Raw genomic sequence first — 57671 nt, forward strand, 5'->3', positions numbered from 1 at the left:
AAATAGACAGCAATACCGCCGCCGAGCCCATATCTTTCGCCCGACCGGAAAGTTCGTGATACTCAGAGCCAATACGGTCAACCACCGCCTCAATCGCACTGTTGAGGATTTCAACGATCATCACCAGCATCACGGAACCAATCAACAGCACGCGGGTAATGGCGTCAACGTCCAGCCAGCAGGCGATGGCTACGCCCAACAGTACGGCAACGCTTTCCTGGCGGAATGCCGCCTCATTGATCCATGCGGCGCGAAAACCTTTCCAGGAATAGCCTGCAGCTTTGATAATTCGGGTGAATCCAGTGGTATTATTGGCCATCAAAAAGAACCTTTTTACATTATTAGCGTCAATGTCATTGTAACGTTACCCCGTTTGTTTCAGGGTGTGGCAAAGCAGCGCGAAGTATGACCGGATACACCAGAAATTCACTAAACTTTCTGATATCCTTGCAGCGCATTTGCATTATTAACCAGAGGCTTTACATCGTTTATGTCCGGCTGGCCACGAATTTACTACAAATTACTGAATTTACCATTAAGCGTCCTGGTAAAAAGCAAGTCTATTCCGGCAGAACCTGCCCCGGAATTGGGGCTCGATACTTCGCGTCCCATTATGTACGTCCTACCGTACAATTCAAAAGCAGACTTGCTGACGCTGCGTGCCCAATGTCTGGTGCACGATCTCCCGGATCCCCTGGAACCGCTGGAGATAGACGGAACTCTGCTGCCGCGCTACGTGTTTATTCACGGTGGCCCGCGCGTGTTCACCTATTACACGCCGAAAGAAGAGTCCATTAAGCTGTTCCATAACTATCTCGACTTGCACCGCAGCAATCCAGACCTGGATGTGCAAATGGTGCCAGTTTCGGTGATGTTTGGCCGCGCGCCTGGGCGTGAAAAAGGCGAGGTCAATCCGCCGCTGCGCATGCTGAACGGCGTACAGAAATTCTTTGCTGTGTCCTGGCTGGGTCGCGACAGTTTTGTCCGCTTCTCCCCGTCGGTCTCCCTGCGTCGCATGGCGGACGAACACGGTACGGATAAAATCATCGCTCAGAAGCTGGCTCGCGTGGCGCGCATGCACTTTGCTCGTCAGCGTCTGGCCGCAGTCGGCCCGCGCCTCCCTGCCCGCCAGGACCTGTTTAATAAGCTGCTGGCCTCAAAAGCTATCGCTCGCGCGGTAGAAGATGAAGCGCGCAGTAAAAAAATTTCCCATGAAAAAGCGCAGCAAAATGCCATTGCGCTGATGGAAGAGATTGCCGCCAACTTCTCCTACGAGATGATTCGTCTGACAGACCGTATTCTGGGCTTTACCTGGAACCGTCTGTATCAGGGGATTAACGTTCACAATGCGGAGCGTGTACGTCAGTTGGCGCACGATGGGCACGAAATCGTCTATGTTCCGTGCCACCGCAGCCATATGGACTATATGCTGCTGTCGTACGTTCTGTACCACCAGGGGCTGGTTCCGCCGCACATCGCTGCCGGTATCAACCTGAACTTCTGGCCAGCAGGTCCGATTTTCCGTCGTCTGGGCGCGTTCTTTATTCGTCGTACCTTCAAGGGCAACAAGCTCTATTCCACCGTTTTCCGCGAATACCTGGGCGAGCTGTTCAGCCGCGGCTACTCGGTTGAATACTTTGTCGAAGGAGGCCGTTCACGTACCGGGCGTCTGCTCGACCCGAAAACCGGCACGCTGTCGATGACCATTCAGGCGATGCTGCGCGGCGGTACGCGTCCGATTACCCTCGTACCCATCTACATCGGCTACGAGCACGTAATGGAAGTAGGCACGTACGCGAAAGAGCTGCGTGGCGCGACGAAAGAGAAAGAGAGTCTGCCGCAAATGCTGCGTGGCTTGAGCAAGCTGCGTAATCTGGGTCAGGGTTATGTCAACTTTGGCGAACCGATGCCATTGATGACTTACCTCAACCAGCATGTACCGGAGTGGCGTGAATCGATCGATCCTATCGAGTCCATCCGCCCAGCCTGGCTGACGCCGACGGTGAATAACATTGCCGCCGATCTGATGGTACGCATTAACAATGCAGGCGCGGCCAATGCCATGAACCTGTGCTGTACCGCGCTGTTGGCCTCCCGCCAGCGCTCTCTGACCCGTGAGCAACTGACTGAACAGCTCGACTGCTATCTGAGTCTGCTGCGCAACGTGCCGTACGCGGCGGATGCTACGGTTCCTGCGCAGAGCGCCAGTGAATTGATCGACCATGCCTTACAGATGAATAAGTTTGAGGTCGAGAAAGACACCATCGGTGACATCATCATTCTGCCGCGCGAGCAGGCGGTATTGATGACGTATTACCGCAACAACATTGCGCATATGCTGGTTCTGCCTTCGTTAATGGCAGCCATTGTGACTCAGCATCGTCGTATTTCTCGCGCCGCGCTACAGCAGCATATTGATGCGCTGTACCCGATGCTGAAAGCAGAGCTGTTCTTACGTTGGGAGCGTGATGAACTCGCCGGAGTGATTGACGAACTGGCCAGCGAAATGCAGCGCCAGGGACTGATCGCCCTGAACGATGACGAACTGCATATCAATCCGGCCCGCTCCCGTACGCTACAGCTGTTGGCGGCGGGTGCTCGCGAGACGTTGCAACGCTACGCCATTACCTTCTGGCTGCTGAGCGCGAACCCGTCTATCAACCGTGGCACGCTGGAGAAAGAGAGCCGCACCGTGGCGCAACGCCTCTCCGTACTGCACGGCATTAACGCGCCGGAATTCTTCGATAAAGCCGTGTTCAGCTCTCTGGTGCTGACGCTGCGTGACGAGGGATTCATCAGCGATACCGGAGATGCCGAACCGGAAGAGACGATGAAGATCTATCAGATGTTGGCCGAACTGGTCACGTCAGATGTGCGTCTGACCATTGAAAGCGCAGCTCAGGACGAATAAATATGCGGCAGATATGGTTTGAAGTATAACGAGCATCTAAACAAAAAGCGGGCCACATAATGTGGCCCGCTTTTTTAGCTCTGGCTACTCATAGTTGAGCTTGAGGATCAAATCCTTGCTGAAAGGACCGAATTCAACCTCTCTCTGCGGATTTTTCGTTAGCTTCGCTTTATAGTTATGGGTCACCGTACTTGCATCACCTGGATTGTAAGTCGCAAAGGGATAATAGCGATTCAACTCAAGGTCTTCTCCTTCAGTTTCATCCCTTATTTGCATTAATAAACCATTCTTCATATCCGCGTGGCTCGTGCCATAGAGATCGTCAGTATTGAAACTTAGGGTAACATCAAACTTTTCTGAGCATTCTGCAGTCGCATCCCTGATCGTTGAAACCGAAAATGGCCTTTCGACCACAGTAGAATCATCCATTGTAAATGCCCCGAAATCGACGATTTGGCTTTCCGGGAAAACTTTGATATCGACATTACAGTCAAGGAACTCAATGTTATCCAACCCAGTGATATTGAAATTAAAGTTTTTCGCATTGGACTGTAAATTCGCACCGCCATCACCATCAAACTGCAACACATTAATAGCGCCGAAGTTATAGACAGCATCAGGGTCAGCAGGAAAGGCTTTTAACTTCACATACAAACGAAAGCGAGCGTTAAAAGTAGTATTTTGCACTGGGGCCCCCCCAGCACCAGGACACGCAGACGGCCAATGATATTCAACATAACCGTTCTCGAGGCTGATTTTATCCAGACAAGCATTGGTGGGAACTGGTACATCAACCCCATCGTAATCCTGACCGTTATAGTTTACGCCAACGATAAAATAGTCACTCTCTAAGGCGGACATGTCATTTTTCGCTGATAATTTAACCCAAGCGAACAGTTCTTCCGTCGGATCATTCTCCGTCCACCCCACCGAATTATCGCAATACACGGTGACGTTGATGTCCGAACTTTCCCATATTTTACTACCCGGTATTGCATTTGAAGGCACTTTAAATGGATTCAAACGAACCGTGGCGCTTGTATTTCCGCCACGTTGCCCCTGATAGCAATCAACCGCCCATGATGATGATGAGGCAAGGAAAAGCAATGCACAAAACAGCTTAATCATCGTTTTCATTATTTCCCCCTCTGCACGGGTTCGCTATGACAAACAGGTTGCACCGCTGTACAGTTCACGCTAAACATGTTTAAACCGCCATAGTCACCGATATAACCAATCTGGAATTTAGCGGGCAGATTTTTGATCTCTGAAGTGGCCTGATCAAAAGGACTAACCATAAAACTCTTTGTTCCCGGCAAAAGCGTTTTACCATCAACACCGATATAACCGATGGTCATGTGGTAAGGCGTACCATTTTTAACGGTAATTCCCGATACCGTGCGCGAGACGTCCACCTTTTCCATGGGTACCGCCTGACCCTCTTTCAGAACGATAGCTTTGGGACGCCAGAATAATTTCAGCCGACTCTGCATGGCCATTTGCATGACGTTTTGTTGTTCTGTACGCGGCGGAATTTCTCGTATGTTGTAGTAAAAGAGGGATTCTCTGTCTGCCGGGAGTTGCTTCAACGCGGGTTGCCCCATCAGACGCACCTGGCTTTGTTCATTGGCTTCAATACGCAGCAGAGGCGGCAAAGGTGAGATAAACTGCCGCGTTTTTTTACTGTCTTTATCTTCAACCCACGACTGAGCCAAATAAGGCAAGGCTTTGCTCTGGTTGGTTAATCTGATAGAGACGCTTTTATCCGTCTCATTAAAGATAATGCGCGTTCTGTCCGGAGAGACCGCGGCATTTGCAACAGAGCAAACGCTTAATAAACCGATTAGTCCTTTAACAATGTATGTGGGTTTCATTTTATTCATCCTGAATTAATTTACTTTTTTACACGGTAAAATTAGTACCTGACCGCTAGTATTACTTTCGTCTGGAGGCGTGATTTCACAGGTATTATCTCCCCACTGAAGACGTAATTTACTGTCTTCCTGAAGCCCACTGAGATAGGCATAACCCTCATCAGCAACCAGACCGACATCTTTACCGCTGGTAATATCCACGATGGTCACACCCAGCGGTGGATAGCGGCCATCTTCCTGTCTGATAACACCGAATATCTGATTACCTTTTGTTGCATTCAGCTTCGCATAGCCAATTGCCCCTTCGGTGAGCGTCGTGCTAATGACTGAATTATTGATATCTACGCCATCCGGTAATTTATCGCTGTCCACACGAACAGAGGAAGTCATGTAATTACTGACCGAGTTGGTAACAGCAATACCCATCATGTTGGTCACAGTGCGTTTATCACTTAACGGAACACCGCTAATACCATCGCTGTCGACCATCATGCGGGCATTATTGCCGTTGCTGTTATCATGAAGCGCCATTCCATGACGCGTAGAAGTGAACGATCCGTTCCAGCCCGCCATAATGGAGTTATAAGCGTTGGGCTGAACGCTGCCGTTTACGTTTAAACGTCCATAAGGCGAGTAGTGCTGGTAGCCCGCACGGAGGGTAGGCTCTGCCTTGCGGAAATCACTTTCGTCGCCCGCTGCCGAAATGTTCCATGAATTGTTGAGGTCGGAAGAATCATAGTAAGAAGCCGTATGGGACATACCGCCGCTACCATTTTTCTGCATACTCCAGGAAAGTCTTTTGTTTTGCTCCAGTGGAACTGAGAACGTCAGATAATATTGCGTTTGTTCTGTGCCATCCCATTCCGAACGACCGATCGACATTGAGGAGGAGATCCCCCTGAAGCTGCCAATATCAAAATTTCGGCTAACAGACAGCGTATAGTTAGTGCTGGCAGACTCATCCCAATACGTATTTCGTGACAGGTTGAGATAGGTATTAACCGCTAACGCATCAATATACTGGTTAAAAGAAAGGACATAGCTCTCTTTCTCGTTGTAATTCGAGTTGTCACCGCTTCGTGCCGTGAGGTATTCACTCATGGTAACGTATTCTTTGTCGGAGAAACGATAGCCTGCAAACGTCACTTGACTGCCAGTCGATTCAAACCGTTTGGCATAGTTCATACGGTAGCTATAGCCACGCTGTTTCTCGTCATCCTGCTTATTCCCGGTGCGCAAATTTGCCTGCGCCCGCGTCACATCAAATGAGAGAGAGCCAAAGCTGTTCAGGTTAAAACCCATACCTGCGGTGGCGGCCTGGTAGTCGTCAGCTGTCAGTAACGCCCCGCCATAAAGTGAGGTATTCCCCGCCCATCCCCAGGAAAATTCGCCGGTCCAGAACATGGGGTTATTTACATCGGTATGACCCACAGAGGTAGGTTTACCGGTTGAAGCTTTGTAACGTACCTGACCTTTACGGGTCAGGAAAGGGATTGAAGATGCGCCGACCTGGAAGGTATTTTTGCGTCCATCCTCTTCTTCCACGGTCACATCAAGCTGCCCCTGGAAAGTATCACCGATATCCGTGATATTAAACGGCCCTGGGGAAACCGTCGTTTGGTAAACCATTCGTCCGTTCTGGGTGACGGTAATTTTAGCGTTAGTCTGCGCAATACCGGTAATTTGCGGCGCGTATCCCTGCAAGTCAGGCGGCAGCATATTGTCGTCACTTTCCAGCGACGCACCGGTAAAATGGAACGTATCGTATAAATCTGAATTCAGATCGTACTGACCCAGAGTCAGTTTCGAGGCAATAGAGGGAATGGGACGAAACAGATAGGTACGATCCATTCCGCTATTGCTGCTGGTTGAATGACCATCTACGTACGATTTGTCGTACTGATAATCCGAGCGCAAACGCCATGCGCCAAGGTTAAAACCCAGCGTGCCATAGGAGCTGAGACTCTGGCTCTTATCACCCTCATCAGGATCATACTGACTGGCATACACGTTGTAATCCAGTATGAGTCCGGCAATACCATCATCCCAAAACTCCGGTGGCGTCCAGTTTTTGGCCTGATATTTCATCCACGCCTGGGGCGCAATAAGGGTGACGACCATATCGGCTTTGTCCAGTCTGACGACAAGTTCAGGTTTGTTGACGACATCTAAACACCCCTGTGGGTTGATGGGGTGCAACTGCTGGATGAATTCATCCGCGAAACCAAACGCTGTTAAGTCTTCATTGGTCAGACAAAGAAGCGAACCACTTTCGTTATCGGCTTTGATCCACTCAAATGACCATGTATTCGGGAAGCGTCGTTTATTGATATCAACATTGGCAATATATTGCCCCGCCGGAATAAATCCTTTTTTTTCAAATTGGCTGAGGTCAATATTTTCTTTATCTTCAAGATCGAGCATACCAGTATTGAACTGAACCGCCCATGCAGGTGTAAGTGTTGCCGCAGTGATGATCACTGGGTACAGAGACTGTTTTATTAAAACAAATAATTTGCTTAAAGCGACCTTTTTTTTATTTTCCATAAAATTCGTTTCTTTTAATAAAACATTGAAAAGTCGGTGATTCCCTCACCGACTTTGACTACAGAATAATCAATCGCGAAGCGATTAGTTGTAAGCCAGAACGTAATTGACGTCGGATTTAACGTTACCCGGGGTTACAGCACCCGGCGTTGCCACAGCTTCCATACGGGCTTTGAAAGTCAGAACCTGATTAGAGTTGTCCGCAACCAAATTCACGAGCTGTTCAGTGCCCATTACTACGTTTGCACCACTCTGGGTCAGGAGACGAACGCCCACGCCCGTCGCTGAGCCGTAGAGACCGTCTTCAGTGTTTTTCAGCAGGTTAGTGCTGCTATCCGCATTAGCAGATGAGAAAGTCACTTTTACTTTATCGATAGTTGTGCCACCCGTCGTCAGAACACAATCTTGCAGACGGATATTGACGTCAACCGGTCTTGATTTGCTATCGCCATTCAGGACTTTATCAGCGACCTGGCCCAGATTAATTGTCTGATCTTCATCGCCTGGAACGATAGAGCAAGGCGCGGTAATAACGATGCCCTGGAACGTAATTTTCCCGTGGCCCTGGTCAGCAGCAGAGGCATTGAAAACAGCGCCAGAAAAAGCAGAAGCAGCGATTACAGCTAATAGTGTTTTTTTGAACATTTTATATAATCCTTTACAATAATAATACCTAGCCACCCTCCAACTGATAATTTAATATCATTAGAGGTGATTCTTAGATAAGAATGAATAAAACTATTTGAGTGTAATATTTCTCTCTAGTCCTTATTACAGATAAAAACTTACCATTAAGGATTTACTTTATTAAATTAGATAAATTTAATAAAGAATTCAGTCAACCTACATACATACACACACAAAATGAAACAAATAGAAACATAAACAAATTCTTAAAGTATAGTGATAAACACCGTTTTTCATCACATGCAAACTCATTGAAAAAACGGATTATTGATTTATTTATCAAAATTAAATAAATTAATAATATGTATAATCATAAAACATTTAAATAATATATAAATTTAATGAATAATAAATTTCAGCTCTGTAAAGCTGATTGACAAAAAAAATGACGTTTTATAGTGAGTAAAAGATAGCTATCACGAGAAAGGTATCATTAGAAGCAAAGAAGAGCCAAGATCTCTTTACAACGTTGGCTCTTCTTCGCTGCTTTTGCAGCATAAATGATGGTGAGTACAAGCAATTAAGGCTGCCAGTAGCTCATCGCCAGCCCTAAGAACAGCACCAGACCGACGTAGTTATTGTTCATAAACGCTTTAAAACAGGCATCACGCTCGCGATTGACGATCAGTTTCTGCTGATATACAAATAGCGCGCCAGCCACCAGCAGAGACCAGTAATAACCCAGTTCCAGCCCATTTAGCCAACCCACCAGCGCCATCAGCACCAGTACGCCCACCTGCAGGATACCAATGATCAGCTTGTCGTTTTGACCGAACAGAATCGCGGTCGATTTAATGCCGATCTTCAGGTCATCATCGCGGTCAACCATCGCATACTGCGTGTCGTAGGCCACCGCCCAGAGAATATTGGCGAGGAACATCAGCCAGCAGCTCAGCGGTACGGACTCGCTTACGGCGGCGAACGCCATCGGGATCGACCAGCCAAACGCCGCCCCCAGCACCACCTGCGGCAGGTGCGTATAGCGTTTCATGAACGGGTAAACCCACGCCAGCGCTAACGCCGCAACGGACAACAAAATGGTCATCGTGTTGAGCGTCAAAACCAGCAGGAAGGCCAGCAGTACCAATACGACGAACAGCGTTCGGGCCTCTTTTTCAGTGACGGCCCCGCTCGGCAACGGTCGATTTGCGGTGCGTTTAACGTGTCCGTCAAATTTCCTGTCGGCATAATCATTCACCACGCAGCCGGCAGCGCGCATTAACCAAACGCCAGCAACAAAAACCGCCAGGATCCACAATTGCGGCATGCCTGGGGTTGCCACCCACAATGCCCACAGCGTAGGCCAGAGCAGCAGTAAGGCACCGATTGGCTTATCCGTACGCATCAAGCGGTGAAATGCCAGCAGCTTATTCTGCGTCAGACTCCACTCCATCTTTATCTTCCTCTCAGTACAACGGCGATGCAGGTAGAAAAAGCTCGGTAAGCATCAGCGGCTTACCGCTCAGCCGCAGGCGGGAACGGCGCCCCCACAGCGCTGCATCGCGGCCAATCTCAATAAAATCTCGGGTCAATGTCGATGATGTAAACAGGTAGCGTCCGAGCGGGGTTTTCCCCAGATTTTGTAAGGCCAGCTCAGGGCCGCACAAGGTTGATTCAGGCACCACGGTCCGCCCGGCAAGCCAGGGTTCACCATCCGCGCATAACAGGATCTCACGTAACCAATAACGGGACTCTTTAGGCAGCAGCGGCAGCTCTTCAGGCACCTCATTTTGCCCAACGAATGCTTCGCGAATCAACGTTACGGTGACCTGTTTTCCCTGCTGCTCAAAACGTTTAGTCATGGAATCTTCCAGTAACAACCAGTCGAGCAGTTGGGCGTCCAGCGCCGGGATCGCATCAAAATAACGCAGCGCACGCAGTTGCGTTAACGCAGGGTGTGGCATGCCTTACTCTCCGATTTATAACTTGAAGGCATTGTATCGCAGAAAATGCATTACGGGGTGAGCAAACACAATTAAGTGATCGCCAGAGCAACATAAGTGTAACAATTAGCACCGAAGGATAAAAAAAGGTGCGCCAGGAGACGCACCAGTTGTTGCAAAATCAACAATGCGGGGCGATGTTTACCCCTTGCCTTTTACACTGCTGATAAAGGTGGATCGGGCAGATTTGGATCCCAGACGCTCAGCTTCATCAAGCAGCTTCAACGCTTTATCGACATCGCCTTTCGCAACAGCATCCTTAATGCCCTGGTTAAAATAACTTTCCGTGTCGTTCAGCATCGGCTCACTTTTCTTCACCGGTTGTGGCGCTGGAGCAGCAACGGCTGCTGCCGGTGCCGCATAGGTCACCGCAGGCGCGGCGGTATTGCCCACCGTGACAGGACCAGGGCCGGATGAGCCAAACAGCGGCCCGACCAGAACACTGGAGGAGGAGCTGGTTTTGACTTTCAGTTTCAGTAAACCGTCGGTGGTATGACGGGCGATCGGGTCTGGAATATCCGGAATAGCGTTACCTACGCCCTTGGCATAGGCTTTTGCCGGGTCAAGCAGGGTTGTGGTCTGCTGGAGATCTTTATCAGTGGTAAAGACCAAAACATAGAGTTTTTGCTGACCCAGCGCTGGCGTCAGACGCATTACCCCTTCCAGACGATCGGCACTCATCACGCCGGGCTCCTGGTAGGTAAAATAGCTGCTGGGGAAGAACGCAGATGGCGTCATGTTTTGGTCAAGAATTAATACGTTTGGCGCAAATACGCTGGTTTGTTTATTCACTTCACTGGACAGCGTCAGGGTGAGCTCGCCAATATTCGCCGGGACGCTATACGCAGCGACCGGGCCAGTAATACCGGCGACATCCAGACGCTGACCCGCTGTCGCAAGCGGCGAAGACTGGGTTTTGGATTGATCAACAGGCGTCCAGGTTAACTGCTGCAGCGCCGCAGTGGGAATAGATGGGGCCGCGGTGGTGTTCTGCGGAACAATATTCACATCGGCCAGGCTGATGCCAGGTGCGCTGGCAAATAACCCTGCAGATAAACAAAGGGCAACGAGACTTTTCTTCATTTTCATTGTTATCACCTCAGATAGCATGGGTTCAGCGGTGGCCAGGCAATAGCGCGCTAAACCGTAATCAAGAGGGGCTTGCGCCCCTCTTTCGGTCTTTACGTCAGGTTAGTGCTGAATTACCACCAGATTTCCATCTGGGCACCGAAGGACCACTCATCGCTGTCGCCACGGCTGGTTGTGCTGAGGCCAGAGTTCGTTGCCGCTGCGAATTTGGTTACGTCGTTACCATTTTTGATGTAACCCCACTCTTCATCCCATTTTGCATAGGTTGCGAAGACGCGGATTGCCGGACGAGACCAGATGCTGTCACCCGCCTGCCATTGTTGGGCCAGGGTGATTTTGTACTGGCTGTTGCGATCGCTGGTCTGCTGAGATTTGACGTTGTCGTAACCGACTTCCAGCAGAGTGCTCATGATTGGCGTCCATTTATACATCGGGCGAATACCGACGGTGTACCATTCGGTCCCCAGGTCGTTATCCATGTCGAGGTTCTGGTACATACCGACGTACATCAGGTCCCACTTGTCGCCCAGGGAGATTGCACCGTGGTCCAGCACGCGGAACAGGCTACCGTTGTTATTAATAACGTTATTGGCAACGTTGTTACCGTTGTTATCAACACCGGTAGAAGAACCATAAGAACCCTGATTCAGGCCTTTGCCCTGGGTGGTCATGGAATCTGTAGCGTACTGAACGACAAACTTGTTGTAGCCCTTCAGCATGCTCTGGGTATGTTCAGCGGTGAACATCCAACCATCTTTAGATGCGCCGTCCGCCAGCCTGTAATCATCGGTGGTATTCGCGCGACCATAGTCAACGCCCAGTTCCAACATCCCATCCGGGTTAGTTGCCAACTGCGCTAAACGAACGTCAAATACATCGTTCGCGGTGTCTTTGGTACGATCATAGATATTCTGGCTGCTGAAAGCGTATGAACCACCCGCTTCCTGTGAACGGCTCGCTGCCAAAGACAGTTTACCGAAGCCCAGATCGATGTTTTCAATACCGGCGCCAGGACCTGAAATATCCCAGTAGTAGAAGTCGATCATGTGTACGTCATGACGCTGGTAGAAGCGCTTACCGGCCCAGATAGTGGAGCCTGGCAGCCATTCGATCAGGTTTTTACCCTGCACGTTTGCTTCACGGAATGCCGGGTCTGTGCCTTCCCAGTCATTCTGCTGTGCGACGGAGTAAGCAACGTTGGTGTCGAAGTAGAAGCTCTTATCGCCTTCTTTCCACACTTCCTGACCTAATTTGATTTCCGCATAGGTTTCACATTCGTTACCGAGACGGTATTTACTTTGTGCACCGGTTGCCTGGAAACACTGTTGTTCACCGCCACTCCCTGTCCAGCCAATACCGGAACGAGCGTAACCGTGGAAATCTACAGCCATTGCCTGAACAGACATAATGCCTGCTGCTACAGCAACCGCCAGAGGGAGTTTGCGCAGAGTAATCATCGTTCTATCTCCTGAGATCATTGCTTTTCTTTAAACGCGTCCCCCTTCGGGCTGCCTCTTTGTTGGCTGCGTTCTTTCACCCCAGTCGCGTACTCTTTGTACACTCCCGGGGATTCATTTACTTGCCGCCTCGATGTAGCTTCGAATGGCTTTGCGTTTCGTTTTTTATGGGGACCTTAAACGCCCGGCTCTTGATGCAACCGACGACATGCAGTGCCATCCTCACGGAACAGATGGCAACGCTCTGGCGGCAGGCCGATGGCGAATGTGGCACCCTCTTCTACCAACACCACGTCGTTCTGGCGGTAAACCAGGTTTTGACGGATGGCGGGGATCTGGATATGAATTTGAGTTTCGTGACCAAGCTGCTCGACCACCTGCACTTCACCTTCGAGGGTGACATCGGCGATATCGCTGGGCAGCAGATGTTCCGGGCGGATACCTAAAGACATGTTGGCACCAACCTGTACCGCATGGCTGTCCACTGGTAGCCATATTTGCTGGCGGTTGGGCAGTTCAACCTGCACCTGATCGATGGCCGTCCCGGTGACTTTCACCGGCAGGAAGTTCATCTTCGGCGAACCAATAAAGCCCGCCACAAAGCGGTCAGCCGGATAGTGGTATAGCTCCAGCGGTTTGCCGACCTGCGCCACGCGACCAGCATCCAGCACCACAATTTTGTCGGCCAGCGTCATCGCTTCGACCTGATCGTGGGTGACGTAAATCATCGTGCGGCCCAGACGTTTATGCAGGCGGGAGATTTCAATACGCATTTGCACACGCAGAGCGGCGTCGAGGTTCGACAACGGTTCATCCAGCAGGAATACGCGCGGCTCGGCAACCAGCGTTCGGCCAATCGCCACACGCTGACGTTGTCCGCCGGAAAGCGCTTTCGGTTTACGCTCCAGCAGGTGCGCCAGTTGCAGAACTTCCGCGACCTGATTCACGCGCTGATTCATCACCTCTTTTTTTGCGCCAGCCAGTTTGAGGCCAAACGACATGTTTTCTGCGACGGATAAATGGGGATACAACGCGTAGGACTGAAAGACCATGCCCACGCCGCGTTCGGCGGGGGGAATGTCGTTCATCCGGGTCTCCCCGATAAACAGGTCGCCACTGGTGATGGTTTCAAGTCCGGCGATCATACGCAGCAAGGTCGACTTACCGCAGCCTGACGGTCCGACAAACACCACGAATTCCCCTTCGTGAATGTCGAGATTGATATCTTTCGATACCACCACGTCACCCCAGGCTTTCGTTACATTTCGCAGCTGTACGCTCGCCATGCCCTTCTCCCTTCGTTACAACCTGTCATCGACAGCAACATTCATGATGGGCTGACTATGCGTGATCCCTTGACTGCGTGAATCCTCCACCCCCGGCTTTTTTATGGGGGAGGAGGCGGGAGGATGAGAGAACAGCGTCTGAGACCCGGGCCGTACGCCGCGGAGGAATTTCGTGATGCAGCCTGCAAAAATCAGTGGGTTTTTATGTGCGCCAGTACGCAATACTCACATTTATGTAACACAGATCACATAAAGAGCGGGTGGGGCGTAGGGGTAAGGAGGATGGAAAGAGGTTGTCGTATAAAGAAACTAGTAACCGTTAAGCCACCTCTGCAAAATCACCAAACAGGATGGGAACTATGAAAATCAAAACTGGCGCACGCATCCTCGCATTGTCTGCATTAACGACGATGATGTTTTCCGCCTCGGCTCTCGCCAAGATTGAAGAAGGTAAGCTGGTTATCTGGATTAACGGCGACAAAGGCTATAACGGCCTCGCTGAAGTGGGCAAAAAATTCGAGAAAGACACCGGTATCAAAGTCACCATTGAGCACCCGGACAAACTGGAAGAGAAGTTCCCACAGGTTGCCGCGACTGGCGATGGCCCTGACATCATCTTCTGGGCACATGACCGTTTTGGCGGCTACGCTCAGTCTGGCCTGCTGGCTGAAATCACCCCAGATAAAGCGTTCCAGGACAAACTCTATCCGTTCACCTGGGATGCCGTACGCTATAACGGCAAACTGATTGCCTACCCAATTGCGGTTGAAGCGCTGTCGCTGATTTACAACAAAGACCTCGTTCCGAACCCGCCAAAAACCTGGGAAGAAATTCCTGCGCTGGATAAAGAGCTGAAGGCGAAAGGAAAATCCGCGCTGATGTTCAACCTGCAAGAACCGTACTTCACCTGGCCGCTGATTGCCGCCGACGGCGGTTACGCGTTCAAGTTTGAAAACGGCAAGTACGACGTGAAAGACGTGGGCGTGGACAACGCGGGCGCAAAAGCGGGTCTGACCTTCCTGGTTGATCTGATCAAGAACAAACACATGAACGCGGATACCGATTACTCCATCGCCGAAGCGGCCTTTAACAAAGGTGACACCGCGATGACCATCAACGGTCCGTGGGCGTGGTCCAACATCGATAAGAGCAAGGTGAATTACGGCGTTGCCCTGCTGCCAACCTTCAAGGGTAAACCGTCCAAACCGTTCGTGGGCGTTCTGAGCGCAGGTATCAACGCTGCCAGCCCGAACAAAGAACTGGCAAAAGAGTTCCTCGAAAACTACCTGCTGACCGATCAGGGTCTGGATGAAGTGAATAAGGACAAACCGCTGGGCGCGGTTGCGCTGAAATCCTTCCAGGATCAGTTAGCGAAAGACCCGCGTATCGCGGCCACCATGGATAACGCCCAGAAAGGCGAGATCATGCCGAACATCCCGCAGATGTCCGCATTCTGGTATGCCGTTCGTACCGCAGTGATCAACGCTGCCAGCGGCCGTCAGACCGTCGATGCCGCGCTGAAAGATGCACAAGGTCGTATCACCAAGTAATACGGTTTCCCTTATTTCTTAGGGAATCAGGTTTATTGAATACGTTGTTACGCGAAATCATTCGCGCTACATCGAGGCGGCAAGGAGGCAAATCCCCAGGAGCTTACATAAGTAAGTGACTGGGGTGAGCTTCCGCAGCCAACAAAGAGGTAGTGCGAAGGATAAAGCGTAAAGAGGATTGATCCCCATGGATGTCATTAAAAAGAAACACTGGTGGCAAAGCGACCGACTGAAATGGTCAGTGATGGGTCTGCTTGGGCTGCTGGTCGGTTACCTTGTTGTTTTGATGTATGCTCAGGGGGAGTACCTGTTTGCCATCATGACGCTGATTTTAAGCTCTGCTGGCCTGTATATTTTTGCTAACCGTAAAGCCTACGCCTGGCGCTATGTTTACCCAGGCGTTGCAGGGATGGGGCTGTTTGTCCTGTTTCCGCTAATTTGTACTATCGCAATTGCCTTTACCAACTACAGCAGCACCAACCAACTGACCTTTGAACGTGCTCAGGAAGTCCTGATGGACCGTTCTTATCAGGCGGGGAAAACCTACAACTTCGGCCTGTATCCGGCGGGTACGGAGTGGCAACTGGCCCTCACCGACGGTGAAACTGGCAAGAATTATCTCTCCGACGCCTTTAAATTTGGCGGCGAACAGAAACTGCAGTTGAAAGAAGCCGAGGCGCTGCCAGAGGGCGAACGTGCGACGCTGCGTATCATCACGCAAAATCGCCAGGCGTTAACCCAACTCACCGCCATCCTGCCAGATGAAAGCAAAGTGATTATGAGTTCACTGCGCCAGTTTTCCGGCACGCAGCCACTCTATACGCTCGCTGATGACGGCACGCTCACCAACAGCCAAAGCGGCGTAAAATACCGCGCCAACAACGATATTGGTTATTATCAGGCAATTAACGCTGACGGTAGCTGGGGTAACGAAAAACTCAGCCCAGGCTATACCGTTGCCATCGGATGGGACAACTTCGCCCGCGTATTTACCGACGAAGGCATTCAGAAACCGTTCTTCGCCATCTTTGTCTGGACGGTGGTCTTCTCCGTTCTGACCGTGATCCTCACCGTGGCCGTGGGGATGGTACTGGCCTGTCTCGTACAGTGGGAGTCTCTCAAAGGCAAAGCGATTTACCGTGTCCTGCTGATTCTGCCGTATGCCGTACCGTCGTTTATTTCGATTCTGATTTTCAAAGGACTGTTCAACCAGAGCTTCGGTGAAATCAACATGATGCTGAGCGCACTGTTTGGCATCAAACCGGCCTGGTTCAGCGACCCAACCACCGCGCGTTCGATGATTATTATCGTCAACACCTGGCTTGGTTACCCGTACATGATGATCCTGTGCATGGGTCTGCTTAAAGCGATCCCTGACGACCTGTATGAAGCGTCGGCGATGGATGGTGCAGGTCCGTTCCAGAACTTCTTTAAGATTACGTTGCCACTGCTGATTAAGCCGCTGACGCCGCTGATGATCGCCAGCTTCGCCTTTAACTTTAACAACTTCGTGCTGATTCAACTGTTGACCAACGGTGGTCCAGACCGTCTTGGTACCACCACGCCAGCAGGCTATACCGACCTGCTCGTGAGCTACACCTACCGTATCGCCTTCGAAGGCGGCGGTGGTCAGGACTTCGGTCTGGCGGCGGCGATTGCCACGCTGATCTTCCTGCTGGTCGGTGCGCTGGCCATCGTGAACCTGAAAGCCACGCGTATGAAGTTTGATTAAGGGAGACAACGAACATGGCTATGGTACAACCCAAATCTCAGAAACTGCGTCTCTTAACAACGCACTTGCTGCTGCTGATTTTCATTGCAGCGATCATGTTCCCGCTGCTGATGGTTATCGCTATCTCGCTGCGTGAAGGTAACTTTGCCACCGGCAGCCTGATCCCGGAAAACATCTCCTGGGAACACTGGAAACTGGCGTTGGGCTTTAGCGTTGAGCATGCGGATGGCCGCGTGACGCCGCCGCCGTTCCCGGTGCTGTTATGGCTGTGGAACTCGGTGAAAGTAGCCACCATTACCGCGATCGGTATCGTGACGCTTTCCACCACCTGCGCTTACGCCTTTGCCCGTATGCGTTTCCCGGGCAAAGCAACCCTGCTGAAAGGGATGCTGATATTCCAGATGTTCCCGGCGGTGCTGTCTCTGGTCGCGTTGTATGCTTTGTTTGACCGCCTGGGCCAGTACATTCCGTTTATTGGTCTGAACACTCACGGTGGCGTGATCTTCGCCTATCTCGGCGGTATTGCGCTGCATGTGTGGACGATTAAGGGCTATTTCGAAACCATCGACGGTTCGCTGGAAGAAGCGGCCGCTCTGGATGGCGCAACGCCATGGCAGGCATTCCGCCTGGTGTTGCTGCCGCTTTCCGTTCCGATTCTGGCGGTCGTGTTTATTCTGTCTTTCATTGCCGCGATTACCGAAGTACCGGTCGCATCACTGCTGCTGCGTGATGTGAACAGCTATACCCTTGCGGTAGGTATGCAGCAGTACCTCAATCCACAGAACTATTTGTGGGGCGACTTTGCCGCCGCAGCTGTACTTTCAGCCATTCCGATCACTCTGGTGTTCCTGCTGGCACAGCGCTGGCTGGTCAACGGACTGACGGCGGGTGGTGTGAAAGGTTAAGTTTTACCGAAGTAACTGCCCGGCAACGGGCAATGCCACTGCAACCCTCAACTTATGTTATCCCAACCTGTGACTGTTATTCGGCGCTCTACGGAGCGCCCTTTTTTATGTTATTTTGCATTACGCTTACGATTATTTTCTTTCGTGCCCCCCATCACTGCAAATCAATTTTTCGCCTGAAACTCGACAAATTAAACAGAATTAGTTTGGCGCAGGCGTTATCGCCATCGGCGTGATCAACCTAAGCTTTACCGTATTGGCGATCATGACGGTGGATAAATTTGAAGAACTGTGGGAACCCGCGGCGGAGAAAACCCAGCCGGCCTCTGCGCAGTAATTTTTACCCAAAACACGCCGCAGCCCAATTGCGGCGTGTTGTCTTTTACTCTCGCTTCAGCCGTTTGGAATTACACAGCCACAGGGTGATCACCAGCAGCAGGATCGCCGCAGAATAGATCAGCACATCCATCGGCGCTTTATGATCGACAATGATCAGCCGCACAATCGCAGTGATCCCGATATAGACAAAGTAGCGCAGCGGAAAGTGAAAACCTGACTGAAAGTACTTCACAATCAGCGCGATAAATTCAAAGTAGAGAAAGTAAACCACCAGCCCTTCCACCAGTTCATACTTGCTGGTTTGTTCCGGCGCGAACAGCACATCCGCCAGATGCAGCGTTTCTTTCCCGAGGAATACGACCAGGATCAGGCCCAGACTCAGCAACCCTAGATTCAACACGGTCTGTAAAATAGTGGAGATAAACTCCACGCGCGGACGAGATAGCGACGTCATAACAGCACCTCTTACTCAGTGGCAAGGTTCCTGTATAACGCAAAAATGTGACAGAGATCTACATTTTTTGTTTATATTTTGTGCAAGAAAGGTCAGCAGGGAATGATGAGTGCCACGACACATTTCACAGGATGAATTATGCAGCTAAGACAATCCGCTGTTCGCAACGTTACCTGCGGTGAGAACGTGGTGATCTATGAACCCGCAAATCTCTACGACTGCACATTGGGTGACAACGTTTTTGTCGGACCATTTGTTGAAATCCAGGGTAATACGCAGATTGGCGCAGACAGCAAAATTCAGTCGCACACCTTCATCTGCGAATATGTCACCCTCGGCGCCCGCTGTTTTATCGGTCACGGCGTGATGTTCGCCAACGATATGTTTCGCGAAGGAAAACCCAATGCCGACCGCAACAGTTGGGGACGTATTACGATTGGCGACGATGTCTCGATCGGTAGCGGAGCGACCATTCTGGCAGTCACTATCTGTGATGGCGTGGTCGTCGGCGCGGGAAGCGTGGTGACCAAATCGATCACCGAGAAAGGCGTGTATGCGGGAAATCCGGCAAAATTATTACGTCGTTTATAGAGCCGGATAAGCGCAGGTCCCATCCGGCCATCTATCAGCGGAAGTTTTCACTCCTGTCGCTGGTCATGTCGTACAGACCAAACTTACGTCCAAGCTGCTGGCCGCCATCGCGTGTTAACGGCGTCCAGCCAATCGCCGCACGGCTGCGGGTTGGGCCTGACGAGAACAGATCCAGCGGCACAGAAACGTACACCCCTTTGGTAAAATCACCCTCTCCGTACTCATCCGGCGAGGCGTCGGTGATGGTCGCATAGCCGCCCACCACTACGCCGCTGTCAAAGCGTTTCGCCACTTCCAGCGTTCCGCCCTTATCCCCCGCCAGATACTGCCCCACGCTGGCTTTCACCAGTACATCCTGGGCGAACGAAGGATTCCAGTAAGCCGTCAAATGCCCGGTCTTCACGCTGTAGTCGGTAAACTTCATCATGTCCTGCGCGCTACGCCAGTCACGCTGTTTCACGTAGTTGGCATCAACACCAAACGCCCAGTTGCTGTCCAGCGGGCGATACAGCACTTCTGCCCCCGCTCCGCCGTACATAGTTTCCAGGTAGCCACCGTAAACCTGTCCGTAGAACCCATTTCCGAGTGACTGGAAGTAGTTGGCCTGCAGGTTATTCACGTAGACATCGTTTTGCACATACTCACGCACATGGGTACGCACGCGTGGTAAATGCGAATCCTGCGGCGGGTTGGTGTAGTTAAACTTGTCATAGTTATTGGCGAGGTTGGCGAACAAACTCCCGGTGGTCAGCAGATGATCGGTAACCCACAAATCCGCCGTTCCCATCACGCCCAACTGATACATATAGAAGTTTTCCGGGCCGCCCACCGACTGATTTAGCACCGGATCGATGTGGAAATTGAAGCGTGACTTATCAATATACCAGCCCTGCTCGGTCGTTTTCGGTACCACGGGCTCGACGCGTTTTTGTGCCAGTTGAGTTTTATGGCCCAACGGCTCGCCTTCCAGATGGCGCTTGAGGCTGGAAACCTCCGTTTCGGTCGTCACCTGCGGCAAGTTAAGGCGGTTTTCCGTAATGCGGATCGTGCGGATCCCATCGGGAAGATCGTTCATCACGATCCGGTTAGCACGCTCGATCCCTTCGCGCGAATCACGGTATTTCACCTGTTCACCCGTCACATACAGCGTATCGCCCTGCACCTGAATTTTAGGATCCGCCAGCCCGGCATTATATTTCAGCAGCGTTAACTGATTCGCCACCACCGAATGTTGCAGGATGGCATCCTGCGGCTGTGGTTGATATTTCGGGCGGGTATTGTCGTTATAGTTTGGTCGCAGATCGTTAAAGTTAGTCCGCAGCGTGACCCCAAACATCAAGGTGTTCCCGCGCTCATAGCTGAGGTTAACGTCGGCCCAATCGGTGACGCGATAAATAGCGCCGACGTTAAACTTGCTCTTCTGATCCAACTTGCCGGCAAAATCCTGCTGGTAATTATTACCTTCATACTCCAGTTTCAGGCGCAGCGGCTGCCAGGGAGTCTGATACTCTACGCCGCCAAACAGCGACGCCGGGCCGTGGAACATCTGGCTACCGTCAATAGAACCGGCCTGCTTGTAGCTGTTATCGCGATGGCAGAATTTATCACTGTATGAGCAAAACGGATTGCTAACGTTGCCGCTGGTCCCGAGATATCCCCAACCAAGGCCGAGAGAGAAATCAAACGGGCCCCAGGCTTTGTTCGCCACCACATACTCCGCATCAAACAGGCCGGTACCACCGATATCCCGCGCGCCAACTGCCACCTGCGGCATCCAGTAGCTCTCTTCCCACAGGCGAAGTTTGAGATCAAAAGCCTTATCTTTATAAGTCTGATCGCCAGAAAACGACTCCACGCCGCTGTATTTTTTGGTACGCACATCGGTATAGCGCAGGGTGGTTTCCAGCCAGGGGAAGAGTTGTACCGACGCAGAGTAGTAACGGTATTGATCGTTATCGCGGTAGTTAAGGCTCATTTCGCCTTCACGCGCCATGCGTGCGGTTGGGGTTTGCAGCAGTCCCACGCCGCCAAAATCGGACTGGGAAGGTCCAATGGGCGCGGGCCAGGTTTCACCGTGGCAGGCAACGCTTACGCCCAGCGCCAGTAAGCTGAGCAGATAAGTTTTTCTCATTATTCGGGTATCCGCTGGGTCAGGGTGCGAAGAATGTCGGCATTGATTTCATCCGGGGTGCTGCGCCAAACAGCATCAGAGAGTCCGACAAAAATGATGCTGCCGGGCATCGGCTCAACGTGACGTTTGTTCCAGTAGGCGACCGGGACTTTTTGCGTGCGTCCGTCGGGATAGATGACCCAGGCGTAGCTACGATCTGCGCCGCTGAGCCGACGTTGCCCATCGAGATAGCTGGCGATATCGCGCCCGGGCATAAACGGTTGTTTACCCGGATGACTTAGCAGGCCAAACAGCGTTATATCCGTTGGCTGCGGTCCGACCCACAGCGTGTAATTGCCCTGCAACGGCGGGTTGCCTCGCTCACTGACGCGCACAACATCCGGGTCGAGATTAATCTTCTGTCTGCCGGTCACCTTCAGCGCCTGAATTTGCTGGCGTAATGCGTTGATAGCCGCGGCATCGTCACCGCTTTCTTCAGCGCTGAGCATCGCCAGACGAGCCAGTAATGCCTGCTGCTGACGCTCTGCTTCCGTCGTTGCCCGCTCTTCGCTGATAACCGCTCCTGGCCACCAGCTATTACTCAACCGCGGCTGCCCAACCAGGTCGAGCAGATGTTCGGCCCCGGTCAGCGTCTTTGGCTCTTCGCTGGCGGAGGTAAAGACCTTAACGCTACCCGCAGCAAAAACTGACGCTGCGCTCAGGCTCAATAGCAGCGCCACAACGGCTCGTTTCATCATGATTTTGCCGCCTTAATCAGCGTGGTTTTCACCGGGAAGTAACGTGCGCCAAGATACTGTTCCGATTGGCGAATCTGCCCTTCGCTGTCGATCCAGTAGCGGTTATGCCAGCGCGTTTGAGCGGTGGTGACTTCTTCGTCAAGGATTCGTACTGGCGTATCTTCGCTACCAACCTTAATGGTGTCAGTGCCATCCCATTCGAAAACCGAGCGGGCGGTGGCATAGCGCACCTGCTGATGTTCGGTCCAGCCCATCGTGCGGGTCCACGTTGCCCCATCGACTATCTGGTTTGGTTTGATGAGCGGATCTGCCGCGAGATTATTCACCTCGATCAGGTTATCCCCGCCGAGATGCGTTTTCACCATGCGCCCAGACTGCGTGACGAGAATGGCCCGATCCTGAGTCACCCATTTCTGCTGTCCGTTTTCCGCGAACGCGAGTACCACAAACAGTTGTGGGCCGCCGTTGAGCTGCATGTACTGGCTGGCGTAGGGCATGTTTTTGATTTCATCGTCTGTCATCTGTACGCCGGGAGTACCAAACACGCTATCCCATAGCGAATGACCCAGCCCTTCGGTGGTGGCTGAGCACGCCTGTAATAACAGGCAAACCATTATCAGCGCTGGTCGCTTCACGACATTTCTCCGCAGCGGCAAAATAACCACACCGAAGTGTGGTTAGAATTAAACGTACCGGTATTACTGGGTACTGGTGGTTGTGGTGGTTGTGGTTCCGGTGTTAGAACCATCGCCGCCACCGGTTGCCGCAAGGGCAACCCCCACCGCAGAACTTACGGTGCTCACGCTGGTTGCGGAGGAACTTCCTGCCGAAACCGACGCGGCAGCCGCCCCTGCAGCCTCACCCACCTGAATGGGGGCAGCATAGACAGAAGTCACCGCAAGCGCAGATATAGCCCAAAGGCCATACAGAACTTTTTTCATCACAAATTCCCTTCATTGTATGAATGGAGATTTACCCAAAAGAATTTCGGGCGAGATCGAGTATACACAAGCCAAAGTGTGCAAATTACGCCAGGCGGGAATTTAGGATAATTAGATAGCAAGAAATAAAATGATTAACGGTAGATAATTAAATCAATACAATCATAAAGTTAAAATATAAAAACAAAAACACAACATCCGGTAATTCTGAAAAAACCAGAAACACGATAACGTTGAATGAATTATTTTAGGATTAAGCTCAATAAAGGTGTAAAACAAAAACGTAGATATTCGGGAGCCAGATTATAAAAAAAGCCGATATTAATATCGGCTTTTTTATAAGTAATCTGCAAATTCATTCGAATTGCAGCAAGGCGGCTCGAAGGAAGAAGCAGATTAACGCCAGGACTTATAACGGTTAATCAAACCGTTAGTTGAGCAATCATGGCTGGTGATTTCTTTATCATCATTCAACTCTGGCAGAATGCGATTCGCCAGCTGTTTGCCCAGCTCAACGCCCCACTGGTCAAAGGTGAAGATATTCAGGATCGCGCCCTGAGTGAAGATTTTGTGCTCGTACAGCGCAATCAGCGCACCCAGGCTGAACGGTGTGATTTCGCGCAGCAGGATGGAGTTAGTTGGACGGTTACCTTCGAACACTTTGAACGGCACAACGTGGTCAAGCGTTGCCGGATCTTTACCCTGGTCGCGGTATTCCTGCTCAACCACTTCACGAGATTTACCAAAAGCCAGCGCTTCGGTCTGGGCGAAGAAGTTAGACAGCAGTTTCGGATGGTGATCCGACAGCGGGTTGTGGGTGATTGCCGGAGCGATGAAATCGCACGGAACCATTTTGGTACCCTGATGAATCAGCTGGTAGAACGCATGCTGACCGTTAGTACCCGGCTCACCCCAGATGATTGGGCCTGTCTGGTAATCCACCGCATTGCCGTTACGGTCAACGTATTTACCGTTGGATTCCATATTGCCCTGCTGGAAGTAGGCCGCGAAACGGTGCATATACTGGTCGTACGGCAGAATCGCTTCGGTTTCAGCACCGAAGAAATTGTTGTACCAGATACCGATCAGCGCCAGCAGCACCGGCAGGTTTTTCTCCGCCGGAGTGGTGGAGAAGTGTTTGTCCATGGCGTGCGCGCCAGAAAGCAGCTCAACAAAGTTGTCGAAGCCCACAGAAAGGATGATGGACAGACCGATTGCAGACCACAGGGAGTAACGACCGCCAACCCAGTCCCAGAACTCGAACATATTGGCGGTATCAATACCGAACTCGCCAACCGCTTTACCGTTAGTGGAGAGCGCTGCGAAGTGCTTGGCAACGTGCTTGTTGTCGCCAGCGGTCGCCAGGAACCAGTCGCGCGCGCTGTGGGCGTTAGTCATGGTTTCCTGAGTGGTGAAGGTTTTGGAAGCGACCAGGAACAGCGTAGTCTCCGGATTCACTTTCTTCAGCACTTCGGCAATGTGCGTACCATCGACGTTAGACACAAAGTGCATGTTCAGGTGATTTTTGTACGGGCGCAGCGCTTCGGTCACCATGAACGGGCCGAGGTCTGAACCGCCGATACCGATGTTCACGACATCAGTAATGGCTTTACCGGTATAGCCTTTCCAGCTTCCGGAGATAATCGCTTCAGAGAAGGATTTCATCTTCTCAAGCACCGCGTTCACTTCCGGCATCACATCTTTGCCGTCAACGATGATTGGAGTGTTGCTACGGTTGCGCAACGCCACGTGCAGCACGGCACGGTCTTCAGTGCGGTTAATTTTCTCACCGGAGAACATGGACTTGATGGCGCCTGCCAAATCGGTCTCTTTCGCCAGATCCTGCAGTTTAGCCAGCGTCTCTTCAGTGATGCGGTTTTTGGAGAAATCCACCAGCATCAGATCGTCAAACGTCGCGGAAAATTTAGCGAAACGATCGCTATCTTTCGCGAACAGATCCGCGATAGTAACGTCTTTCATCTCTTCAAAGTGTTTTTGTAGTGCCTGCCAGGCTGAGGTCTGCGTTGGATTGATGTTTTTCATTAGCAATACTCTTCTGATTTTGAGAATTGTGACTGAGATCGATTGTAACGCCAGTCACAGAAAAGTGTGATTGTTTTAATGCCATCGCCCTTGTATCCATCGAACCAGGGTAAAAAGTATAGATGTTATAAGCGCTGTTACTGAACGGAAACGCAGCATGAAAAATCCGCATAATCCCAGCGTTGACAGTGCAAGCTACACATTTTATTTATAAATACGGTATTTGCATTTGCGCCTGCACCGGTTTTCGTTCTGCCTTATGTGCCATGGTCGCTCTATTCATTCCCTGACACGAGGTAGTTATGACTGATGTAGTTGTCTCCAAGTTTGGCGGTACCAGCGTGGCGGATTTTGATGCCATGAATCGCAGCGCTGATGTGGTACTTTCTGATGCTAACGTCCGTGTAGTGGTACTTTCTGCTTCCGCTGGAATTACCAACCTGCTGGTCGCACTGGCTGAAGGGCTGGAGCCAACCGAGCGCTTCGAAAAACTCGACGCCATTCGTCAAATTCAGTTCAATATTCTGGAACGCCTGCGTTATCCAAACGTAATTCGTGAAGAGATTGAACGTCTGCTGGAAAACATCACCACGCTGGCAGAAGCGGCGTCACTGGCGACCTCAACCGCCCTGACCGACGAACTGGTCAGCCACGGTGAACTGATGTCTACCCTGTTGTTCGTCGAAATCCTGCGTGAACGCAACGTGCAAGCGCAGTGGTTTGACGTGCGTAAAGTGATGCGCACCAACGATCGTTTTGGTCGCGCAGAACCCGACGTCGCGACGCTGGCTGAACTGGCAACGCTTCAGTTGGCCCCGCGTCTGAGCGAAGGTCTGGTAATCACTCAGGGTTTTATCGGCAGCGAAGGCAAAGGCCGCACCACCACGTTGGGGCGCGGCGGTAGCGATTATACAGCCGCCCTGCTGGCCGAAGCGCTGCACGCAACGCGCGTCGATATCTGGACCGATGTTCCTGGCATTTACACTACCGATCCGCGCGTTGTTCCTGCAGCGCAGCGTATTGATGAAATCGCCTTTGAAGAGGCCGCGGAAATGGCGACCTTTGGCGCGAAAGTGCTGCACCCGGCAACCCTGTTGCCGGCCGTACGTAGCGATATCCCGGTATTTGTTGGCTCCAGCAAGGATCCAAAAGCAGGCGGTACGCTGGTCTGCAATAAAACCGCGAATCCACCGCTGTTCCGTGCGCTGGCGCTACGCCGTAAGCAGACGCTGCTGACGCTGCATAGCCTGAATATGCTGCACTCTCGCGGCTTTTTAGCAGAAGTGTTCGGCATCCTTGCACGCCACAATATCTCGGTAGATTTAATTACCACATCTGAAGTCAGCGTAGCGCTGACGCTGGATACCACCGGCTCAACCTCCACCGGCGATACGCTGTTAACGCAGTCTCTGCTGATGGAACTGTCTGCCCTGTGCCGGGTTGAAGTCGAAGAAGGCCTGGCGCTGGTGGCGTTGATTGGCAACGACCTGTCCAAAGCCTGCGGCGTGGGTAAAGAGGTATTTGGTGTACTGGAGCCGTTCAACATCCGCATGATTTGCTACGGCGCGTCCAGCCATAACCTGTGCTTCCTGGTGCCCGGTAGCGAAGCCGAACAGGTGGTACAGAAGCTGCATCATAATTTGTTTGAATAATATTTCATCACGCGATAAACAATAACTATAGCCGGGCTCGAACCCGGCTTTTTTATAACAACACATTTCAATCGCAAGGAAGATAACATGCTCGCTACTCTCACGCGGCTGTTCCCGTTATGGGCGCTGCTGCTCTCTGTTATTGCGTATTACACGCCCTCCACCTTTACGCCTGTCGGGCCATTCGTACCGTCGTTGCTGATGCTGATCATGTTCGGCATGGGCGTTCACCTGAAGGTGGACGACTTTAAACGCGTACTTTCACGCCCCGCACCGGTCGCGGCGGGTATTTTCCTGCACTATCTGGTGATGCCGCTCGCCGCATGGATTTTGGCGCTGGCATTTAATATGCCGCCGGAACTGTCGGCAGGGATGGTGCTGGTCGGTAGCGTCGCCAGCGGAACCGCATCGAACGTCATGATCTATCTGGCAAAAGGTGATGTGGCGCTCTCCGTGACTATTTCATCGGTTTCAACGCTGGTCGGCGTTGTCGCCACGCCGCTGCTGACACGGCTGTATGTCGACGCGCATATCCAGGTGGATGTGATGGGTATGCTGCTGAGTATTCTGCAGATCGTGGTCATTCCGATTGCTTTGGGGCTGGTCATTCACCATCTGTTCCCACGCGTCGTAAAAGCCGTGGAACCGTATCTACCGGCGTTTTCTATGCTGTGCATCCTGGCGATCATCAGCGCCGTCGTGGCGGGGTCCGCATCGCACATTGCGTCCGTCGGCTTTATGGTGATTATCGCCGTGATCCTGCATAACACCATTGGCTTGCTCGGCGGCTACTGGGGCGGAAAACTGTTTGGTTTCGACGAGTCAACCTGTCGTACGTTGGCTATTGAAGTGGGCATGCAGAATTCAGGGCTTGCCGCTGCGCTGGGCAAAATCTACTTTGGCCCGCTTGCGGCGCTGCCCGGCGCGTTGTTCTCGGTCTGGCATAACCTTTCCGGTTCGCTGCTGGCAGGTTACTGGTCCGGTAAACCGATTAAAGAAAAAGAACGCCGCTAATTGGCGGCGGCAGGCCGGATAGCGGCTAACACCTTATCCGGCCTACCCAGCCTCTGCACTTTGCCGTACACTGCGGATATCGGCTAACAGAGGGCACCCTTATGGCACTCCCCCGCATTACCCAAAAAGAGATGACCGAGCGCGAACAGCGTGAACTGAAAACGCTGCTCGACCGCGCGCGCATTGCGCATGGTCGACTGCTGACCAACGCTGAGACCAACAGCATCAAGAAAGAGTACATCGATAAACTGATGGCCTTGCGCGAAGCAGAAGCTAAAAAAGCCCGCCAGTTGAAGAAAAAGCAGGCTTATAAACCGGATGCGGAAGCATCATTTTCCTGGTCAGCGAATACGCCAACGCGCGGCAGACGTTAACGCCCTTTCTTCTTACGCCCCGGCGAGGTAAAACGCTTCCCGTTTGCCGCCGGGCGCGATTTCTCTTTCTCAGCCGATTTTTCGATTTTCACCACCGGGCGCTTAATGCCTGCGGTTTTTGGCTTCGCTTTCGCCTTCGGTTTGGCTTCTGAGGACGAGTTCTCAATCAGCTTGAACAGGTCGATCAGTTCGTCATCCGTCAGGTCGCGCCATTCACCCAGCGGCAGGCCGGACAGACCAACGTTCATGATACGTGTACGCTCAAGCTTAGTAACTTCATAGCCAAAGTGCTCGCACATACGACGGATCTGGCGGTTCAGCCCCTGAATCAGCGTGATGCGAAACACAAACGGCGCTTCTTTCTTGACCTTACATTTCTTGGTAACGGTGCCAAGGATTGGCACACCGGCACTCATCCCACGGATAAAGTCATCAGTGACCGGCTTATCTACCGTCACCAGATACTCTTTTTCGTGATCGTTACCGGCACGCAGGATTTTATTCACCAGGTCGCCGTGGTTGGTCAGAAAGATAAGCCCCTGGGAATCTTTGTCCAGACGACCGATTGGGAACACGCGCTTGCTGTGGTTAACGAAATCAACAATGTTGTCGCGTTCGCTGTCTTCAGTGGTGCTGACAATCCCTACCGGCTTGTTCAACGCGATAAAAACCAGATCTTCCGCTTCACGCGGCTCAATCAACCGACCATTCACTTTTACGACGTCGCCAGGCATCACCTGATCGCCAATGGTGGCGCGTTTACCATTCAGGAAGACATTCCCTTGTTCGATAAAGCGATCCGCCTCGCGGCGCGAGCAGATTCCGCTTTCACTGATGTATTTATTTAATCGGATGGATGAGTCGGGCAGCATAATTTCTCCTTTGACAGCGAAATATACCCTACCTTGCGGGGGATAAAAAAGCAGAGTGTGAAAATGTGCTATCGCATCTGATTACGTAATGCCTGCGGGCTGATACCAAATCGTTTTTGAAAGTGGTAACGCAAAGAGTTTGCGCTGCCGAACCCGGTTTGCTGCGCGATCTGCTCAATACTGATATGGGATGTATTGAGCGCCTGCTGCGCACGGTTTAGCCGTTCATTCATCAGCCAACGTGCGGGAGTAAGCCCCGTTGACTCCTGAAATCGCCGCATCAACGTTCGGGGACTCATACCGACCTGGCTGGCCAGAGCGTCAAGGGTATGCTTCTGCGCGATATTGTTATGTAACCAGTCAAGCAAAAGACCAAAACGCTGGCTTTCCCGACTGCGGGCAACAGGACGCAGGTGTTGCTGAGTCTGGCTGCCATCCCTGTGGGGCTGCAGCACCAGGCGACGGGCCACGTTATTTGCAACCTCAAGTCCAAAATCAGTGCGCACCACATGCAAACATAAATCAATCCCTGCCGCACTACCTGCCGAAGTGAGCACGTCGTGGTCACCGACATACAGGACATCTTCCACAACGTTGATGGCGGGAAAGCGTCGCTGGAGTTCACTGACGTAACGCCAGTGCGTCGTCGCCTTACGGTCATCCAGCAAACCTGCCGCAGCCAGAACAAATACACCAGAACAGATAGAGATGATTCGACAACCGCGTTGATGTGCTTCACGAAGCGCATCGCATAATGCTTCCGGGACCGGTGAGCTCACGTCACGCCAGCCAGGAATGACAATAGTGTCTGCTTCTTGCAGCAATTCATACCCACCGTCCACCACGATACGAACCCCGCCAGTTGCCCTTAATTCACCTTGATCAACCGAAGCCACGGCAAAACGATACCAGCCCTCTCCCAGTTCAGGTCGCGGAAGCCCAAAAACTTCCACTGCGACGCCAAACTCGAAAGTACATAGCCCGTCATAAGCGAGTGCAACGACCAACGGGCGAGAAGATGTTGTCATGATCCTGGCGGAATCTGTCATGGTCAGAGGGTGTTTCAAGGTTAATTTTTTGATGAGATAAGAGGTAACACAACAGCTGATTTCACCACAAGAGAAAACAACAATATGAGTACCGTAACTGATATTCCAGCCGCTTCATCTGCACAAGCTATCGCCCATTTCCAGCAACGTCTGAATATGGAGACGGATTGTTCTGACGTTCATTCCGCGATTGCTGCTGACGACAAAGATTTTGTGCTTTTACATGTAGTGGGGAGTGCAGAGAGTTTTTCCCGTTGTCATATCCCTGGCGCGATTCATCTTCCCCATCGACTGATAAATACGGAATCCTTGAAAAAATGGCCACAGGACACACTGTTTGTCGTCTATTGCGCTGGCCCACACTGTAACGGGGCCGATCGCGCGGCGCTGAAGTTGGCGCAGCTAGGTCGACCGGTGAAAATAATGATTGGTGGTATTAAGGGCTGGGAGGACGAAGGCCTGGCGTTTGCCACTACGCAAAAGGACGCTGTTTCAATAGATTGATCGTTGTTAAGTCCGAACGGGCTTTTCCAACAGGAGGTTGTGGTTAACCCGTTCGGCTTTCCCCCCTTCCAACATCGTGAGCCATATCAGTAAGGCGTTACGCTGATAGTGGTAGCATTAGCGCGGTTTGTAATTTTCTGATTACATGGAGAAATGATGGAACTGCTTTTATTGAGTAACTCGACGCTGCCGGGCAAAGGCTGGATGGAACATGCGCTACCGCTGATTGCTGAGCAGCTGAATGGTCGCCGTACGGCGGTGTTTATTCCGTTCGCTGGCGTGACGCAAACCTGGGATGAATACACGGCGAAAACGGCAGCCATCTTTGCGCCAATGGGCGTCAACGTTACTGGCATTCATACCGTTGCCGATCCGATCGCTGCCATTGAAAACGCAGAGCTGGTGATTGTCGGCGGGGGTAACACCTTCCAGTTACTGAAAGAGAGCCGCGAGCGCGGACTGCTGGCGCCGATTGTGGATGTCGTCAAACGCGGTGCGCTGTACATCGGCTGGAGCGCAGGTTCTAACCTCGCCTGCCAGACCATCCGCACCACCAACGACATGCCGATTGTCGATCCAAAAGGTTTTGATGCCCTGGGTCTGTTCCCGCTGCAGATTAACCCACATTTCACCAATGCGCTTCCGGAAGGCCACAAAGGCGAAACGCGTGAACAGCGTATTCGCGAGCTGCTGGTTGTGGCACCAGAGCTGACGGTGATTGGTTTGCCGGAAGGAAACTGGATTAAGGTGAGTAACGGCCAGGCGGTTCTTGGCGGTCCGAACACCACTTACGTCTTTAAAGCGGGTGAAGACGCGGTTGCCCTCGAAGCAGGTCACTGCTTCTAACCGACGTTGCCGGATAACGGCATAAATGCCTTATCCGGCCAACCGGTCCACCTCACTCAATAATCGTCGCGCTCATCGTCCTCATCCGGCTGTTCCAGCACGCTATAGGCCACGGAACAAAACAGCGAGTTCAGACGCTGCATATCGCCCAGCAGCGCCAGGTGCAAGGAGCTGGTCTCGATGCTCTGCACGTTCTGCTGATGCAGACGGTCAACGTGCGCATGCGAATAACGACGGTTGAGAATACGGAAACGATGCTTGCTACGGCGCAGACGACGGGCGCTGGTCACGTCACCAGAGAAGAACACCGACATCGCCAGCTGCAGATTGCTGAGCAGCTGATCGAAGAGCGCATCCAGCTCTTTCAATCCTTCCACGGAGAATGCGCGACGAGCAGCCAGCGACTTATCCGCTATCTCACTGCCCATACGTTCGACAATATCGGAAGCCTGCTCGAGGTTAAGCGACATTTCGATAATCTCCGCCCAACGGCGTGATTCCTCTTCCGCCAGTTCATCCTTTGGCATCCGGGCCAGATAGAGCTTAATTGCCGTGTATAGCACGTTAATGTCGTCCGCCATCCTGCGCAGCTCTTTCTCTTCACGCGGCTCGCCGTGCATCACCTTCTTCAGCCCGTCCATCATCTGCTCCATCGCGTCGCCGATGCGCAGAGCTTCACGAGCGGCATTGGCCAGGGCCAGCGTCGGCGTATCCAGCGCACTGACGTCCAGATGCTTGGGCTTCAAATGCGCATCCAGCTCCGGCTCATCGCGGATGATGCGCTTACAAAAACGCGCCATCGGTTCTGCAAACGGCACCATCGCCACGCAGCGCACCAGGTTGTAGAAGACATGGAAGTAAATAACCAGTTCAGATTTCGGTAGCGGCAGTTCATCCATCAGATTTGCCAACGGATGAACAAACGGCAGGATAATCAGGCTACCCACCAGCTTAAACAGCAGGCTACCGAGCGCCACACGGCGGGCGGCGGCGTTAGCGGCGCTGTTATTAAGCATCGCCAGCAGGCCAGAGCCGAGGTTGGCGCCAATCACCAGACACAACGCCACCGGGAACGAGATAATGCCTGCCGCGGTCAGCGTTGCCGTCAGCAGCACCGCCGCAAGGCTGGAGTAACTGATAATCGCGAACATAGCGCCAATCAGCGCATCCAGCATGATATCGCCGGTGAGCGAGGCGAAAATAACCTGTACGCCGTTAGCCTGGGTGATCGGTGTTACCGCCTGCACAATCAGTTCCAGCGCCAGTAAAATCAACCCCAGTCCAATACCAACCCGCCCCAGTTGCCCCACACGGGACTGCTTACGTCCGAGAAAGAAGATCACGCCGATAAAAATCAGCAGTGGCGACAGCCAGGAGAGATCGAAAGTCAGGATACGCGCCATCAGCGCGGTCCCGACGTCGGCGCCGAGTACAATCACCAGCGCAGGGGTGAGCGCGACGAGGTCCTGCGCGACAAACGAGGTCACCAGCATGGTGGTGGCGTTGCTGCTTTGTACCAGCGCCGTCACGCCGATACCCGCACAAAAGGCGAGCGGCTTCTTTTCAACACTACGGCTGAGTACGGTACGCAAACGGGCGCCGAAGACGCGCATCACGCCGGTGCGCACAATATGAGTACCCCAAACCAGCATAGAGACAGCAGAAAGCAGGTGTAACAGAGTTAGCACGGAATCAGGTTCTCCTTATCGTTATATGTTCCTGAGGTTCATAGTGATGACATAGCACCTGATGACGCCACGCTTATCAGGCCTACAAAAATATGCCAGTAGCCGGCTAAGGTGTTTACGCCGCCATCCGGCAAGCACTACCGATGAACGTTCTTTCAGTATAAGGGTTTAAACGTAATAAAGAGACAAGGCACTCATTGAGTGCCCTGTTTGTTGTAAATAAAGATGACAGTTTTGTGAATCAGTCAGCGTCATAGCCCAGATTAGGCGCTAACCAACGTTCGACTTCCGCCACGCTCATGCCTTTACGGAAGGCGTAATCTTCAACCTGATCGCGCTGGATTTGCGCCACGGCGTAGTACTTGCTGTCTGGATGACTGAAATACCAGCCGGAAACCGACGCACCTGGCCACATCGCGAAGGATTCGGTGAGCTTCATCCCGGTGTGCGCTTCTACATCCAGCAGTTCCCAGATGGTGGCCTTTTCGGTGTGTTCCGGGCAAGCCGGATAGCCCGGTGCCGGGCGAATTCCCTGGTAGTTTTCGCGGATCAGTTCCTCGTTACTGAGGTTCTCATTCGCCGCATAGCCCCAGTAGACTTTACGCACGCGCTCGTGCAGATATTCCGCGAACGCTTCCGCCAGGCGGTCGGCGATCGCTTTCACCATGATCTTGTTGTAGTCGTCATGCTGGGCTTCGAAGGCGTCCGCCAGTGCATCTTCCTCCAGACCGCCGGTAACTGCGAAAGCACCGATGTAATCCGCTTTGCCACTCAGTTTCGGCGCAACAAAGTCAGACAGGCAGTAGTTGGCGAAACCGACTTTTTCCGTCTGCTGGCGCAGGTGATGACTGACGTTGATGACGTGCGTACGCGTCTCGTCACGGTAAATCTCGATGTCGTCCCCCACGCGGTTAGCCGGGAACAAGCCCACCACGCCGCGCGGATTCAGGGTCTTCTCAGCGCTGAGTTTATCCAGCATGTCATTGGCGTCTTTGAACAGACGTTTCGCCTCTTCTCCCACCACCTCATCTTCGAGGATGCGCGGGTATTTCCCGGCCAGCGACCAGGTCATAAAGAACGGCGTCCAGTCGATGTAGTTGCGCAGCGTTTCGATACTGGCTTCAACGCTCTGTACGCCGAGGCGGTGCGCCACCGGCGGCGTGTAGTTTTCCCAGTCGAAGGCCAGATCGTTGTCGCGGGCAGCCTGTAACGTTACTGGTGGGGTCCGCGGTTTCTTACGCGCATGCTGGATACGCACGGTTTCGTACTCTTTACGCGTACGGGCGACAAAGTCATCGCGCTGAGTGTCAGAGAGCAGTGCGGCAACTACGCCAACGGTACGCGAGGCGTTCTGCACATAAACCGTCGGGCCACTGTAGTTCTGCTCGATTTTCACCGCCGTGTGCGCTTTTGAGGTGGTCGCGCCGCCAATCAGCAACGGAATAGTGAACCCCTGACGCTCCATCTCTTTCGCCACGTTGACCATTTCGTCCAGCGACGGGGTAATCAGCCCGGAAAGACCAATCAGATCGGCATTCACTTCACGTGCCGTTCTGAGGATTTTCTCCGCTGGCACCATCACGCCAAGATCGACGATTTCGTAGTTGTTACATTGCAGCACCACACCAACGATGTTTTTGCCGATATCGTGCACATCGCCTTTCACGGTAGCAATGACCATCTTGCCGTTGCTGGAGCCTTTCTCTTTGCTGGCCTCAATATACGGTTCGAGGTAGGCCACCGCCTGCTTCATCACGCGGGCGGATTTCACCACCTGCGGCAGGAACATTTTGCCCTCGCCAAACAGATCGCCAACCACGTTCATCCCGTCCATCAGCGGCCCTTCAATCACCTCGATCGGACGCGCGGCCTGCTGGCGAGCTTCTTCAGTATCCTGCTCAATAAATTCGGTAATGCCTTTCACCAGCGAATATTCGAGGCGCTTTTTCACGTCCCAACTGCGCCATTCCGCCATCTGGGCATTGGCAGTGTCATCAGTTTTGCTACCGCGATATTTCTCAGCCAGCTCCAGCAGACGCTCGGTGCCATCGTCACGACGGTTGAGGATCACATCTTCAACCGCATCGCGCAGCTCGGCGGGCAGGTCGTCGTAAATCGCCAGTTGTCCGGCGTTGACGATCCCCATGTCCATGCCGTTGCGAATGGCGTAGTAAAGGAATACCGCGTGAATGGCTTCACGAACCGGGTCGTTACCACGGAAGGAGAACGACACGTTGGAGACGCCGCCGGAGATCAACGCGTGCGGTAGTTCGCGTTTGATGTCCTCACAGGCGCCGATAAAGTCCTGGGCGTAGTTGTTGTGCTCATCAATCCCGGTCGCGACCGCAAAGATGTTCGGGTCGAAGATAATGTCTTCCGGCGGGAAGCCTACCTCTTCGGTAAGAATGTTGTACGCCCGACGGCAAATCTCAATTTTACGCGCTCGGGTGTCGGCCTGTCCCTGCTCGTCAAAGGCCATCACCACCACTGCGGCACCATAGCGTCGCAACAACTTCGCGTGGTGGATAAAGGTCTCAACCCCCTCTTTCATCGAGATGGAGTTAACGATGCCTTTACCCTGAATGCACTTCAGCCCTTTTTCGATGACGTCCCATTTCGAGGAGTCGATCATAATCGGCACGCGGGCGATATCCGGCTCACCGGCGATAAGGTTGAGAAAACGCACCATCGCCGCTTCGGCGTCGAGCATCCCCTCATCCATGTTGATATCGATAATCTGTGCGCCGCTTTCCACCTGCTGACGGGCGACATCCAGCGCTTCGTTGTATTTCTCTTCTTTGATCAGTCGCTTAAATTTCGCCGAACCGGTGACGTTGGTACGCTCGCCGACGTTCACAAACAGGCTATCGTCGCCAATATTCAACGGTTCAAGGCCAGACAGACGGCAGGCTACCGGGATTTCCGGCAAGCGGCGAGGCGGCAAGCCTTCCACTGCGCGGCTCATCGCGGCGATGTGTTCCGGCGTGGTGCCACAGCAGCCGCCGACCACGTTGAGGAAGCCCGCTTGCGCCCACTCGCGTATTTGCGCCGCCATGGTGTCTGCATCAAGATCGTATTCGCCAAAGGCGTTCGGCAACCCGGCGTTCGGGTGCGCGGTAACGTAGCATTCGGCAATGCGCGACAGTTCCTGCACGTACTGGCGCAATTCGTCCGGACCTAAGGCGCAGTTCAGACCGAAGGTCAGCGCATCGGCGTGGCGCAGTGAGTTATAGAACGCTTCAGTTGTCTGACCGGAGAGCGTACGCCCGGAAGCATCGGTGATGGTGCCGGAGAGCATAATCGGCAACTCAACGCCCAGCGCTTCAAATTCGGTTTTAACCGCGAAAATAGCGGCTTTGGCGTTCAGGGTATCGAAGACGGTTTCAATCAGGATCAGGTCGCTGCCACCTTCCACCAGCGCTTTGGTGGATTCACGGTAGGCGGCCACCAGCTGATCAAAGGTAATATTGCGGTAAGCCGGGTCGTTGACGTCAGGCGAGATAGACGCCGTACGGTTGGTTGGGCCAAGCACGCCCGCGACATAGCGCGGTTTTTCCGGTGTGCGTGCCGTCCATTCGTCTGCCGCCGCGCGCGCCAGTTTGGCTGCTGCAAAGTTGATTTCCGCCGACAGGGATTCCATCTGGTAATCCGCCATGGCGATCGTCGTGGAGTTAAAGGTGTTGGTTTCGATGATATCCGCGCCCGCCTCAAAATAGGCGTTATGGATGGCGGCGATCACCTCAGGTTTGCTGAGCACCAACAGGTCGTTATTGCCTTTCAGATCGCACGGCCAGTCGGCAAAGCGTTCGCCGCGGAAATCCTCTTCGCTCAGACGATATCCCTGGATCATGGTGCCCATACCGCCGTCCAGCACCAGAATACGTTCATTTAACTGCTGACGTAATTGTTCAACTTTGCTGCTCACACTCGCTCCCGACAACGCTCAACCAGACCGAAAAAAACTCAACAGACCATACTGGCACAAACCTGAGAGGTGGAAAAGAGAACAACGGCCAACATGAGACATGTTCAGCTTCACTCATCCGATCAGTACAGGAATTCTTGCATTATAATTGAATAAAACGAAAATGATTTCCACGATACAGAAAAGGAGTCCGCCATGGTTGCCACAATCCCCGCGAAACGCGGTAGAAAACCCGCCGCAGCTACTACGCCTGCAACCGGGCAGGTTCAGTCTCTGACCCGCGGCCTGAAGCTACTGGAGTGGATTGCAGAATCCAACGGCAGCGTGGCACTAACCGAGCTGGCACAGCAGGCCGGTTTGCCAAACTCCACGACTCACCGTTTGTTGACCACCATGCAGCAGCAAGGATTTGTCCGTCAGGTGGGTGAATTAGGCCACTGGGCCGTGGGTGCGCATGCGTTTATCGTCGGCAGCAGCTTTTTGCAAAGCCGTAATTTGCTGGCGATTGTCCACCCGATCCTGCGCAAGCTGATGGAAGACTCCGGTGAGACGGTAAACCTGGCCGTATTAGATCAAAGCGACCATCAGGCCATTATTATCGACCAGGTGCAGTGTACCCAGCTGATGCGCATGTCCGCGCCTATCGGCGGCAAACTGCCGATGCACGCCTCCGGTGCGGGTAAGGCGTTTTTATCCCAACTGAGTGAAGAACAGGTGACTGGCCTGCTGCACCGTAAAGGGCTGCACGCTTACACCCACGCCACGCTGGTGTCGCCGGTGCATCTGAAAGAGGATTTAGCCCAAACGCGCAAGCGCGGCTACTCCTTTGATGATGAGGAGCATGCGCTGGGTCTGCGCTGCGTGGCGTCGTGCATTTATGATGAACACCGTGAGCCGTTTGCCGCTATTTCCATCTCCGGACCCATTTCGCGCATTACCGACGATCGAGTGACCGAGTTTGGTGCCATGGCGATCAAAGCGGCGAAAGAAGTCACGCTGGCATACGGCGGATTTCGTTAAGAAAGGGTTGCCGGGCGTCAAGCCGAAAATCTGATGCAAAACCGCTGTTTGCGCCGGTAGGCGTAAACATCTTCCACGTGTCCTTCACGGATCCGCGTTTGCAGACCTCGCCAGTAGTCGGCGCTGAACAGGTCAGCATGCATCTCTTCAAATAGCGGCCCGATACGCGGGTCAGCGCATAGCCAGTGACGAAACTCTTCCGGAAAGACATCCCCCGGCGATACGCTATACCACGGTTCAGCGCTCATCTCATCTTCCGGGTAACGCGGCGGCGGGATATGACGGAAATTCACCTCCGTCATGTAGCAAATTTCATCGTAGTCGTAGAACACCACGCGCCCGTGGCGAGTCACGCCGAAGTTCTTAAACAGCATATCGCCGGGGAAAATGTTGGCGGCGGCCAGCTGACGAATGGCATTGCCGTACTCTTCAATTGCATCGCGCAGTTGCTGGCCTTCGACCTGCTCCAGCCAGATATTCAGCGGCACCATCCGTCGTTCGATATACAAATGGCGAATGACAATCTGCTCGCCGAGATCGGTAATTTTTTCCGGGGCTTCCTGTAGCAACAGCGCCATCAGCGACGGATCGATTTGCCGTTTATCCAGCACAAAGTTCTCGAACTCCTGAGTATCAGCCATCCGCCCGACACGATCGTGCTCCTTGACCAGTTGATAACAGGCGCGGACGTGGGCGGCCGACATCTCTTTTTGCGGCGCAAATTTGTCTTTGATGACTTTAAAGACGCGGTCGAAGCCCGGCAGGGTAAACACCAGCATCACCATGCCGCGGATCCCCGGCGCTTCGATAAATTGCTCATCGCAATGGGCAAGATAGAGCAGATATTCGCGGTAACTTTCTGTCTTCGCGTGTTTCTGACAGCCAATCGCCATATACAATTCAGCGGTGGTTTTACCGGGCAGGATCTCGCGCAGCCACTCCACTAACGCGGCGGGCAGCGGGGCGTAAACCATAAAATACGAGCGGGCGAAGCCAAACACGATACTGGCCTCCGCCGTCGTGGTCAGGCAGGTATCGACAAACAGTTCACCCTCGTCAGTACGGTGAATTGGCAGTAAAAACGGCAGCGTCCCGGAAGGGGTAATCAACTTCCCGACCAGCCAGGCGGCTTTGTTGCGATAAAACAGTTCGTTCGCCACCTGCAAATGACTGCGCTGCAACACATCCGCCCCCAGCGTTTCGGTCAGGTGTTCGATGATGTAGTGGATATCCCGATGTCTGTTCTGCCACGGCAGACGCAAGGGCAGATCGCTGAGGACGCGCGTAAGCAGCCACTCCCAGCCGGTATCGGGAAAAAAGTCTTTCGCCAACGGGCGTGGGATCGTGCGAAAACGGCGCTCTGGCTGAGAGCTGAAAATAAACAGTCGCTCGGGAGTCAGCGAGCGGTGGTCAAATAACCGGCAATAGACGGAGTTAAAGAAACTCTCCGCAATCTCGAAGCGTGGATAATCTGGCAATAGCCGGGTGTAATGCTCTTTCACGCGAAGTAAAAAATCCGCGTCGGTACTTTTGCCGTCAGTAATGCAGCGCAGTTGCTCCACCACCAGACCCACATGATGATCGTAAAGGTGGATACGGCTTTTCATCGCCTGCTGAACCGCGTGCCAGTCGGCATGTTCAAAACGCTGCTGCGCGCCGGATGTCACTTCCAGAAAACGCCCGTACTGGGCGTCGAAACCTTGCAAAATCGTCTGAGCAATCAGTAATTCCAGGCCACGCGTCATCAATTTCTCCCATCCGGCACAATGTCATGCCGGATGGCGCATTCGCTTATCCGGCCTACATCCCTTCGTAGGCCCGGTAAGCGCAGCGCCACCGGGCATTGATCAAAACTGCGATTCTTCAGTCGAGCCGGTCAGCGCGGTCACTGAAGAAGTGCCGCCCTGAATGATGGTGGTTACTTTGTCGAAATAGCCTGTCCCCACTTCCTGCTGATGGGACACGAAGGTGTAGCCATCTTTAGCCGCCGCAAATTCCGGCTGCTGAACCTTCTCAACGTAGTGGCGCATGCCCTCACCCTGCGCATAGGAATGCGCGAGGTCGAACATGTTGAACCACATGCTGTGGATACCCGCCAGCGTAATGAACTGGTATTTGTAACCCATATCGGACAGCTGTTGCTGGAAGCTGGCAATGGTTTTGTCATCCAGGTTTTTCTGCCAGTTAAACGATGGCGAACAGTTGTAGGCCAGCAGTTTGCCTGGGAATTTCGCATGAATAGCATCGGCAAAGCGCTTCGCCAGTTCGAGGTCCGGCGTGGAGGTTTCACACCACACCAGATCCGCATACGGTGCGTAAGCCAGACCACGGCTGATCGCCTGCTCAATGCCCGCATGCGTACGGTAGAACCCTTCGCTGGTACGCTCGCCAGTGATGAACTCGCTATCGTATGGGTCGCAATCAGACGTAATCAGATCGGCTGCGTCAGCATCGGTACGCGCAATCACCAGCGTCGGAACGCCCATAACGTCTGCAGCCAGACGCGCTGCCACCAGTTTCTGGATAGCTTCCTGAGTCGGCACCAGGACTTTGCCGCCCATGTGACCACATTTTTTCACCGATGCGAGCTGATCTTCGAAGTGAACGGCCGCTGCACCAGCCTCAATCATCGATTTCATCAGTTCAAACGCGTTCAGTACCCCGCCAAAACCCGCTTCCGCATCGGCAACGATCGGCAGGAAGTAATCCACATAGCGCGGATCGTTCGGCTCAATACCGGTTGACCATTGGATCTGATCGGCACGACGGAATGTGTTGTTGATCCTGTCCACCACCGCCGGAACGGAGTTCGCTGGATACAACGATTGATCCGGATACATGCTGGACGCCAGGTTGGCATCTGCCGCCACCTGCCAGCCTGAAAGGTAGACCGCTTCAATACCAGCTTTCGCTTGCTGCAGCGCCTGACCACCAGTCAGCGCACCGAGGCTGTTGATATAACCTTTCTTCGATTCGCCGTGTAGCAGACGCCACATTTTCGCCGCGCCAAGCTGCGCCAGCGTGCATTCCGGGTTGACCGAGCCACGTAATTTCACCACTTCCTCCGCGCTATAGGGGCGGGTGATGCCTTCCCAGCGCGGTTGAGTCCATTCTTTCTGTAATTCTTCGATTTGTTGAGTACGGGTTTTCATGTGCAGATGCTCCATTAGGATAAATTGTGGGTAAATTAGGCCAACAGGCGGTAGCCCGGTAACGTCAGGAAGTCAATTAACTCGTCGGAAGTGGTGATTTGCTCCATCAGGCGCGCGGCATCGTCAAAACGCCCGCTGCTGTAGCGGTGTTCCCCCAGTTCGTCCTGAATTACTAACATCTCTTCGGCCAGCATCTGGCGGAACAACGGTTTGGTAACCGGTTTGCCGTTGCTGAGCGTTTTCTGGTGGTGGATCCACTGCCAGATGGAAGTACGAGAGATTTCGGCGGTGGCCGCATCTTCCATCAGACCATAAATCGGTACGCAGCCATTACCGGAGATCCACGCTTCGATGTACTGCACCGCGACACGAATGTTGGCACGCATGCCTTCTTCAGTACGCTCACCTTCACAGGGTGCCAGCAATTGTTCTGCGGTAATCGGCGCATCTTCTTCACGGGTCACGAACAGCTGATTTTTGTTTTCACCGAGTACGTCGTTGAACACCGCCATTGCGGTATCTGCCAGTCCTGGATGGGCAATCCATGTGCCGTCATGACCGTTATTGGCTTCCAGCGCTTTGTCCGCTTTTACCTTGGTCAGAACCTGGTTGTTACGTTCCGCATCTTTGCTGGGAATGAACGCGGCCATGCCGCCCATCGCGAACGCGCCGCGTTTATGACAGGTTTTAATCAGCAGACGCGAATACGCACTGAGGAATGGCTTATCCATCGTCACCACCTGACGGTCCGGCAACACGCGATCCGGGTGGTTCTTCAGGGTTTTGATATAGCTGAAAATGTAGTCCCAGCGACCGCAGTTCAGGCCCACAATGTGGTCACGCAGCGCGTGCAGAATTTCGTCCATCTGGAAAACGGCTGGCAGCGTTTCAATCAGCAGGGTCGCTTTAATTGTGCCGCGCGGCAGATTAAAGCGATCCTCTGCATAGCTGAACACTTCGCTCCACCATGCCGCTTCTTGCCAGGCCTGCGTTTTGGGTAGATAGAAATAAGGGCCACTGCCTTTTGCCAGCAACGTTTTGTGGTTGTGGAAGAAATAGAGGGCGAAGTCGAACAGGCTGCCCGGGATCGATTCGCCACGCCAGGTGACGTGTTTTTCCGGCAGATGCAGACCGCGAACGCGGCACACTAACAGGGCCGGATTGGGTTTGAGTTGATAAATTTTACCGGCTTCGTTGGTGTAGCTAATGGTGCCATTGACTGCATCGCGCAAGTTGATCTGCCCGTCGATAACTTTGCTCCACTCAGGAGCCAGCGAATCTTCAAAATCAGCCATAAAGACTTTGACGTTCGCGTTCAGCGCGTTGATAACCATCTTGCGCTCAACCGGTCCGGTAATCTCTACACGGCGATCCAGTAAATCATCAGGAATACCGCGAATTTTCCAGTTAGCTTCGCGAATGGAAGCTGTTTCCGAAATAAAGTCAGGCAACTTACCGTCATCAATATCCTGCTGCTGCTGGATACGTGCAGCCAGAAGTTTATTCCGCTTTGGCGTAAATCTTGTCACCAGCTCGGTCAGAAACTCCACCGCTTCAGCGGTCAGAATCTGCTGTTCCTGTTCGCCACGCGGCCTGGTGAAGATCAGTTCATCGGTTGTCGTTGCCTGTTGATTCATTGCGTAGTTCCTCGTCATTGATCCAAACACATCCCCAATGCGAACGAAGGATCGTTGTGCGGTTTTCGTTCAGCACAACTAAGACTACTCATTTAAATTTCAAAATCAAAAACAATTTCCATTTTTAATTTAATTATCAATTAACCTATTGATAACAATATAAATAAAATTTAATTACACAGTGAGGTGCGTTTCGGAAATAAAAAAGGCACCCGAAGGTGCCTGATTCAACATGCTGAAACGCTTAAGGATCGTCTGTTACAGAAGATTAATCCAGCGTTGGATTCATGTGACGCAGATCATATGGCGTGATCTGGTAAACGTAATAGTTGAGCCAGTTGGTAAACAACAGATTGCCGTGGCTACGCCAGGTTGCCCGCGGTTTATTTTGCGGGTCATCTTTTGGGAAGTAGTTATAGGGCACTTCCGGCGTTAAGCCCGCTTCGACGTCACGAAAATATTCACTGCCGAGTGTATGGGCGTCATATTCAGGATGGCCCGTTACGAAGGCGATACGTTTATCTTTGCTGGCAAACAGGTAGGCATCTCCCTCTTCTGTTTCGGCAAAAATCTCGAGATCGGTGTAGTCCCTGATAAGGGCAGCAGGAAAATCGGCATAGCGCGAATGCGGGGCCAGGAACGCATCATCAAATCCACGCGTCAGCAGCGCATGAGGATGAAGAATATGGTGCTCATAGACGCCTGAGAGTTTATCCGTACGGGTTTGCTTGGGAATTCCGTACAGGATATTCAATGCGGCTTGCACCGCCCAACAGACAAAGAGCGTCGATGTAACATGATCTTTCGCCCATTCAAGCACTTGTTTAATCTGCGGCCAGTAAGCCACGTCATTAAATTCAACCAGACCCAACGGCGCGCCGGTCACGATCAGTCCATCAAAGTTCTGATCGCAGATATCCTCGAAATTACAGTAAAAGTTATTCAGATGCTCCGTAGGGGTGTTGCGTGACTCGCGGGCATCAATGCGCAATAGCTGAACATCTACCTGCAGCGGTGAATTAGACAGTAAACGCAGGAACTGGTTTTCCGTTTCAATCTTCTTGGGCATCAGGTTGAGGATAAGCACCTTCAGTGGACGAATTTCCTGACCAGAAGCGCGAGATGACGTCATCACAAAGACGTTTTCCTCACGCAAGAAATTGACGGCGGGTAGCTCGTCCTGCACGCGAATTGGCATAACCTGATAACCTCACTACATACGTTTAAACGTTTAGACATCCAGATAGCTGAAGATACCCAGGAATCATGCGAATGTCGAGCCTGCATCCTCAAGTTGAGAAAGTTTCACGGCTCCTTGCTGTAGATTAGTGCAGTAAAGAAAAAAGGAGAATGCTATTCGTCTGTGCTGCCGGGAGAGCCAGGTGCGCTGCGCTTCTCAGGCCTGAACACCGGTTACAACATGATGGGCTGGATAAAATGGTACGCTGCATCCGGCAGTTTTCACTCCCTGCAGACGCAAAAAAGCCCATCCGGCAGGATGGGCTTCTTCACTTGTTTGATGCCTGGCAGTTCCCTACTCTCGCATGGGGAGACCCCACACTACCATCGGCGCTACGGCGTTTCACTTCTGAGTTCGGCATGGGGTCAGGTGGGACCACCGCGCTACAGCCGCCAGGCAAATTCTGTTTATCAACACACCTCTCAGGTCTGTCGATGTAATCTGTAATCAAGCTGAATTTCGATGTCTCATCCGCCAAAACATCTTCGGCGTTGTAAGGTTAAGCCTCACGGTTCATTAGTATCGGTTAGCTCAACGTATCGCTACGCTTACACACCCGACCTATCAACGTCGTCGTCTTCAACGTTCCTTCAGGACCCTTAAAGGGTCAGGGAGAACTCATCTCGGGGCAAGTTTCGTGCTTAGATGCTTTCAGCACTTATCTCTTCCGCATTTAGCTACCGGGCAATGCCATTGGCATGACAACCCGAACACCAGTGATGCGTCCACTCCGGTCCTCTCGTACTAGGAGCAGCCCCCCTCAATTCTCCAGCGCCCACGGCAGATAGGGACCGAACTGTCTCACGACGTTCTAAACCCAGCTCGCGTACCACTTTAAATGGCGAACAGCCATACCCTTGGGACCTACTTCAGCCCCAGGATGTGATGAGCCGACATCGAGGTGCCAAACACCGCCGTCGATATGAACTCTTGGGCGGTATCAGCCTGTTATCCCCGGAGTACCTTTTATCCGTTGAGCGATGGCCCTTCCATTCAGAACCACCGGATCACTAAGACCTGCTTTCGCACCTGCTCGAGCCGTCACTCTCGCAGTCAAGCTAGCTTATGCCTTTGCACTAACCTCCTGATGTCCGACCAGGATTAGCTAACCTTCGTGCTCCTCCGTTACTCTTTAGGAGGAGACCGCCCCAGTCAAACTACCCACCAGACACTGTCCGCAACCCGGATTACGGGTCTACGTTAGAACACCAGCCATTAAAGGGTGGTATTTCAAGGTTGGCTCCATGCAGACTGGCGTCCACACTTCAAAGCCTCCCACCTATCCTACACATCAAGGACCAGTGTTCAGTGTCAAGCTATAGTAAAGGTTCACGGGGTCTTTCCGTCTTGCCGCGGGTACACTGCATCTTCACAGCGAGTTCAATTTCACTGAGTCTCGGGTGGAGACAGCCTGGCCATCATTACGCCATTCGTGCAGGTCGGAACTTACCCGACAAGGAATTTCGCTACCTTAGGACCGTTATAGTTACGGCCGCCGTTTACCGGGGCTTCGATCAAGAGCTTCTCCTTACGGATAACCCCATCAATTAACCTTCCGGCACCGGGCAGGCGTCACACCGTATACGTCCACTTTCGTGTTTGCACAGTGCTGTGTTTTTAATAAACAGTTGCAGCCAGCTGGTATCTTCGACTGATTTCAGCTCCATGAGTAAATCACTTCACCTACATATCAGCGTGCCTTCTCCCGAAGTTACGGCACCATTTTGCCTAGTTCCTTCACCCGAGTTCTCTCAAGCGCCTTGGTATTCTCTACCTGACCACCTGTGTCGGTTTGGGGTACGATTTTGTGTTACCTGATGCTTAGAGGCTTTTCCTGGAAGCAGGGCATTTGTTACTTCAGCACCGTAGTGCCTCGTCATCACACCTCAGCGTTAACAAGACTCCGGATTTACCTGGAATCTCCGCCTACATGCTTAAACCGGGACAACCGTCGCCCGGCTAACATAGCCTTCTCCGTCCCCCCTTCGCAGTAACACCAAGTACAGGAATATTAACCTGTTTCCCATCGACTACGCCTTTCGGCCTCGCCTTAGGGGTCGACTCACCCTGCCCCGATTAACGTTGGACAGGAACCCTTGGTCTTCCGGCGTGCGGGTTTTTCACCCGCATTATCGTTACTTATGTCAGCATTCGCACTTCTGATACCTCCAGCAACCCTCACAGGCCACCTTCAACGGCTTACAGAACGCTCCCCTACCCAACAACACATAGTGTCGCTGCCGCAGCTTCGGTGCATGGTTTAGCCCCGTTACATCTTCCGCGCAGGCCGACTCGACCAGTGAGCTATTACGCTTTCTTTAAATGATGGCTGCTTCTAAGCCAACATCCTGGCTGTCTGTGCCTTCCCACATCGTTTCCCACTTAACCATGACTTTGGGACCTTAGCTGGCGGTCTGGGTTGTTTCCCTCTTCACGACGGACGTTAGCACCCGCCGTGTGTCTCCCGTGATAACATTCTTCGGTATTCGCAGTTTGCATCGGGTTGGTAAGTCGGGATGACCCCCTAGCCGAAACAGTGCTCTACCCCCGAAGATGAATTCACGAGGCGCTACCTAAATAGCTTTCGGGGAGAACCAGCTATCTCCCGGTTTGATTGGCCTTTCACCCCCAGCCACAAGTCATCCGCTAATTTTTCAACATTAGTCGGTTCGGTCCTCCAGTTAGTGTTACCCAACCTTCAACCTGCCCATGGCTAGATCACCGGGTTTCGGGTCTATACCCTGCAACTTAACGCCCAGTTAAGACTCGGTTTCCCTTCGGCTCCCCTATTCGGTTAACCTTGCTACAGAATATAAGTCGCTGACCCATTATACAAAAGGTACGCAGTCACCCCATAAAGAGGCTCCCACTGCTTGTACGTACACGGTTTCAGGTTCTTTTTCACTCCCCTCGCCGGGGTTCTTTTCGCCTTTCCCTCACGGTACTGGTTCACTATCGGTCAGTCAGGAGTATTTAGCCTTGGAGGATGGTCCCCCCATATTCAGACAGGATACCACGTGTCCCGCCCTACTCTTCGAGTTCACAACACATGCACTTTTGTGTACGGGGCTATCACCCTGTATCGCCGGACTTTCCAGACCGTTCCACTACCACACATGCTGATTCAGACTCTGGGCTGCTCCCCGTTCGCTCGCCGCTACTGGGGGAATCTCGGTTGATTTCTTTTCCTCGGGGTACTTAGATGTTTCAGTTCCCCCGGTTCGCTTCATTACGCTATGTATTCACGTAATGATAGTGTGACGAATCACACTGGGTTTCCCCATTCGGAAATCGCCGGTTATAACGGTTCATATCACCTTACCGACGCTTATCGCAGATTAGCACGTCCTTCATCGCCTCTGACTGCCAGGGCATCCACCGTGTACGCTTAGTCGCTTAACCTCACAACCCGAAGATGTTTCGTAAAACACTTCAGTGTTGCGAAAATTTGAGAGACTCGGACACACCGCTTTTCATTTCTTGTTTACGGAGAAATGAAACAGTGTGTCGTTTCAATTTTCAGCTTGATCCAGATTTTTAAAGAGCAAATATCTCAAACGAGACTCGAAAGTCTGTTTTGAGATACTTCGGTCGGCGACTTTCACTCACACATACCAGCAAGTGGCGTCCCCTAGGGGATTCGAACCCCTGTTACCGCCGTGAAAGGGCGGTGTCCTGGGCCTCTAGACGAAGGGGACACTGAAGTCTCAATCGCAAGACGCCTTGCTATTTACTTTTCATCAGACAATCTGTGTGAGCACTACAAAGGTCGGTTCTTTAAGGTAAGGAGGTGATCCAACCGCAGGTTCCCCTACGGTTACCTTGTTACGACTTCACCCCAGTCATGAATCACAAAGTGGTAAGCGCCCTCCCGAAGGTTAAGCTACCTACTTCTTTTGCAACCCACTCCCATGGTGTGACGGGCGGTGTGTACAAGGCCCGGGAACGTATTCACCGTGGCATTCTGATCCACGATTACTAGCGATTCCGACTTCATGGAGTCGAGTTGCAGACTCCAATCCGGACTACGACATACTTTATGAGGTCCGCTTGCTCTCGCGAGGTCGCTTCTCTTTGTATATGCCATTGTAGCACGTGTGTAGCCCTACTCGTAAGGGCCATGATGACTTGACGTCATCCCCACCTTCCTCCAGTTTATCACTGGCAGTCTCCTTTGAGTTCCCGACCGAATCGCTGGCAACAAAGGATAAGGGTTGCGCTCGTTGCGGGACTTAACCCAACATTTCACAACACGAGCTGACGACAGCCATGCAGCACCTGTCTCACGGTTCCCGAAGGCACCAAGGCATCTCTGCCAAGTTCCGTGGATGTCAAGAGTAGGTAAGGTTCTTCGCGTTGCATCGAATTAAACCACATGCTCCACCGCTTGTGCGGGCCCCCGTCAATTCATTTGAGTTTTAACCTTGCGGCCGTACTCCCCAGGCGGTCGACTTAACGCGTTAGCTCCGGAAGCCACGCCTCAAGGGCACAACCTCCAAGTCGACATCGTTTACGGCGTGGACTACCAGGGTATCTAATCCTGTTTGCTCCCCACGCTTTCGCACCTGAGCGTCAGTCTTTGTCCAGGGGGCCGCCTTCGCCACCGGTATTCCTCCAGATCTCTACGCATTTCACCGCTACACCTGGAATTCTACCCCCCTCTACAAGACTCTAGCCTGCCAGTTTCGGATGCAGTTCCCAGGTTGAGCCCGGGGATTTCACATCCGACTTGACAGACCGCCTGCGTGCGCTTTACGCCCAGTAATTCCGATTAACGCTTGCACCCTCCGTATTACCGCGGCTGCTGGCACGGAGTTAGCCGGTGCTTCTTCTGCGAGTAACGTCAATTGCTGCGGTTATTAACCACAACACCTTCCTCCTCGCTGAAAGTACTTTACAACCCGAAGGCCTTCTTCATACACGCGGCATGGCTGCATCAGGCTTGCGCCCATTGTGCAATATTCCCCACTGCTGCCTCCCGTAGGAGTCTGGACCGTGTCTCAGTTCCAGTGTGGCTGGTCATCCTCTCAGACCAGCTAGGGATCGTCGCCTAGGTGAGCCGTTACCCCACCTACTAGCTAATCCCATCTGGGCACATCCGATGGCAAGAGGCCCGAAGGTCCCCCTCTTTGGTCTTGCGACATTATGCGGTATTAGCTACCGTTTCCAGTAGTTATCCCCCTCCATCGGGCAGTTTCCCAGACATTACTCACCCGTCCGCCACTCGTCACCCAAGGAGCAAGCTCCTCTGTGCTACCGTTCGACTTGCATGTGTTAGGCCTGCCGCCAGCGTTCAATCTGAGCCATGATCAAACTCTTCAATTTAAGTTTGATGCTCGTGAATTAAACTTCGTAATGAATTACGTGTTCACTCAGAGACTTGGTATTCATTTTTCGTCTTGCGACGTTAAGAATCCGTATCTTCGAGTGCCCACACAGATTGTCTGATAAATTGTTAAAGAGCAGTTGCGACGCGCTTTAGCGCTCTGTCGCGAGGTGGCGTATATTACGCTTTCCTCTTTCAGAGTCAACCCTCATTTTCAGGTTTTTCTCTTCAACCGAACCGGCTGTTTGTGTGAAGTGATTCACATCCGCCGTGTCGATGGAGGCGCATTATAGGGAGTTTCCCGCGGCCCGCAACCCTTAAATTGCAGAAAAATGACTGACCGCTGCATTCCACAGCAAAACCCCGCCTTATACCCATTTACACACAGAGTTATCCACAAACCACACGGTCGTTTGTGCACTTCTCTGTTTATATGAGCATCCTTCAACGGAAAAAGAAGAGGTCAAAATCGAAAATTAAAAATTCGCGAGCGTTGCGCAAACGTTTTCGTTACAATGCCCCCGCACAACAAGGATGCCCCGTAAGGGGCGTTAGCTGAGTTTTTAGCCAAGAATTCACCTAACGCTCTCTGTAATAGTCAAATCCAGGGGATTTACCATGCAACAACGTCGTCCAGTCCGCCGCGCTCTGCTCAGTGTTTCTGACAAGGCCGGTATCATCGAATTCGCTCAGGCACTTTCCGCACGCGGTGTGGAGCTGCTGTCTACAGGTGGCACTGCGCGCCTGTTGGCTGAGAAAGGCCTGCCAGTGACCGAAGTTTCCGATTACACCGGCTTCCCGGAAATGATGGATGGACGCGTAAAGACCCTGCATCCGAAAGTCCACGGCGGCATTCTTGGTCGTCGCGGTCAGGACGACGGGATTATGGAGCAGCACGGCATCGCACCTATCGACATGGTGGTTGTTAACCTGTACCCGTTCGCCGAGACCGTTGCCCGTGAAGGCTGCTCGCTGGAAGATGCGGTAGAAAACATTGATATCGGCGGCCCGACGATGGTGCGTTCCGCTGCCAAGAACCATAAAGATGTGGCTATCGTTGTGAAGAGCAGCGACTACGCCGCCATTATTAAAGAGATGGATGCCAACGACGGTTCTCTGACCCTCGACACGCGTTTCGATCTCGCGATTAAAGCCTTCGAACACACCGCCGCTTACGACAGCATGATCGCCAACTACTTCGGTAGCATGGTTCCGGCCTACCACGGCGAAAGCAAAGAAGCCGCCGGTCGCTTTCCACGTACACTGAACCTGAACTTCATTAAGAAGCAGGATATGCGCTACGGCGAGAACAGCCACCAACAGGCTGCCTTCTATATAGAAGAGAATGTTAAAGAAGCGTCCGTTGCCACCGCGCAGCAGGTACAGGGCAAAGCACTTTCCTACAACAACATCGCCGATACCGATGCGGCGCTGGAGTGCGTAAAAGAATTCAACGAGCCAGCCTGTGTGATCGTCAAACACGCTAACCCGTGCGGCGTGGCTGTCAGTACCTCTATTTTCGATGCTTACGACCGCGCCTATAAAACCGACCCGACCTCCGCGTTCGGCGGCATCATCGCCTTCAACCGCGAACTGGATGCCGAAACTGCTCAAGCCATCATTTCCCGTCAGTTCGTGGAAGTGATCATCGCGCCATCCGCAACCGAAGACGCACTGAAAATCACCGCCGCCAAACAGAACGTCCGCGTGCTGACCTGCGGTCAGTGGGCACAACGTGTGCCGGGCCTGGACTTCAAACGCGTTAACGGCGGTCTGCTGGTTCAGGATCGTGACCTGGGTATGGTGAGCGAAGGTGAACTGCGCGTAGTTTCCAAACGTCAGCCGACCGAACAGGAACTGCGCGATGCGCTGTTCTGCTGGAAAGTAGCTAAATTTGTAAAATCCAACGCCATTGTTTACGCCAAAGAGAACATGACTATCGGCATAGGCGCGGGCCAGATGAGCCGCGTATATTCCGCAAAAATCGCCGGGATTAAAGCCGCCGACGAAGGTCTGGAAGTTCAAGGTTCCTCTATGGCATCCGACGCCTTCTTCCCGTTCCGCGATGGGATTGATGCCGCCGCCGCCGCCGGTGTGACCTGCGTGATCCAGCCGGGCGGTTCTATCCGTGATGATGAAGTCATTGCTGCCGCCGACGAGCACGGCATAGCGATGGTGTTCACTGACATGCGCCACTTCCGCCATTAATCCACGGAGCAGACGATGAAAGTATTAGTGATTGGCAACGGCGGGCGCGAACACGCGCTGGCCTGGAAAGCGGCGCAGTCGCCAAAAGTCGAAACGGTATTTGTCGCACCAGGCAACGCGGGCACCGCGCTGGAACCTGCGCTGCAAAACGTGGCAATCGGCGTGACCGATATTCCGGCGCTGCTGAGCTTTGCCCAGAATGAGAAGATCGATCTGACCATCGTTGGCCCAGAAGCGCCTCTGGTAATTGGCGTGGTCGATGCGTTTCGCGCCGCCGGTCTGAAAATCTTCGGCCCAACCGAAGGTGCAGCGCAGTTGGAAGGCTCCAAAGCCTTCACCAAAGATTTCCTTGCCCGTCATAACATTCCGACGGCGGAGTATCAGAACTTCACCGAGATTGAGCCTGCGCTGGCCTATCTGCGTGAGAAAGGCGCGCCGATCGTTATCAAGGCCGACGGCCTGGCCGCCGGTAAAGGCGTTATCGTCGCGATGACGCTGGAGGAAGCCGAAGCCGCCGTTCATGACATGCTGGCAGGTAACGCTTTTGGCGATGCGGGCCACCGTATCGTTATCGAAGAGTTCCTTGACGGTGAAGAAGCGAGCTTTATCGTGATGGTTGACGGCGAGCACGTGCTGCCAATGGCCACCAGCCAGGACCACAAACGCGTGGGCAACGGCGATACCGGTCCGAACACCGGCGGTATGGGCGCTTACTCACCGGCACCGGTGGTGACTGACGACGTTCATCAGCGCACCATGGAACGCATCATCTGGCCAACCGTAAAAGGCATGGCGGCGGAAGGGAACACTTACACCGGTTTTCTGTACGCGGGTCTGATGATCGACAAACAGGGCAACCCGAAGGTTATCGAGTTCAACTGCCGCTTCGGCGATCCGGAAACCCAGCCGATTATGCTGCGTATGAAATCGGATCTGGTGGAGCTGTGCCTTGCCGCCTGTGACGGCAAGCTGGATGAGAAAACCTCTGAGTGGGACGAACGCGCCTCTTTGGGCGTAGTGATTGCCGCGGGCGGCTATCCGGGCAACTACAATACTGGCGATGAGATCCACGGCCTGTCGCTGGAAGACGTCGCTGACGGTAAAGTGTTCCACGCGGGCACCAAACTGTCTGCTGACGATCGCGTACTGACCAACGGCGGTCGCGTCCTGTGCGCCACCGCGCTGGGCAACACCGTTGCCGAGGCGCAGCAGCGTGCCTACGCCCTGATGACCGACATCCGTTGGGACGGCAGCTTCAGCCGTAACGACATCGGCTGGCGCGCCATCGAACGTGAACAAAACTAACGACTGAGCTTAGCCAGTAGCGTTTTGCGCGTAATACCTAACTGACGGGCGGCTTCGGTTTTATTGCCGCCCGTTTTTTCCAGCGCCGCCAGAATCACTTCTTTTTCAACATCCACCAGCGGTTGGATCTCGCCACTGTATTCCGTTTTTATCGGCGTCGCGGCAATCGCCATCGGCAGCTCGCGTTCGGAAATATATTCCCCCGTTAGCAGCACCACCGAACGCTCAATCGCATTTTCCAGCTCACGGATATTGCCCGGCCAGTCATAGTGGATCAGCAGATCCATCGCCTGCGGAGTAAAGCCTTTCACCGCTTTTCGATTACGTGTGGCAAAACGCTGGAGAAAATGTTCGGCCAGCAGCGGAATATCTTCCCGACGCTGGCACAGCGCAGGCATTTCAATAGTGATGACGTTCAGGCGATAGTAGAGATCCTGACGAAAGCGCCCGGCGTTCACTTCCTCCGCCAGATCGCGATGTGTGGCGGCGATCAGCCGGACATCAACCGCAATAGTCTGGTTGCTGCCAACCCGTTGCACTTCCCGCTCCTGGATAGCCCGCAGCAGACGCACCTGCATTAGCGGTGAGATATCGCCAATTTCATCAAGAAATAACGTGCCGCCTTCGGCTTCCACAAAGCGCCCTTCCCGCCGCTTATCCGCGCCAGTAAACGCGCCTTTCTCATGTCCAAAAAGTTCGGACTCCAGCAGCGACTCATTAAGCGACGCACAGTTCAGCGTCACCAGCGGTTTATCACAGCGGGCACTGCTGGCATGCAGCGCCCGGGCCACCAGCTCTTTCCCCGTACCGGAGTCTCCGTGAATGAGCACCGTTGCATCCGAGGGTGCAACCATCGCGATTTCATTGATCAACTGCTGCATCGCCGGACTGCTGCCAATCATGCCAAACTGCGCAGCCGACCCCGACGGCAGTTCAGCGCCCGTTTCCCGCGTATGCGCCAGCGCCTTTTCCAGCGTCTCCTGCAGGCGATCAAAATCCAGCGGCTTGATTAAGTAGTCCAGCGCCCCGGTTTTCAGCGCCTCAACGGCGGTCTCCACGCTGGAGAACGCCGTCATGATCAATACCGGAATCGCCGAATTCAACGCTTTAATCTCTTTCAGCGTTGCGATGCCGTCCATCTCCGCCATACGCACATCGCACAGCACTAAATCAAATACGCGTTCACGCACCTGTTCCAGTGCCGCTTGCCCGCTATAGGCCAGCGCGACCTCATAACCCCAGCCGCGCAGCAGCGCCTGTAAAATGGTGCAGTGGCTGATATCGTCATCTACCACCAGAATATTGATTTTTCCGCGCGTCATCCTTGTTAATCCTGTTGTTTCGCGTTGGTCGGCAGCCAGAGGGTAAAGGTTGCACCTTTGCCCTCAACGCTTGCCACATGAATGGTGCCACCGTGCTGTTCAATTATGTTCTGCACTACCGCCAGCCCAAGGCCGGTTCCATCCGCTTTAGTCGTGAAGTAAGGCGTAAAAATGGCCTCCAGCTGTTCCGCTGCAATCCCTTTCCCGCTATCAATAACCACGATTTTAACGCGATCGCCGCTGCTTTCACTCGCTTCAACCGTAATCGTGCCCTGACGACCAATCGCATGAATGGCGTTCAGATACAGATTCAACAGAACCTGAGTCAGTCGGTCGGGATCGGCCTGAATAGCGGGCAGCGTGGAACTGGCCGAAAAACGTAGCTGAATTTCCCGGCTTGCCGCATCCTGACTCACCAGGTTTAATGAGTGGGTGATGACCTCATTGAGATCCACCTGTTGCAGCGTCAGATGCGCAGGTTTCACCAGCTCCAGCAGCTCGCTCACCACCCGATTTAAACGGTCCGCCTCTTTCGCCATCACCTGCGCCAGCTCATGCGACTCACCACCAGCCGGAGTTCGTTCGGCAAAATATTTCGCTAAACCTTTGATCGATGAAAGCGGGTTTCGAATCTCATGCGCGACCCCGGCCGCCAGATGCCCGAGCGCCATCAGTTTTTCTTTACGCTTCATCGCATCCTGCAGTTCTTTGTACGAGCGCTGATAGCGCTGATACCAGAAGAACGTCAGCACAGTGGCCAGCAGCACAGCCGCCAGCGCAGACAGGACGATCAGGGTGTTACGCCACTCTCTCGCCTGAGTCGCAGCCAGATCGCTGGCATCAAAAGCGATAAATATGGTTTGTGCGGGGGTGATAAGCTGTCCGTCATTGCTGGCACAGCGCGCCATGCCATGACGTCCTGGACCATACATCGGCTGAAACTGACGATAAACTTCCAGGACCGGTGTTTTTTCACCGTCCCCCGTAGGCATGTCAATATTCCGCCAGCTTTCTTGTTCCCCGGGGCTTAGTTGCCGCAGGACATCCGGTGAATAGAGCGTTTTACCGACCATCGCGGAATTGCTGTGAGTAATAATGACGCCATGATCGTCAACGACGGCAAACCATAGCACGCCTGGTTGTACGGCCATTTCCTCCAGCAGCGTCTGCTGTTGAGCATGATGCATGCGCATCCCCATACCTACGCGCGTACCAGACTCCAGAGCGCGGATGAGCACGCTGCCTTTTTCCAGTAGCGTTTGCCGCGCGGCGCCGCTTTCCCGCCCATAGTCCCGAATGGTCATAATCGAAAACCAACCGACCAAAATCAGGATTGCCGCCAGCAAGAGTCGGCTCAACCACTTGGCCGCCGTGTCCTTATAAAGACGCATACGCTCTCCCTTTATCCCACCTGTTCCTTTCATCGTTGCAGGTATACAGCAGAAATCATGCCATTTTTTCTCCGTGATAACCCTGCCCTCAGACACAATCCGCTGAAAGTAGCGGGTAAAAATGACCCGCCGGCGCGTTCTGGCGAGTCATTTTTACTCGTCGCCCTGTAAAGGCCACAACTACAACCGCGCGCGGGAGCGGGATTGCCGCTTTGGCACGGAAGATGCAATAGGAAATGTAATCTAACCAACAGGAGAACGACCCATGAAACGGAACAACAAACTGGCGCTGATTGCACTCTCTCTTATCGCGTTGGGCTCTACCCCGGCGCTGGCGCAGAATCACTGGGGATATGGTGATGGAATGCAGCAACGAGGCGGTACGCCAATGACCACTGAGCAGCAGGCTACCGCGCAGAAAATCTATGATGATTACTACTCGCAGACCAACGCCTTGCGCCAACAGCTGACCTCTAAACGTTATGAGTACAACGCGTTGCTAACAGCCAGCTCGCCGGACACTGCAAAAATTAATGCCGTGGCAAAAGAGATGGAAGCGTTGAATCAGTCACTGGATGAGCAGCGCGTTAAACGCGATGTCGCAATGGCCCAGGCAGGCGTACCTCGCGGAGCGGGAATGGGCTACGGCGGGTGCGGCGGTGGCGGCAACCATCGCGGCGGCCATATGGGAATGGGCCACTGGTAAACGTTTTTTGCCGGATGGCGGCCTCACCTTATCTGGCCCGATGTCCTGGCATCAGGTTTTCAGAAGGTTTTGGCAGTAGGCTGCCAGTGACAAAAATCTTCATTAGCAACCAGCAGTAGCTGCGACCCTTCGGGCGCTTCCAGCCATGCCACACTCACTTCTACAGATGAATGGCTCTGGCGGCGCTCAATGTGGTTTATCGCCCACGATTCCAGATCGGGCTTCAGTGTTTCACCTTCACAGGTCGTGACTGTGTTATTCGCATGCCAGCGTCCCTGACGCAATATCACCCGTCCCTGACGCAACGCATCGCTGGTCTGGCGGATTTGATCAGCACGATAGCGGTAAAGCGCAATTTGATCGCTGGAAAGCTGCTGCTTTTGCCCATCGACTTCACGCTGCATGAAACTCAGCTCGCCCCGGTCATCGAAGCGTATACGGACATGTTCCGGTGGTTTACTGTAAGTGTTGAGTTCTATCAGCGAGAGCGAATCACCCTGCCAGCGGTATTCACTGGTGGTGGTATCGCCTTTACGCCACGGACTAAATACCGAGAGCAAGTGAACATCGTCGCTGGAATCTTTACGCCAAATGCGTACCGCCCCCTGATCGCCAACATAGCCGCTGGCCGTGAACGGAGGAAGCTCAGAGTGGCGACTACAGGCAGACAGTAACAGCACACCTGAAAGCCAAAGCGAATGACGCCAGATGGACAAAAGGGGCGAAACCGCCCCTTCGATAAAACTGTTCACTGCCACGCGAATTACTTAACCGCGTCTTTCAGTGCTTTACCAGAAACAAATGCCGGTACGTTAGCTGCGGCAATTTTGATTTCTTTACCGGTCTGCGGGTTGCGGCCAGTGCGCTCAGCACGGTGGTTCACTTTGAAGGTACCGAAACCAACCAGTTGTACAGCATCGCCTTCTTTCAGAGACTCAGTAATAGCAGCCAGAGTGGATTCCAGAGCAGCTTTAGCCTGTGTTTTAGACAGTTCTGCTTTGTCTGCAATTACATCAATCAGTTGAGTCTTGTTCATAAGTTATCCTTACAATGTGTTTATCGCTTGCTAAGCATCGAGTGCGACGGAAATGCCAGAAAAGCACTCTCCTGCATACACGCACCGATAGCCACTTTTTTTCGCCCCCCAAATGTAGACCAGACCGGGGGCGGATGGGAAGCCTTCAGGCACGACAAATCAGGCGTTAAATCACGTTTTATGGTGT

Annotated in this window: 43 protein-coding genes, 1 tRNA gene and 3 rRNA genes (2 of these 47 only partly in view); 14 read left to right on the top strand and 33 right to left on the bottom strand. The window is 52.9% G+C overall.

Going from position 1 to position 57671, the window contains the following annotated elements; all coding sequences use genetic code 11:
* Window positions 1-319, bottom strand: the 5' portion of a protein-coding gene (locus HV237_RS22435; protein WP_003826594.1) for a diacylglycerol kinase. It extends 50 nt beyond the left edge of the window; 319 of the gene's 369 nt are visible here — the first part of the coding sequence; it begins with the start codon at window positions 317-319; its stop codon lies off the left edge, out of view.
* Between the two features lie 171 nt (window positions 320-490).
* On the opposite strand from HV237_RS22435, the gene plsB reads away from it, so the two are divergent.
* Window positions 491-2911 carry a glycerol-3-phosphate 1-O-acyltransferase PlsB gene (gene plsB / locus HV237_RS22440; protein WP_046275043.1) on the top strand — a complete coding sequence of 807 codons (2421 nt, stop codon included), beginning with the start codon at window positions 491-493 and terminating at the stop codon, window positions 2909-2911.
* Between the two features lie 84 nt (window positions 2912-2995).
* On the opposite strand, the gene HV237_RS22445 is transcribed toward plsB, so the two are convergent.
* From HV237_RS22445 to malK, 9 genes are all read right to left on the bottom strand, one after another.
* Window positions 2996-4048 carry a hypothetical protein gene (locus HV237_RS22445; protein ID WP_046275044.1) on the bottom strand — a complete coding sequence of 351 codons (1053 nt, stop codon included), beginning with the start codon at window positions 4046-4048 and terminating at the stop codon, window positions 2996-2998.
* Entirely contained in the window at window positions 4048-4785 is a 738-nt protein-coding gene (locus tag HV237_RS22450) for a molecular chaperone (RefSeq protein WP_047357733.1), read from the bottom strand. Before HV237_RS22450 ends, HV237_RS22445 begins: the two co-directional genes overlap by 1 nt.
* A gap of 15 nt (window positions 4786-4800) precedes the next feature.
* Entirely contained in the window at window positions 4801-7209 is a 2409-nt protein-coding gene (locus HV237_RS22455) for a fimbria/pilus outer membrane usher protein (RefSeq protein ID WP_223949843.1), read from the bottom strand.
* A 207-nt stretch (window positions 7210-7416) separates the two neighbouring features.
* A complete protein-coding gene (locus tag HV237_RS22460) occupies window positions 7417-7977 on the bottom strand; it encodes a fimbrial-like protein (protein ID WP_047357735.1) in 561 nt (186 codons plus the stop codon).
* A gap of 562 nt (window positions 7978-8539) precedes the next feature.
* A complete protein-coding gene (ubiA, locus tag HV237_RS22465; protein WP_047357736.1) occupies window positions 8540-9412 on the bottom strand; it encodes a 4-hydroxybenzoate octaprenyltransferase in 873 nt (290 codons plus the stop codon).
* Window positions 9413-9425: 13 nt separating this feature from the next.
* Entirely contained in the window at window positions 9426-9923 is a 498-nt protein-coding gene (ubiC, locus tag HV237_RS22470) for a chorismate lyase (RefSeq protein ID WP_016155346.1), read from the bottom strand.
* Between the two features lie 180 nt (window positions 9924-10103).
* On the bottom strand, window positions 10104-11051 hold the full coding sequence (gene malM / locus HV237_RS22475; protein ID WP_016155345.1) for a maltose operon protein MalM: 948 nt from the start codon (window positions 11049-11051) through the stop codon (window positions 10104-10106).
* 113 nt (window positions 11052-11164) lie between these two features.
* Window positions 11165-12508 (bottom strand): maltoporin, encoded by a 1344-nt coding sequence (locus tag HV237_RS22480; protein WP_047357737.1) that lies wholly within the window; start codon window positions 12506-12508, stop codon window positions 11165-11167.
* A gap of 176 nt (window positions 12509-12684) precedes the next feature.
* Entirely contained in the window at window positions 12685-13794 is a 1110-nt protein-coding gene (gene malK, locus HV237_RS22485; protein ID WP_016155343.1) for a maltose/maltodextrin ABC transporter ATP-binding protein MalK, read from the bottom strand.
* Window positions 13795-14153: 359 nt separating this feature from the next.
* Between malK and malE the strand changes: the two genes are divergently transcribed.
* The 3 genes from malE to malG all read left to right on the top strand — a co-directional run bounded on the left by malE (window position 14154) and on the right by malG (window position 17981).
* On the top strand, window positions 14154-15344 hold the full coding sequence (gene malE, locus HV237_RS22490) for a maltose/maltodextrin ABC transporter substrate-binding protein MalE (protein ID WP_016155342.1): 1191 nt from the start codon (window positions 14154-14156) through the stop codon (window positions 15342-15344).
* A gap of 187 nt (window positions 15345-15531) precedes the next feature.
* On the top strand, window positions 15532-17076 hold the full coding sequence (gene malF, locus HV237_RS22495) for a maltose ABC transporter permease MalF (RefSeq protein ID WP_047357738.1): 1545 nt from the start codon (window positions 15532-15534) through the stop codon (window positions 17074-17076).
* A gap of 14 nt (window positions 17077-17090) precedes the next feature.
* Window positions 17091-17981: a maltose ABC transporter permease MalG gene (gene malG / locus HV237_RS22500; protein WP_016155340.1), complete on the top strand. Its 891-nt coding sequence runs from the start codon at window positions 17091-17093 to the stop codon at window positions 17979-17981.
* A 382-nt stretch (window positions 17982-18363) separates the two neighbouring features.
* Here the strand turns inward: malG and psiE are convergent, their stop codons facing one another.
* Window positions 18364-18774, bottom strand: a complete 411-nt coding sequence (gene psiE / locus HV237_RS22505) for a phosphate-starvation-inducible protein PsiE (RefSeq protein WP_003031674.1) — start codon at window positions 18772-18774, stop codon at window positions 18364-18366.
* A 135-nt stretch (window positions 18775-18909) separates the two neighbouring features.
* On the opposite strand from psiE, the gene HV237_RS22510 reads away from it, so the two are divergent.
* Entirely contained in the window at window positions 18910-19365 is a 456-nt protein-coding gene (locus HV237_RS22510; protein ID WP_161784581.1) for an acyltransferase, read from the top strand.
* 34 nt (window positions 19366-19399) lie between these two features.
* Here HV237_RS22510 and HV237_RS22515 read toward each other — a convergent pair whose 3' ends face one another.
* The 5 genes from HV237_RS22515 to pgi all read right to left on the bottom strand — a co-directional run bounded on the left by HV237_RS22515 (window position 19400) and on the right by pgi (window position 25217).
* Entirely contained in the window at window positions 19400-21496 is a 2097-nt protein-coding gene (locus HV237_RS22515) for a YjbH domain-containing protein (protein WP_047357740.1), read from the bottom strand.
* On the bottom strand, window positions 21496-22233 hold the full coding sequence (locus HV237_RS22520; protein WP_046275309.1) for a capsule biosynthesis GfcC family protein: 738 nt from the start codon (window positions 22231-22233) through the stop codon (window positions 21496-21498). The genes HV237_RS22515 and HV237_RS22520 overlap by 1 nt, the downstream gene beginning before the upstream one ends.
* Complete coding sequence (locus HV237_RS22525; protein ID WP_029139685.1) at window positions 22230-22868, bottom strand: YjbF family lipoprotein; 639 nt, start codon at window positions 22866-22868, stop codon at window positions 22230-22232. The genes HV237_RS22520 and HV237_RS22525 overlap by 4 nt, the downstream gene beginning before the upstream one ends.
* Before the next feature lie 63 nt (window positions 22869-22931).
* Window positions 22932-23174, bottom strand: coding sequence for an exopolysaccharide production protein YjbE (gene yjbE, locus HV237_RS22530; RefSeq protein WP_047357741.1), 243 nt, complete (start codon window positions 23172-23174; stop codon window positions 22932-22934).
* Between the two features lie 396 nt (window positions 23175-23570).
* Complete coding sequence (gene pgi, locus HV237_RS22535) at window positions 23571-25217, bottom strand: glucose-6-phosphate isomerase (protein ID WP_016155434.1); 1647 nt, start codon at window positions 25215-25217, stop codon at window positions 23571-23573.
* A gap of 302 nt (window positions 25218-25519) precedes the next feature.
* Here pgi and lysC point away from each other — a divergent pair, with 302 nt between their 5' ends.
* The 3 genes from lysC to HV237_RS22550 all read left to right on the top strand — a co-directional run bounded on the left by lysC (window position 25520) and on the right by HV237_RS22550 (window position 28257).
* A complete protein-coding gene (gene lysC, locus HV237_RS22540) occupies window positions 25520-26869 on the top strand; it encodes a lysine-sensitive aspartokinase 3 (protein WP_047357742.1) in 1350 nt (449 codons plus the stop codon).
* Between the two features lie 87 nt (window positions 26870-26956).
* A complete protein-coding gene (gene panS / locus HV237_RS22545) occupies window positions 26957-27883 on the top strand; it encodes a ketopantoate/pantoate/pantothenate transporter PanS (protein WP_047357743.1) in 927 nt (308 codons plus the stop codon).
* A gap of 101 nt (window positions 27884-27984) precedes the next feature.
* The gene (locus HV237_RS22550) at window positions 27985-28257 is read left to right on the top strand and encodes a DUF3811 domain-containing protein (protein WP_003826541.1); all 273 of its coding nucleotides are present in this window, start codon (window positions 27985-27987) and stop codon (window positions 28255-28257) included.
* On the opposite strand, the gene rluF is transcribed toward HV237_RS22550, so the two are convergent.
* Both rluF and ftrA read right to left on the bottom strand, forming a co-directional pair.
* Window positions 28254-29129 carry a 23S rRNA pseudouridine(2604) synthase RluF gene (gene rluF / locus HV237_RS22555; RefSeq protein ID WP_016155331.1) on the bottom strand — a complete coding sequence of 292 codons (876 nt, stop codon included), beginning with the start codon at window positions 29127-29129 and terminating at the stop codon, window positions 28254-28256. The genes HV237_RS22550 and rluF overlap by 4 nt on opposite strands.
* 68 nt (window positions 29130-29197) lie before the next feature.
* Complete coding sequence (gene ftrA / locus HV237_RS22560; RefSeq protein WP_047357745.1) at window positions 29198-30178, bottom strand: transcriptional regulator FtrA; 981 nt, start codon at window positions 30176-30178, stop codon at window positions 29198-29200.
* A gap of 84 nt (window positions 30179-30262) precedes the next feature.
* Here ftrA and HV237_RS22565 point away from each other — a divergent pair, with 84 nt between their 5' ends.
* The gene (locus HV237_RS22565) at window positions 30263-30682 is read left to right on the top strand and encodes a rhodanese-like domain-containing protein (protein ID WP_047357746.1); all 420 of its coding nucleotides are present in this window, start codon (window positions 30263-30265) and stop codon (window positions 30680-30682) included.
* Between the two features lie 156 nt (window positions 30683-30838).
* Window positions 30839-31528, top strand: a complete 690-nt coding sequence (pepE, locus tag HV237_RS22570) for a dipeptidase PepE (RefSeq protein ID WP_016155430.1) — start codon at window positions 30839-30841, stop codon at window positions 31526-31528.
* Window positions 31529-31584: 56 nt separating this feature from the next.
* Here pepE and HV237_RS22575 read toward each other — a convergent pair whose 3' ends face one another.
* Both HV237_RS22575 and metH read right to left on the bottom strand, forming a co-directional pair.
* Window positions 31585-33216 carry a Na/Pi cotransporter family protein gene (locus tag HV237_RS22575; protein WP_016155327.1) on the bottom strand — a complete coding sequence of 544 codons (1632 nt, stop codon included), beginning with the start codon at window positions 33214-33216 and terminating at the stop codon, window positions 31585-31587.
* 241 nt (window positions 33217-33457) lie between these two features.
* Window positions 33458-37141 (bottom strand): methionine synthase, encoded by a 3684-nt coding sequence (metH, locus tag HV237_RS22580; protein WP_047357747.1) that lies wholly within the window; start codon window positions 37139-37141, stop codon window positions 33458-33460.
* A gap of 195 nt (window positions 37142-37336) precedes the next feature.
* On the opposite strand from metH, the gene iclR reads away from it, so the two are divergent.
* A complete protein-coding gene (gene iclR / locus HV237_RS22585) occupies window positions 37337-38161 on the top strand; it encodes a glyoxylate bypass operon transcriptional repressor IclR (protein WP_047357748.1) in 825 nt (274 codons plus the stop codon).
* Between the two features lie 17 nt (window positions 38162-38178).
* On the opposite strand, the gene aceK is transcribed toward iclR, so the two are convergent.
* From aceK to HV237_RS22625, 8 genes are all read right to left on the bottom strand, one after another.
* Complete coding sequence (aceK, locus tag HV237_RS22590) at window positions 38179-39906, bottom strand: bifunctional isocitrate dehydrogenase kinase/phosphatase (protein WP_047357749.1); 1728 nt, start codon at window positions 39904-39906, stop codon at window positions 38179-38181.
* Between the two features lie 102 nt (window positions 39907-40008).
* Window positions 40009-41313: an isocitrate lyase gene (aceA, locus tag HV237_RS22595; protein ID WP_016155323.1), complete on the bottom strand. Its 1305-nt coding sequence runs from the start codon at window positions 41311-41313 to the stop codon at window positions 40009-40011.
* Window positions 41314-41348: 35 nt separating this feature from the next.
* On the bottom strand, window positions 41349-42950 hold the full coding sequence (aceB, locus tag HV237_RS22600) for a malate synthase A (RefSeq protein WP_047357750.1): 1602 nt from the start codon (window positions 42948-42950) through the stop codon (window positions 41349-41351).
* A gap of 268 nt (window positions 42951-43218) precedes the next feature.
* Entirely contained in the window at window positions 43219-44148 is a 930-nt protein-coding gene (gene metA / locus HV237_RS22605; protein ID WP_016155321.1) for a homoserine O-succinyltransferase, read from the bottom strand.
* A 323-nt stretch (window positions 44149-44471) separates the two neighbouring features.
* Window positions 44472-44587, bottom strand: a 5S ribosomal RNA gene (gene rrf / locus HV237_RS22610).
* 98 nt (window positions 44588-44685) lie between these two features.
* A 23S ribosomal RNA gene (locus HV237_RS22615) occupies window positions 44686-47592 on the bottom strand.
* A gap of 220 nt (window positions 47593-47812) precedes the next feature.
* Window positions 47813-47888: transfer RNA gene (locus tag HV237_RS22620), tRNA-Glu, on the bottom strand.
* 85 nt (window positions 47889-47973) lie between these two features.
* Window positions 47974-49515, bottom strand: a 16S ribosomal RNA gene (locus tag HV237_RS22625).
* The 16S, 23S and 5S rRNA genes sit together here with 1 tRNA gene alongside, the layout of an rRNA operon.
* A 619-nt stretch (window positions 49516-50134) precedes the next feature.
* Here HV237_RS22625 and purH point away from each other — a divergent pair.
* Entirely contained in the window at window positions 50135-51724 is a 1590-nt protein-coding gene (gene purH, locus HV237_RS22630) for a bifunctional phosphoribosylaminoimidazolecarboxamide formyltransferase/IMP cyclohydrolase (protein WP_047358998.1), read from the top strand.
* Between the two features lie 15 nt (window positions 51725-51739).
* On the top strand, window positions 51740-53029 hold the full coding sequence (gene purD / locus HV237_RS22635) for a phosphoribosylamine--glycine ligase (RefSeq protein ID WP_047358999.1): 1290 nt from the start codon (window positions 51740-51742) through the stop codon (window positions 53027-53029).
* On the opposite strand, the gene zraR is transcribed toward purD, so the two are convergent.
* Together zraR and zraS are read right to left on the bottom strand one after the other, a co-directional pair.
* On the bottom strand, window positions 53026-54351 hold the full coding sequence (gene zraR, locus HV237_RS22640; RefSeq protein ID WP_016155318.1) for a sigma-54-dependent response regulator transcription factor ZraR: 1326 nt from the start codon (window positions 54349-54351) through the stop codon (window positions 53026-53028). The two genes, purD and zraR, sit on opposite strands and share 4 nt — an antisense overlap.
* Before the next feature lie 5 nt (window positions 54352-54356).
* On the bottom strand, window positions 54357-55742 hold the full coding sequence (zraS, locus tag HV237_RS22645) for a two-component system sensor histidine kinase ZraS (protein WP_047359000.1): 1386 nt from the start codon (window positions 55740-55742) through the stop codon (window positions 54357-54359).
* Between the two features lie 265 nt (window positions 55743-56007).
* Between zraS and zraP the strand changes: the two genes are divergently transcribed.
* Window positions 56008-56448 carry a zinc resistance sensor/chaperone ZraP gene (zraP, locus tag HV237_RS22650; protein ID WP_016155316.1) on the top strand — a complete coding sequence of 147 codons (441 nt, stop codon included), beginning with the start codon at window positions 56008-56010 and terminating at the stop codon, window positions 56446-56448.
* Window positions 56449-56507: 59 nt separating this feature from the next.
* Here the strand turns inward: zraP and HV237_RS22655 are convergent, their stop codons facing one another.
* From HV237_RS22655 to HV237_RS22665, 3 genes are all read right to left on the bottom strand, one after another.
* Window positions 56508-57200 (bottom strand): DUF1481 domain-containing protein, encoded by a 693-nt coding sequence (locus tag HV237_RS22655; protein WP_047359007.1) that lies wholly within the window; start codon window positions 57198-57200, stop codon window positions 56508-56510.
* 11 nt (window positions 57201-57211) lie between these two features.
* A complete protein-coding gene (gene hupA, locus HV237_RS22660) occupies window positions 57212-57484 on the bottom strand; it encodes a nucleoid-associated protein HU-alpha (protein WP_001044509.1) in 273 nt (90 codons plus the stop codon).
* A 186-nt stretch (window positions 57485-57670) separates the two neighbouring features.
* Window position 57671, bottom strand: partial view of a YjaG family protein gene (locus tag HV237_RS22665; RefSeq protein WP_047359001.1) — a 1-nt sliver only. 590 nt of this gene lie beyond the right edge of the window; a 1-nt sliver of its 591-nt coding sequence is all that appears in the window; its start codon lies off the right edge, out of view; the stop codon is cut by the window's right edge — 1 of its three bases falls inside, at window position 57671.

Origin of the sequence: Citrobacter sp. RHBSTW-00570 (assembly GCF_013739755.1) — a bacterium.
GTDB lineage: Bacteria > Pseudomonadota > Gammaproteobacteria > Enterobacterales > Enterobacteriaceae > Citrobacter > Citrobacter braakii.

Excerpts from the sequence above, each read along its gene's own strand:
- plsB (WP_046275043.1), top strand. The coding sequence starts at position 491 with ATGTCCGGCTGGCCACGAATTTACTACAAATTACTGAATTTACCATTA.
- HV237_RS22445 (WP_046275044.1), bottom strand. The coding sequence starts at position 4,048 with ATGAAAACGATGATTAAGCTGTTTTGTGCATTGCTTTTCCTTGCCTCA.
- HV237_RS22450 (WP_047357733.1), bottom strand. The coding sequence starts at position 4,785 with ATGAAACCCACATACATTGTTAAAGGACTAATCGGTTTATTAAGCGTT.
- HV237_RS22455 (WP_223949843.1), bottom strand. The coding sequence starts at position 7,209 with ATGCTCGATCTTGAAGATAAAGAAAATATTGACCTCAGCCAATTTGAA.
- HV237_RS22460 (WP_047357735.1), bottom strand. The coding sequence starts at position 7,977 with ATGTTCAAAAAAACACTATTAGCTGTAATCGCTGCTTCTGCTTTTTCT.
- ubiA (WP_047357736.1), bottom strand. The coding sequence starts at position 9,412 with ATGGAGTGGAGTCTGACGCAGAATAAGCTGCTGGCATTTCACCGCTTG.
- ubiC (WP_016155346.1), bottom strand. The coding sequence starts at position 9,923 with ATGCCACACCCTGCGTTAACGCAACTGCGTGCGCTGCGTTATTTTGAT.
- malM (WP_016155345.1), bottom strand. The coding sequence starts at position 11,051 with ATGAAAATGAAGAAAAGTCTCGTTGCCCTTTGTTTATCTGCAGGGTTA.
- HV237_RS22480 (WP_047357737.1), bottom strand. The coding sequence starts at position 12,508 with ATGATTACTCTGCGCAAACTCCCTCTGGCGGTTGCTGTAGCAGCAGGC.
- malK (WP_016155343.1), bottom strand. The coding sequence starts at position 13,794 with ATGGCGAGCGTACAGCTGCGAAATGTAACGAAAGCCTGGGGTGACGTG.
- malE (WP_016155342.1), top strand. The coding sequence starts at position 14,154 with ATGAAAATCAAAACTGGCGCACGCATCCTCGCATTGTCTGCATTAACG.
- malF (WP_047357738.1), top strand. The coding sequence starts at position 15,532 with ATGGATGTCATTAAAAAGAAACACTGGTGGCAAAGCGACCGACTGAAA.
- malG (WP_016155340.1), top strand. The coding sequence starts at position 17,091 with ATGGCTATGGTACAACCCAAATCTCAGAAACTGCGTCTCTTAACAACG.
- psiE (WP_003031674.1), bottom strand. The coding sequence starts at position 18,774 with ATGACGTCGCTATCTCGTCCGCGCGTGGAGTTTATCTCCACTATTTTA.
- HV237_RS22515 (WP_047357740.1), bottom strand. The coding sequence starts at position 21,496 with ATGAGAAAAACTTATCTGCTCAGCTTACTGGCGCTGGGCGTAAGCGTT.
- HV237_RS22520 (WP_046275309.1), bottom strand. The coding sequence starts at position 22,233 with ATGATGAAACGAGCCGTTGTGGCGCTGCTATTGAGCCTGAGCGCAGCG.
- yjbE (WP_047357741.1), bottom strand. The coding sequence starts at position 23,174 with ATGAAAAAAGTTCTGTATGGCCTTTGGGCTATATCTGCGCTTGCGGTG.
- pgi (WP_016155434.1), bottom strand. The coding sequence starts at position 25,217 with ATGAAAAACATCAATCCAACGCAGACCTCAGCCTGGCAGGCACTACAA.
- lysC (WP_047357742.1), top strand. The coding sequence starts at position 25,520 with ATGACTGATGTAGTTGTCTCCAAGTTTGGCGGTACCAGCGTGGCGGAT.
- panS (WP_047357743.1), top strand. The coding sequence starts at position 26,957 with ATGCTCGCTACTCTCACGCGGCTGTTCCCGTTATGGGCGCTGCTGCTC.
- HV237_RS22550 (WP_003826541.1), top strand. The coding sequence starts at position 27,985 with ATGGCACTCCCCCGCATTACCCAAAAAGAGATGACCGAGCGCGAACAG.
- rluF (WP_016155331.1), bottom strand. The coding sequence starts at position 29,129 with ATGCTGCCCGACTCATCCATCCGATTAAATAAATACATCAGTGAAAGC.
- ftrA (WP_047357745.1), bottom strand. The coding sequence starts at position 30,178 with ATGACAGATTCCGCCAGGATCATGACAACATCTTCTCGCCCGTTGGTC.
- HV237_RS22565 (WP_047357746.1), top strand. The coding sequence starts at position 30,263 with ATGAGTACCGTAACTGATATTCCAGCCGCTTCATCTGCACAAGCTATC.
- pepE (WP_016155430.1), top strand. The coding sequence starts at position 30,839 with ATGGAACTGCTTTTATTGAGTAACTCGACGCTGCCGGGCAAAGGCTGG.
- iclR (WP_047357748.1), top strand. The coding sequence starts at position 37,337 with ATGGTTGCCACAATCCCCGCGAAACGCGGTAGAAAACCCGCCGCAGCT.
- aceK (WP_047357749.1), bottom strand. The coding sequence starts at position 39,906 with ATGACGCGTGGCCTGGAATTACTGATTGCTCAGACGATTTTGCAAGGT.
- aceA (WP_016155323.1), bottom strand. The coding sequence starts at position 41,313 with ATGAAAACCCGTACTCAACAAATCGAAGAATTACAGAAAGAATGGACT.
- aceB (WP_047357750.1), bottom strand. The coding sequence starts at position 42,950 with ATGAATCAACAGGCAACGACAACCGATGAACTGATCTTCACCAGGCCG.
- metA (WP_016155321.1), bottom strand. The coding sequence starts at position 44,148 with ATGCCAATTCGCGTGCAGGACGAGCTACCCGCCGTCAATTTCTTGCGT.
- purH (WP_047358998.1), top strand. The coding sequence starts at position 50,135 with ATGCAACAACGTCGTCCAGTCCGCCGCGCTCTGCTCAGTGTTTCTGAC.
- purD (WP_047358999.1), top strand. The coding sequence starts at position 51,740 with ATGAAAGTATTAGTGATTGGCAACGGCGGGCGCGAACACGCGCTGGCC.
- zraR (WP_016155318.1), bottom strand. The coding sequence starts at position 54,351 with ATGACGCGCGGAAAAATCAATATTCTGGTGGTAGATGACGATATCAGC.
- zraS (WP_047359000.1), bottom strand. The coding sequence starts at position 55,742 with ATGCGTCTTTATAAGGACACGGCGGCCAAGTGGTTGAGCCGACTCTTG.
- zraP (WP_016155316.1), top strand. The coding sequence starts at position 56,008 with ATGAAACGGAACAACAAACTGGCGCTGATTGCACTCTCTCTTATCGCG.
- hupA (WP_001044509.1), bottom strand. The coding sequence starts at position 57,484 with ATGAACAAGACTCAACTGATTGATGTAATTGCAGACAAAGCAGAACTG.